Here is a 41,533-nt window from a genome sequence, read left to right on the forward strand (position 1 = left end):
TCGTGAACCGTCGCTGCTTCGTCATTGAGTTCGCCTTTCACTTCAAGGGAACTCTCCACCTTGCCGAGGCAAGTCCAGCGTCCCTCTTCCAAGAGCAGCTGCACCATGTCAATTACGATTTCCGGCGCGGCATCGTCGTCCAGCTCCCAAAGCGGCGCAACGATGGCGCCGAACCGGTTCGCAGCGAAGGCCGAGGGCCAGCCGTCGAGGAGGCCAAGGCGCATCGCTGATGCGCCGACGTCACAAGCGCTGAGGACGACCATGCTGCCGTCGCGCTTACCGAGCTTCACGCCCGAGTGCCTGACTTCGTCGAGGTGAAGCCAGCCGTCCTCCATCCAGAGGCCCCGGCTGTGGTCAGATTGGCCACCATGTCCCGCGTAGTGGATGATGGAAACGGTCTCGGCAGGTGGTTGCTCAAGCAGCGCTAAGAAAGCGGATTTCGTGCCAGGCATCGGCTTCGCCCCGAAATCCCCGACCAAGCGCTCGCTTTCAAGCTGGGCATCCGGCAGCGCGTCATCTCCGTCGTATTTCGGCGCGAAGGTGACAACCCTGCCAGCCGGAAGCACGTCCGGCATGTGCGCCTGACTGTCGGCCGGCCAACTCGCGACCGGATGCATCAGCAGCAGATGGTCGCGCTCGTCATCCATATCGTCGGCCTCAGGCCGCATCAATTCCCAAGGCACCCACGGATCGTCGGTGACGAATTGAATCGAGAAGCCGGACCCCTGCACCCTGACCATGTCGGCGTAGGTTGCGCGGAAGTCTGTGGGCGCCCTGAGCCAGATCTGCTCGCCCACCCCTCGCAAGCGGCGCCGGAAGTCCGTCCTCCCCATGTCGGAGCAACTTCGGAACAGCTCCCTTGCGTAGGACATCGGATCAGCTCCGAGATCCAGTCGCGCTGCCAGCCTCCCGCTCTTCAGCCCCTCTCGAGAACGCGGCAGCCAATCCCAGACAAGCGTTGATGTACCAAACGCCATGATCTTGACCAGGAGATCAGGCTGCCCGGCGGCGCGGTTGTACGCGACGACCGGCTCAGGCCTGACTGATCGAGCGCTGTCGACCATCGCTACGTCGCGATACGCGCTCCCGCAGAAGCGCGTCCCGTGAACGAAGGTTACGGCGAGCTTCAAGGAGTCGACGGCATCGGCACGGACCGTTCCGGAGAAGCGGGCAGGCACCGTGGTGCCATCCGCTCGAAGGAGTAGCTCGACGCCTTCGTCCTCGTCGACCTCGATGTCCGGAGAGGCCAAGTAGACGGTGAACGTGAGCTCCTCCCAGCCGGTCGGGGCCGTGACGCTCAAGAAACCGACGGTGGCAGGATCGGCAATCTCCCGTAGATCGACCGTGATCGACAGCGTCGCGCCCGGAACTGCTTCTCCAGCCACTTCGATCGCGGGATGACGAGCGATCGTCTCCTCACCTACGTCGCCATGGTGAGCAGCTTGGTTGACGCCTTCAAGGCTGCCAAAGCCTACGGCCGAGAAGCCCTCGTCCTGCGCCGGAACGAGAACCCCGCACACCTCGACGTTATCTAAAACGCTGAGGACGCCCGTGAACCCATGTAGGGTGCGCACAGCGAACGACCTGCATGCCTCGCTCGCCACTTCGCCCACCAGAGTGGCGCGACCTTCCCTCACCCGCACGGCTAAACTAGTGACCTGGCCCGGGAAGTGCTGTTCAACGCGGCCGGCAAGCCGACGCGCGAGATCCTCCTCGTCGCGCCACGCCCAGCCGTCAGACTCCTGCCAGCCGCTCAAGAACAAACTCGCGGCGCTTCGGTGGGGTGGCTCAGAAGTCGGGCGATGCACCTGTTCGACACCCGGACGTGGTTAGGCCTATTTGCAGGCGGGAGGCAAGCGGACAGACTCCAGACAGGTTTGGTCGAGGCAGAGGACAGAGAACCCACCGTCGGATCTGGCTGAGCGCGATACATCCTGTCGCGGCCACGGCAGCGAGGTTGATTGGAACGTTGCTGCCGAGACTAGTCCGTAGCGGCCGCCGGAGTTGCGGGTCTGCTAACCAGCCTTCACGAACGTTCAAAGCTTGCTGCCCACAGGCCGAACGATCGGCAGGTTACAACGATGTTTCGCCCGAAAGCGGACAGACCGCTATCCACCAGATCCGACGACATGCCTGCCTCACCAACCCCAACGACTGGATCAAAAGGTTAGATCGGGGTCAGCGCATAAAGGCCTTCGCCAACATATCGAACACTACACGGCATCGCCTGATGCGCCTCAGATCCTCATGCATCACGATCCATATAGGCAGCGGCAGATCCAGCGCATCGACCAAAATCCGCACAAGCGCCGGATCACGCTCTGCGACGACAGTCTGGCAAATACCGATCCCGAACCCCGCCTGGATGGCCGCGAACTGTGCCGCATCGCTGTCGACCCGCAAGGCGAACGCCGACCGGTCGATACCCGGCAGGTACCGCATGGCTGAGCGGATGAAATCCGTCTCGGTGTCGAAGCCGATCAGGTCGTGGCCGGACAGATCGGCCAATGTGTTCGGCACCCCGCGCCGGTCGAGATAATCGCGGCGTGCGTGGAAACCGAGACGAACATCCCCGACGTGGCGGGCGACCAACGCTTTCTGGGTCGGCTCGAACATCCGCACCGCGATGTCAGCATGGCGTTGGAGCAGATCATCGGGCTGATCGGACAGCGACAATTCGATCGTCAACTCGGGATACGCCCGGCGGAGATCCGTCAGGATCGGCGGCAGGTGCATGACGCCGACCGCTTGGCTGGCGCTGATCCGTACGACGCCGGAGACGGCATCCGGACCGCCGCGGCCCGACCGCCTTAGCGCAGCCGCAGCAGCCACCAGCGCATCGGCATGGGGACGAAGCGACAACGCATGATCGGTCGGCGATAGCCCGCGTTGCGAGCGGACGAACAGCTTGCCGTCGATCGCCTGTTCGAGCGCATCGATATGGCGGGCGATGCTCGGCTGCGTCATGCCGAGCGCCCGAGCCGCACCGGACAAGGATCCCTCGCGCAGCACGGCGGCGAAGCTGCGATAGACGTCCCAGCTTGGTTCGTTGCTCATAGATTTCCGTATAGCGGCTTGCCGGTTTTCAGCAATTTTCGTTTCACTGAATTGCCATCATCATCGTCGCTGTCACGATGGAGGCGATGATGACACAGCGAACAGCACTAATTCTGGGTGCCACCGGAGGGATTGGCGGGGCGCTGGCCCGGCGACTGCTCGCCGGCAACTGGACCATCCGGGCACTGACCCGAAGCGATACCGCGCGCCTGCCCGAGGGATGCATAGGCGTGAGGGGCGATGCGCTGGACCAGGCTGGCGTGATTGCCGCAGCGACAGGGGCGGACGTCATCGTCCATGCCGTCAACCCGCCGGGCTATCGCGACTGGGAGAAACTGGTCCTGCCGATGCTCGACAGCACGCTGGCGGCGGCGAAGGCGAGCGGCGCGCGGATCGTGCTGCCGGGCACGGTCTATAATTTCGGTGCCGACGCCTTCCCGCTGATCGCCGAGGATGCCCCCCAGCATCCGCGCACCCGCAAGGGCGCGATCCGGGTCGAGCTGGAACGGCGCTTGCAAGCCGCGGCCGACTCTGGCGATGCCAAGGTCCTGATCGTCCGCGCTGGGGACTATTTCGGCCCGGGCGCCGCGAACAACTGGTTCGGCCAGGGACTGATCGCGCCCGGCTCCCGCCCCCGCGCGATCCGTAATCCCGGCGCGCGCGGCGTCGGTCATCAATGGGCGTACCTCCCCGACGTCGCCGAGGCGATGGCGCGCCTGCTCGACCGGCCCGCCCTGCCCGCCTTCGCGCGCTTCCATATGGACGGCCACTGGGACCCGGACGGCCGCCGGATGGTCGAGGCGATCGCCCGCGTGCTCGGCGATCCGGCCGTGCCGATCCGCCCCCTGCCCTGGTGGCAGCTTCGCCTGGCCGCGCTGTTCGCCACGACGCCACGCGAGTTGATGGAAATGCGCTATCTCTGGCAGCAGCCGGTGCGCCTGGCGAACGATCGGCTGGTGGCGGAACTCGGGCAGGAACCCCGTACGCCGCTGGACGACGCAGTGCGGGTGGCGCTGGCGGGCCTCGGCTGTCTCTGACGGCGGGTGACGTGGGGGCCGCCATCGGCTATACCAGTGGCGAGACCGAAGGAGCCACGACCATGAACGACCGGAAGATCAGCGCTACCCGCCCTGCCCTTTCCGTCCGCCACGGTGTTCATGTCGAACTTCCTCACTCTCTCCAACCTTTCCGCCGCCACGCCTGACGGCCGACCGCTCTTTCATGATCTGACCCTGTCGGTCGGCGCCGAGCGCGTCGGCCTGGTCGGACGCAACGGATCGGGCAAGTCGACGCTGCTGCACATCGTCGCAGGCGAAGCGCTTCCCTTGTCCGGCTCGGTCCAACGCACGGGAACGGTCGACCGGCTCGCCCAGCTTTGGCATGACGGGGATAGCGTCGCACAGGCGCTTGGCGTCCACGGCCCGCTGTCGATCTTGGCAAGGATCGAAGCCGGGGACGGCACCGCGGCAGACTTCGACGCCGCCGACTGGACACTGCCGGCCGCGATCGATGCCACGCTCGCCGATGTCGGCCTAGACGGCATCGACCTGGAGCGCCCGATGGGAAGCCTGTCCGGCGGCGAGCGGACGCGGGTTGGCATGGCCCGGCTGGTGATCGCCAAGCCCGACCTGTTGCTGCTCGACGAACCGACCAACAATCTCGACGCCGAAGGTCGGGCCGCCATCGAACGCTGGATCGCGGGCTGGCGCGGCGGCTTGTTGATCGCCAGCCATGATCGCGCGCTGCTCGAAACCATGGACCGCATCGTCGAATTGAGCCCAATCGGCAATCGCATCGTCGGCGGCGGCTGGTCGGCCTTTGCGGCGGCACGCGATGCCGAACGGTCCCGTGCGGAGGCCGAACAGACCCGCACCGATGCCGCCCTTCGCACGACCCGCCTGACCGCTCAGTCCGCGCGCGAGGCCAAGGACCGGCGCGACAAGGCCGGGCGCACCTTCGCCGCCAAGGGATCGGAGCCGAAGATCCTGCTCGGTGCCCGCGCCGAGCGCGCGGAGAATAGCGGGGGACAGGCCCGCCGCCTCGCCGACCGACAGATCGAGGAGGCCGTGCAAGCCCGCGACGCTGCCCAGGCGCGGGTCGAGGTGCTGACGCCGCTGACGATCGATCTGCCAGCCACCGGTCTGCCGTCGCAGGCGGAGGTGCTCGCGATCGAGCAAGCGACCGTCGCATATGGCGACCGACATTTCGGACCCTGGTCGCTGACGATCTGCGGGCCCGAGCGTGTCGCACTGACCGGCCGCAACGGCGCCGGCAAATCGACCCTGCTCCGCCTCGCCAAGGGCGACCTAGCGCCGGCCAGCGGTACGGTTCGCCGACGCGCCGATCGGATCGCCATGCTCGACCAGCATGTCGGCCTGCTCGACGCCGCCGACACCATCGTCGGTAACCTGCGCCGACTCCACCCCACGCTGGACGAAGAGGCGGTCCATGCCGCCTGCGCGCGCTTTGCCTTTCGCAACCGTGATGCCCAGCGGCTCGTCGGCACGCTGTCGGGTGGAGAACGGCTGCGGGCGGGATTGGCCGCCGCGCTCTCCGGACCGCAGCCGCCTTGGCTGCTGATCCTCGACGAGCCGACCAACCATCTCGATATCGAGTCGATTGAGGTTCTGGAACGCACGCTGCAAGGGTTCGACGGGGCGCTGCTCGTGGTCAGCCACGACGCTCGCTTCCTGAACGCGATCGGCATCGAGCGGTCCGTGGCCGTCACCAGCATCAAAGAGGATGCCGCCACGCCCGACCTCGGTTAGGCTGGCGCGATGCAGCGTCTACACATTGCCATAGCCGGCTGTGGCCCGGCCGGTCTCGCCACGGCTTTGCTGCTGCATCGCGACGGCCACCATGTCACGCTGTTAGAGCGGTTCGATGCGCCCCGCCCGGTGGGATCAGGGCTGATGATCCAGCCGACCGGCTTTGCCGTCCTGCGCGAACTCGGGCTGGCCGACGCGCTGCTCGAACACGGCGCGCGCATCGATCGCCTCCACGGCGAGGCGGGAAGCAGCGGCCGGGTCGTTCTCGACGTCCGCTATGCCGCGCTCGGCAAAGGCGCAGGGTTTGGCATCGGCGTCCACCGCGCAACCTTGTTCGCCGTGCTGCATGAGGCCGTCGCTGCCGAGCGGATCGCGATCGAAACCGGCTGCGCGGTGACGGGGAGCGAGATGGCAGCAGACGACCGCCGCTTCCTGCTGCTGGAGGGCGGTCGCCGCGTCGGGCCATTCGACCTGATCGTCGATGCGCTCGGCACGCGGACGCCGCTGGCGCCACCCTGCGGTCGCAAACTTGCCTATGGTGCGCTCTGGGGCACGTTGGACTGGCCCGCCGATGCCGGTTTCGATCCCTTCGCACTCGAACAGCGCTATCGGCGGGCGAGCGTGATGGTCGGCGTCCTGCCCATCGGGCGGTTTCCCGGCGACCTGCGCCGACAGGCCGCGCTGTTCTGGTCGTTGCGCGCGGATCGGCTGGCAGAATGGAAGGCGGCCGGGCTCGACGTCTGGAAGGCCGAGGTATCCACACTATGGCCAGCAACGCGAGGATTGCTCGACCAAATCCGATCAGCCGATCAACTCACCTTCGCCCATTATGCGCACCGCACGTTATCGACGCCTGCGGAGGCGGGCATGATCCACATCGGCGATGCCTGGCATTCGGCCAGCCCGCAACTGGGCCAAGGCGCGAACATGGCGCTGCTCGATGCCTATGCCCTGGCGCTGGCGTTGCGGCGATCACCGAATGTCGCGGCGGCACTCGGTTCGGCGATCGCGATGCGGCGGCGGCATGTCCATTTGTACCAGGCGCTGACGGCGCTGTTCACCCCCGTCTACCAGTCCGACAGCCGGGCGATCCCGTTCATGCGCGACCGCATCGTCGGGCCGTTGTCGAAGCTTTGGCCAGCCACCCGCATCCAGGCGGCCATGGTCAGCGGCCTCGTCGGCAATCCGCTGAAGCCGCTGTTCGGTTAGCGGACGGGCGCGCATCGTAATAGCCGAGTGCAGCGTCTCGCCTTCGATCAACCGTCGGCGATCGCTCACAACGACCGTTGGTTCGAGGGGAAACGAGCCTTCCTCATACCCTATACGGCCGAGACGGCATATTCGGACACACACGGCGGAAATATACCCGCAGCTGTCCGAATTCGCTGGACCGTCCGTATAGGGTGATAGACCTCGACCCGATCCGTCAGGCGGCCTGCGCCCACAGCGTGCACTGGGCGTCGTCATACTGAACGTCTGGCCGCGTGACTTGCCGGGTTAGCCACGCGCTGGCACGGTCGATACCCTCGCTCAGATCGTCGGCGGGCTTGCCGTCGATGTGCACGATCTCGCGCGGCGCAAGGCGGAAATGCCCGCGCACATGGGCCTGCGGCAGGATTAGCCCGCGGTTGCCCGACTTCGACAGCCACAAGCGGCAGCCGCTCTGGATGTGGCAGCGGCCATCGCGCGGCAGGAACAGCGCGATGCCGATCAACGCCGGCGTCGGACGGTTGCGAAATTCGAGGTGCAGCAGATCGGAACTGGTTTCCACGGCATGGCGGCCCATCTCCATCTTGTCCTCGATCCCGAGCGGATCGCCACCGGTGATGACGACGCCGGGCTTGAGCTTGCGGTTGCCGAGCAGCAGCTTGACGATGGCGCGGGTGACGGCGGCTTCGTAGGTTGTGATGGTCATCATTCTATCTCCTGGTTTCATCCCCGCATCGGGGCCGTTCATCGTCTCGTTCATCTCAACCCTGGTTCTCGCTGCGGCAGGCGCGCACGATCTGGGCGGCGGCGCACTCCAGCCCGGCAGCGCGGTCCCACAGGCAGTTCCAAGGCAGCCGGGTGCCGATCTCGACCCCGTGGCGGCCGAGCTTCACCGACAGTCCGCCACGAGCGGGCACCAGATGCAGCCCCTGGTCGCGGTCGCGAAAGAAACTGAGGTCGGTGAGCAGCAGCCGGCCGGTGATCGAGCGCAGCGCGACGTCGACGCGGACGGGGTCGATGGTTTCCGGGTTAAAACCATGCCGGATCAGCAGCGTGTCGCGACGGCGCGTGGCGGCACAGCGCAGCAGCACCTGGTCGAACAGCGGCTCGGTGACCGGCGTCATCGCGATGATGACGTTGTGGTCGAGGCATTCGACCGCCCCGGGCAGGCCGGAGTTGCCGAAGAGCGGCGCGGGTTCGTCGCAGCCGAGTGCGGCGAGGGCATAGTTCATCAGCGCGACCGAGGCGGTCGGCAAAACATCGTGGATCATGGGGGACATGGAGCCTTTGCAGGACAAGCGTGATCCCCGGGCCGGCTGGTCCGGATCAGGCCCCTTCGATTTTCATTTCTCGTCAGGGCTTCGCTCGGCCCCGGCCGATCTTCCCCTCTTCCCGCCACAGCGGTCTCGGCCATCGCGAAAGACGGCGTTGCCGATCACGGCATAGGCCCAGCTATCGAGCGTGCGGGCGCTCTCCGCGATCGTCCCGGAATGATGGATCGCGGCGGCCGGGCAATAGACTTCGGCCATGGCGGGCACCCAGCCGGCGATGGTGCCGGCGGGCTGGCGCTGCCACCATTGCCCGGCGATCAGGGCGGTCAGCAGCAGGATGGCGCTCACGCGGAACACCAACGGAAGGCGGCGCTTCATTTTCTTTCCTCCAGCAGATTGTCGATGCTGGAGAGGGTAAACATCTCGAAATACGTCGGATTATTCAGGCAGAAGCGACCCAGCTTGCCGCATGTTGCAGCAACCCGAACGGCGTTCCTGCACGGCGGGACTTGGTTCGTTAACCGGTCCGGCCTACACCAGCCACGTTCGCCAGCAGGCGGACCGGGGCGTGAGAACCCCGCGATTAGTAGCCGAATGCCCGGCCCGAACCAGTTTCGGCCGGGAGGCGCACGCGTATGTCCAAGGCCTTCGGGTCCAAAGGCGTGCGCGCTCGTCTAATCGCGAGTTCTCAACTTCCGGCTTTCGGGCCGGCATCGCCTCGTTTCACGGGGCGGTGCCGCCGGCTGGGGAAGCCGATGCATCGCCCGACACGGGGGTGCGTATGGTTGCGGGACACAGCCGCCAGTGGCGGAAAACATTTCAAACACCATCGGTGATTTCAGCAGCCATGCTGCTCGCGGCCTGTGGCGGTGGAGGTGGCGGCGTCGCTTCGTCAGGGTCGATCCCGACGCCTGCACCCACGCCGACGCCGAGCCCGACACCGACGCCATCACCCACACCGACCCCGCCGCCCAGCGCTGCCGATAGCGCCGAGTACAAGGCGTCTGGCGCTGTGGTCGGCGCGAAGGCCGCCTATGCCTATGACAAGGGCATCACTGGCAAGGGCGTGACCATCGCTGTCATCGATACCGGGATCGCCACCACCAGCGCCGAGTTCGCCGGCCGTATCTCGCCCGACAGCAAAACGTTCGAAAGCAAGATCGCGCGCTGCGCCACCTGTGCGCCGGAGACGGTGACCTTCCCGCTGGACGATGTACAGGGCCATGGCACCGAGGTCGCCTCAGTCGCGCTCGCCGCGAAAAACGGCTCGGGCGTGCACGGCGTCGCCTATGACGCCACACTACTCGCCCTCAAGATCGCCGCCCCCGATCTCGAAGGCGTCACCGCGACCTCCGTAATCAAGGAGGCGGACAGCGCTAATCCGATGAACATCGCCGCGGCCATCGCCTATGCGGTGGAGAAAGGGGCGTTCGTCATCTCGATGAGCCTGAACGGCGGGGCAGCCGGTCAGGCGGCGACCGACCAACGCAACGCCATGGACGGCGTCGTTAAAGCCGACCGGCTGCTCGTCCAGTCCGTCTCGAACTTTGTCGACGACAAGAGTGCAGCATTAGGCACCATCACCCGCAATTTCGTTGGCAGCAATCTGGAAAACAAGAACAATTTCCTGTTCGGCATCCGCGTCGACAGTGCGCTGCGACCGCCCAGCGGCAATGGCCTGCCCGGTGATCTCGCCGACCGCACGCTGGCGGTGGTTGCGACGGACGTCAGCGTCGTCGGCAAGGACGGGCAACTGACCACCGTCACCGGCAACAGCTTCGCCGCCCCCGCCATCGCCGGGGCCGCCGCGCTGCTCAAGCAATACTGGCCGCAACTCGGCGGCAAGGCGATCTCGCGCATCCTGCTCGATACCGCCACCGACCTCGGCGACAAGGGTGCCGACCAAATCTTCGGTGCCGGTCTGCTCAACATCGAGGCGGCGATGAAGGCGCAGGCACCGGCCAGCGCCTTTACCGCCGCCGACATGGTGCTGGCGCGCTATTCCTCGCTCAGCCTGTCGGCCCCCTTCGGCAGCGGCGGGCAGCTATCCGATGCCGTGACCCGCATGACGGTGTTCGTCCGCTATGGCCGTGACTTCGCCATGACCAGCAGCGCCGCACCACGCAGCCGGGGATCGGGGTTGCTGGCAGGCGCGATGCTGGGGACGATCGATCCGCCGTGGCTGGCCACCACGGCCAACGACCCCAAGCTCGGTTTCACCTCCGCCGCCATCGGACCATGGGCCGCGGCGCGTTCCGGCCGCCCGGCCACCTTCACCTTCTCGCCTGCCGCAGGCCAGACCGTCAGCTTCAGCGCCAATGTCGGGATCGGGCAAGGTGCGGGCATCGCCGGTTCTGCCCTGCGCGGTGTCGTCGCCGCGCCGGTCGGTACGTCATCGTCGTGGAGTGGCAACGGTTGGTCGGCAGGCTTTGCTTCCGGCGCATCGCGCGACGGCCGCTCTGCTTTGCGCAGCGTCACTTTCGCATCGCCGATGGGCCTCGGTGTCGAACTGTCCGACCTGACTGAACGCGGTCAGGTGCTGGGCTTGCGCGGCCCCGCTGGCTTTGCCCTCTCCGGCAGCCGGACGACGCTGGCCACGCTGACCGCCAGCCGAACCGTTGCTGGCGTGCTGCTGTCGACACGGGCCACGGCCGCCACCACCCGGGTCTATGGCGGATCGGACATGCTGCGCTTTACCGGGCCGATGACCGGGACGGCGTTCGCGCTCGACGCCGCGCATCGCCTCGGCGGCGGCACCGTGACGGTTGGCTTGTCCTCGCCGCTCCGGCTCGAGCGCGCCCGCGCAGTGGTCGAGGCGCCAGTCGCCTATGACCTGATGACCGGCGTGCTCGCCACCCGCCTCACCACCGTCGACCTGACACCGACCGCGCGCGAGATGGACGTCGAGCTTGGCTGGTCGGCTGCGCTGTCGCCTACCTCCTCGCTGCGGCTCGGCGTCGCCCATGCCTTCGACGCCGGGCACGTCGCCGGCGCGCAGGACACCGCCGGCTTCCTCAGCCTGATCCTCCGCTGATCCCGCATCACCACAAGGACATAGCCATGTACGACAGAATGATGTTCGCAGCAGTTGCAGCCGGACTGCTCACCTTCGCCGCACCCGCCTATGCCGCCGATCCGGCAACCATGGACGTGGCCGGCATTCGGCTCGGCGACACGCCGCAGCAGGTGAAGGCCGCCCTGCAACAGGCCGGATACAGGGTGACCGAAACGCGCAAAACTGCGTCCTTCGCCCAGCGCGTCGCGGTGGAAGTGGCGAACCGCAAGGGTACAACGGCACCCAATCCCACCTATGCCGGGATCGCCGAAATCATCGCCATGGGCCCACATCAGGAGCGTACCGAGATCCAGTTCGCCCAAATCGCCGGGGGTGATAGCGTGTCGCGCGTTGAGGTCACCATCCCAGGCACCGCGATGGGCGAATCGGCGATGAAGGCACAGCTCACCGCCAAGTACGGCAAGCCCGATGCAGTGAAAGATCAGGGGCTTACCTGGTACTGGTGCGCGCCGCAGGCGGTAAAGATTTGCGGCATGACCTATACCGGCGGCGAGCTCGATACGGTGTGGCCGACGCTGCGGGGCAGCACCGGCATGGGCAGCAATTCCATCATCCTGGAAGCGGGCACCGATGCGGATCGCCGCCTCAAGCAGGCGTTCGAGGCCGCCGTGCTGGCGCGGGCGCCGAAAACCGACCGGGCCGCATTTTGACAATCGAACGGGGTGGCAGTGGCCACCCCGTCCAGCTGTTTAAAAGCCAAGTCGCACCGATTGGCCAGGTTTCACGGCGACCTCCGCTCGCAGCCGTTCCACCAATTCTAGCGCATCCGCCGCTGGCCAGTGGCGCAACTGCCGCGCGACCACCACGAAGTCGCCGGGAGTCAGCCCCTCTACCATGCCAAGGCATGCGGGGGCGGGCTCTCCGAAAAAACGCAGGAAGGCGGCGGCGGCACGCTCTGCCCCGAGCGGTTTCAGCCGCAGCTTGAAGACGAACCGCCGCAATGTCGCCGGATCCAGCCCCGCCTCATGGTTCGTCGCAGCGACCACCGGCAACGGATGCAAGTCGAGCCACGTCAGCAGTTCGTTGACCTGTCCCACTTCCCAAGTGGTCCGCGCCGTACTGCGGTCGAACAGCAGCGAGTCCGCCTCATCGAACAACAGCACGGCCTCCCGCCGCCGCGCCTCGGCAAAGGCGTCGGCGATCTGCGCCTCGGTCTCGCCGACCCATTTGGACAACAGGTCGGACGCCCGCTTCACCAGCAGCGGCCGGTCGAGCGCCCGTGCCAGATGATGCGCGAAGGCGGTCTTGCCGGTGCCCGGCGGACCCGTCAGTAGCAGCGACACGTCGCTTGCCCCGCCATCTGCCATGGCCGCGAATAGGCGATCGACCGGCCGATCGGTTTCAAACAGGTCGAGGTCGAACGCCGCCGGGCCGGGCGGTGGCAGCGTACCACCGCGTAGCGCCCGCACCAGCGCCTCGGCTGCGACGGTGCCGCCATCTTCTTCACCGGCCAGTTTACCTGCACGCGCCGCCATCCGCAGAACCGTCGCTGCCTCTGGTGCGGCGTCGAGCAACGTGGCGAAGGCAAGACCCGGCTTCACCCGCTCCTCCTGCGCCACCCGGTCGAGCATCGCCGCTGCCGCCGCACGCGACGGCAGGTCGAGCCGCAGCACGAAGCTCATCCGCCGCAGGATCGCCGCGTCGACATTGCCGATCGCGTTGGTCGTCCAGATCACCGGCACTGGGTTGGCCTCCAGCAGCCGGTTGACGAAGACCTTGCTTCCCTCACGCCGGCTGAACCAGTCGCCGCCCGCGGACGGGCTGGCATCGCCGATCAGGTCCTCCATCTCGTCGAACAGCAGCACCGCTGGCCCCCGCCCGCCGAGCAGACGCTGCGCCAGGGCCAGCGCCGCGACGCGCTCCCACCTTCGCGGTTCCTCGCCGTCCTCGTCCGCCTCGCCGACGCCGTGCAGCACCGCGCCTGCTGCCGCCGCCAGCGTGCGCGCGAGTTCGGTCTTGCCGGTGCCGGGCGGGCCGTAGATCAGGATGTTGACCCCCGCCGCCGCCTCGCCCAGCGCACCGCGAAGCAGGCGGACGAGGAAGTCGATCGGTTCGACATGTGCAAAGGCGTCGAGCCCCAGCGTCGCCGCCTGCCGCCTGCCTACCAAAGTATCGAGCATCGCCTCCTCGCTCGCCGGAGCCCGGTCGAGCAGACGTTGCAAGGTCCAGCGGATCTCGACATCCGCCTCACCCTCACGGGTTGCCGAGAAGCAGGCCAAGCCCAGCCGCGTGACCGCACCCCGCCGCGCCGCGCGGTCCGCGTACTCCACACCCGCCCCGGCCGTCTCGCCGAGGAGTTGCGGCAGGTCATGCCCGTGACGGCTGAGCAATCGCGCCAAGGCACCGACGCGCGGCAATCGGTCGCACGCGACCATCAGGCGCAGCAGCGCCGCATCGATCGGCGACAATCCCAGCAACCGCGCCAGCGTGCCCGTGAGTTCGAGCGCCTCCGCCCGCACCGGTTCCCCACGCGGAGCAGTGAGACCGGCGAGCAGGGTTTCCCAGTTCCATTCGCCTTCCATGTCGGGCAGCAGCCAGGGCCGATGCGGCTCCGCCCATTCCAGCACCGCCTTGGCGAGCGGTGCCGTGGCGGGCAACGCGCCCGCCGTCCGGAGCATCAGGCCCCGAACGATATCCAGTTCGTCCATGTCGTATCCACGCGTCTCTCAGGCCGACGGCGCAAGCGCACGCGTCGACGTCATTCCTGTCGAAAGGGTGAGGTGCGGCGGGGGCGGATGCCGGCCCACCGCCAACGTCGTGGGACGTTTACGCGAAAGGCCGGAGACCGCCGACCCGTGCACCGCAATGGGCGGCAAGGTCGAACACAGCATGTCTCCGTATGGCCCGCCGGTTGGTGCGGGCTCGCAGGGCAGATAGCAGAAAGTCGTTACGCTCGCAATCCGTCAGCCGATCGTCACGGCATGCGCCCCTCCGTCCTGCTGCTCGAACCGGGTGCGCCGCCCGGTGAAGCGCTCGATCACCGTCGCCGCCGTGCGGGCATGCTCGCTCGGTTTGACCGTGGTGAACATGCCGCCGCCCGCCAAGGCCATCGGCAACAGCAACTGGTCGGCCAGATACGGTCCGGCAAAGGCGTCACACGCCAGATAGCCGCGCATCCGCCCCACCGCCGTCTTCGCAACTCGCTCCGCCGTGACGCCCAGTTGCGCGAAACCGCTGACGATCTCGGTGACATGCTCAAACTTCGCTTCCAGTAGCAGGATGTTGCCCGGGCCCTGATCGACCGGCAGTTCGCGCATGAAGCATTCGCGCTCCGACCAGTCGAACGCCTTGCGGACCACGGCGATCTCGCGTTCGGCGATCGACATGGGCAGCCCGGCGAACAAGGCGCAAGCCGAGACGCCGACCGCCTCGCCGCGGGTCAGGCACTCGATCGGCCGGAGTGGGCAGGGGGCGATGTCCACCTCGATCCGCCCGCCGCCGCGCGGGTAGAAGCCATGCCGGACCAGCCTCGCGTCCACTTGCCCGCCCATCCGCCGCACGATCGGCAGGAAGCAGCGCTCGATAAACTCGAAGGGGGGAGCCAGCATGTTGTGGGTCCCGCCCTCCAGCACCAGCCGCGACGGACCGTCGGCGAGCAGCAGCGGCATCAGGACCGTCTGCAACACCAGCCCCGTCGATCCCGCCGTTCCGACCGAAAAGCGATAATCGCCAGCCTTTACCCGGCCGGGACGGAAGGTCAGTTCGGACGCCCCAACGACCAGCCCCTCGCACGTCGCGCTACCTATCGCGCACGCCGCCTCGATCGCGGTGACATGCTGACGCATCAACCCCGGCTTCGACCGCTTGGCGCGGACATTCGTGATGCGGACCGGCTCCCCGGTGACGAGCGACAACGCGCACGCATTGCGTACGACCTGTCCGCCGCCTTCGCCCTCGCTGCCATCAATCTCGATCATGATATTCACTCTGACCAATGGTGTGCGTCACCCTTTGACGCACACCACCTGTTTCAACGTATGGACGATCTCCACCAAATCGGCCTGGGCGGCCATCACGGCTTCGATCGGCTTATAGGCCTTGGGCGTCTCGTCGATCACGCCCTCGTCCTTGCGGCATTCGACGCCCGCCGTATCGGCGATATGCTCGTCCAGCGTCACCAGCTTCTTGGCGGCCGTCCGGCTCATCACCCGGCCTGCGCCGTGGCTGCAGCTATCGAACGAGTCCGGGTTGCCAAGGCCACGGATGATGAACGACTTGGCGCCCATCGATCCGGGGATGATCCCCATCACGCCCTTCGCCGCCCGCACCGCGCCCTTGCGGGTCACCAGCACATTCTCGCCGAAGTGGTTTTCGCGCGTGACGTAATTGTGGTGGCAATTGACCGCCTCCAACTCCGCCTCGAACGGCTTGGCGATGACTTTGCGCATCGCGGCGATGACGTTGGTCATCATCATCCGCCGGTTGAGCGCCGCATAATCCTGCGCCCAACCGACCGCCTCGACATAATCGTCGAAATGGTCGGTCCCTTCCGGGAAGTACGCCAGATCCTCATCGGGCAGGTTCAGGTGCCATTTGCGCATGTCCTGCTTGGCCAACTCGATGAAGAAACTGCCGATCGCATTGCCGACGCCGCGCGACCCCGAGTGCAGCATCACCCACACCCGCGCCTCTTCGTCGAGGCACAGTTCGATGAAGTGGTTGCCGGTGCCCAGCGTCCCGAGGTGCACGAGGTTGTTCGTGTTCTTGAGCCGCGGGTGCTTCTCGCAGATCCGGTCGAAGCGCTGGACCAGCGTCGCCCACGCCGACACGATCGCAGGCGGCGGGCTGCCCCAGCTACCATTGTCGCGCTTGCCCCGGCCGACGCTGCGACCGTGCGGCACCGCCTCCTCGATCGCCGAGCGGACGCCCTCCAGATGGTCGGGCAGATCGCTCGCCATCAGCGAGGTCCGCGCCGCCATCATGCCGCAGCCGATGTCGACACCGACCGCTGCCGGAATGACCGCGCCCTTGGTGGGGATCACCGAACCCACGGTCGCGCCGATTCCAACATGGACGTCAGGCATCGCCGCAACATGCTTGAAGATGAACGGCATCTGCGCTGCCCGCGCCAATTGCGCCCGCGCGCCGTCCTCGACCGGCACGCCGCGCGTCCACGCCTTGATCGGCACGCCGCCGGGAACGTCGGTGTATTCGTAAGCGGTGGCGGTCATCGTCTAACTCCTCGGACTTACCTGTGAGGCGGCCGGCCTATTCCGGCCGCCTCTGCCGCGTGTCGAACCGTTCGATACCATGCGATCCGACGAAAATGGCGTTGCGAGGAGCGTGCCAAATGCCGCGCGACAGTAGAATATCTTGCCTATCCACCTAGTAATTAGAGATTTTCCCGGCACTTCGATCATGAGCGGGTTGATCCACTCCTAAAGTGGTTACGATCGACATGGATCGTAGTTTATCCTATAGTATCGCCATGAAGCCCATTGTCGCTATCGGTTTCCTTGGCTCGACGCTCGATGCCGCTAAGTTCGATGCCGGGCGGTGGAGCCGTTGGCGACCGACGGTCGGCCTCACCATGCACGAAGACCTGCGGGTCGACCGGCTCGTCCTGATCCACGGGACCCAGCATGCGCGCCTTGCCGCATTCGTGGCGCTCGACATCGCCTCCGTGTCGCCGGAAACGCGGGTCGAGATGCAGGTGATGGACTTCGCCGACCCATGGGACTTCGAGGAGGTCTATGGAAAGCTGCTCGACTTCGCGCGGGCCTATCCGTTCGATCCCGATGCGGAAGACTATCTCGTCCACATCACGACCGGCACGCACGTTGCGCAGATCTGCCTGTTCCTGCTGACCGAGGCACATTATCTGCCCGGTCGCCTGCTTCAGACACAACCTGCCCGTGGGTCTGGCCGCGCGGCGGGGACATGGAACATCATCGACCTCGACCTGTCGCGCTACGACAGCATCGCCACGCGCTTCGCCGCAGACAGCGCCGAGAGCACCAGCTTCCTGAAATCGGGCATCGACACCCGCAACGCTGCCTTCAACGCGATGATCGACGAGATCGAGCAGGTCGCCGTCCGCAGCCGCGCGCCCTTGCTGCTGATGGGACCCACCGGCGCGGGCAAGAGCCAGCTCGCCCGGCGCATCTACGAACTGAAGCGGGTCAAGCGGCAGGTGAAGGGGCCGCTGGTCGAGGTGAACTGCGCGACGCTGAAGGGTGACAGCGCGATGTCGGCCCTGTTTGGCCACCGCAAGGGCGCGTTCACCGGGGCGGCCGCGGACCGCGCCGGGCTGCTGCGCACGGCGGACACCGGCGTATTGTTCCTCGACGAGATCGGCGAACTCGGCCTCGACGAACAGGCGATGATCCTGCGCGCGATCGAGGACAAGCGGTTCCTGCCGGTGGGTGCCGATCGCGAAGTCGATAGCGACTTCCAGCTGATCGCTGGTACCAACCGCGACCTTGCCGCCTGCGTGGCGGCGGGGACGTTCCGCGACGACCTGTATGCGCGGCTCAATCTCTGGACCTTTGCGCTGCCCGGCCTTGCCGAGCGCCGCGAGGATATCGCGCCCAACCTCGACTATGAGCTCGATCGCCACGCCGAGCGTGAGGGCGACCGCATCACCTTCAACAAGGAAGCGCGCGACCGTTATCTCGGCTTCGCGACCAGTGCCGAGGCGCGCTGGCCGGGCAACTTCCGCGACCTCGCCGCCAGCGTCACCCGCATGGCGACCTTCAGTCCGTCGGGACGGATCAACGTCGACTGCGTCACCGCCGAGATCGCGCGGCTCAAGCGCCTTTGGACGGGCGGGGCGGACGCGCCCGATGCACTCGCCGGGCTACTGTCGGCCGATCAATTGGAGGCGCTGGACCCGTTTGATCGGGTCCAACTGGCGCATGTCGTCGCGACATGCTGGGTCAGCCGCTCCTTGTCCGAAGCCGGCCGCACCCTGTTCGCTGCATCCCGCCGTCAGCGCACCTCGACCAACGACGCCGATCGCCTGCGCAAATATCTGGCGCGGTTCGATCTGAGCTGGACCGACGTGATGGGCGATCGTTGACCCTGTAGGATATGGGGCGGCCGATGCCGCCCCGTGCCACTCAGGCCGCCGCCGTGATCCTGCTCCATCCCGTGCGGAAGGCGCTGATCTCGTCCGCCCAGAGTTGATGGGCCGTGTCCACGAGATCGGGATGCTCACCGGCCCATCCGCTCGGCAGGTGCTGTCGCGCCAACACGCAGAGGTGGACATGCTGCCGGGCGGTGCTCAGTCCGTCACCGGGCACGTGCAGCACTGCCATCGTCGACAGGCGACGACCGCCCGCCAGATGAACAGCCGCATAGGCCGACGCCATGTCGAGCAGGTCATGCGAAGGCATGTCATACTCGCCTTTGATGGTCAGGATCGCGGCGAGCAGCCGCTGATGCGGCCGGACGTTCAAATCATAATCTCCAACAGCCGCCACAGCGGGGTATCGGGCGCCCCCTGCGCCAGGATCAGTCGATGGTCGCGAGCCGTGACGGGCAAGCCGCACGGTGTCCGCGGCGCATCGGCTTCCGGTTTGAACGGCGCCAGCTTGCTGCCGAACACCGCCATGACGTGGTTGACGCTCTGCCGGGATCGCGGGCGCAGCAGCGCATAGCCGACGGCCTCACAGCCGGGTTCGCGCACGTCATAGATCATGTCCATGACCTCGGCCGGGCTGTGCCACGGTACCACAGCCGCATTCTTGGTCTTCATTGTCTTTGTCACTCCGGCTGCGTGGGCTGCACACGCGTCGCCTTCTTTTTCACCCTGACGGTACAGCCGCCAAGGCGCACTCCTGCTTCGCTTCTTCTGCATCGGGCGCTCTACTAGCGCCCGGCCTCCCGTCCGCGAGGCGGGAAACCGGGTGGAAAGTCTATATCGTTCGGACCTTTGCTCAGGCGGGGTGGGTTCGCATCACGCGCCTTTCGGCGCTTTCTTTGGTCCACCACGGGCAGCGCCAAGTCCGGCTCGGTCGATGCCAGTGAAAGCACCTTTGCGTGCGGCACGGGCTCAGGCATCGCCGTTGCTTTCGCGACGGGCATCGGTCGTTTGATCACGTTCACCGATGGTGAGGCGGCAGGAACGGTCTGGCCCAGGCTTGCAGGCATATTGTTCTTCGCACCTTCGACCTGGCCAGCCGTCGGGGCGAGCGATGGCGATGGACCGACCGCCGCGACGGGCGGTGGGGTCGCTCGCCCAACGAGAGCATGATGAGGCACCTTTGCGTGCGGCCCGGGTTCGGGCACCGTGGGCGACTTCGCTGGGGGTATCGGTCGCTTGATCACGTTCGCCGATGGTGATGCCGTCGCAACAGCCTCGACCGAGCTTTCAGGCACATCGTCCTTCGCACCTTGGACCGGTAGCGCCGGCGGGAGGGGCGAAAGCGATGGACCAACGACAGCAGCGGGCGGCGGAGCAAGTTGTTCAGCGAGAACATCATCCGGTTGCGGGAGCGACGGCTGAAGCGCACGCCACCGCTGCGCCAGATCGGGGTCCGCCAGTGCATCGGCGAGGCCATGTCTTACGGCCATGGCGTAGGTCCGCTCACGGAATTCGGGATCGCCCGTCACAATCACGCGGCCGTCCGATTTTTGAACGGCAAGACGAAACGCGGCGAGCATGGCCGCCTCGTCCCGTGCGATCACGTCGATTGCCTCACCCCTGTCGAGGAAGGCTGTGGGACCATCGGCTTTCCGGGCGTAGCGGACGCCGTCCGAGCAGGGATAGGCGCGAAATCCGTCGATCGACAGCAGGTCGGCCGGGCGCTTGCCGCTCCCCACTCCGAAACTGGGGAACGCCCTTGCGCTATGGCGATGACGCCACGCTTCGGCAAAGGGCCCTTCCCCGCGCTCATAATACCAGCTTTCCAGATTTGGCGCGGGCCTTTTGGGCGCCTTTTGCTTGGCGAGGGCAGCCGCGCGTGCACGATCGGTGGTATGCTCTGACGATGCGGCGTCGCGCTTGGCTTTCTGCCACCTCTTCCACCGCTCGAGCTCGCCGCGATATTCGTCAGCCCTAAAGGCCTTCGCTAACCGCTCCCCCTTCACGTCACGGGCCGCGATTTTCACAGCGGCCGCTCGCGGGACGAAATCCCCAAGGCGCTTTTCCAAGGGCACGCGGGTGATCGACCGATCGACGTCCGACGCTCGTACCTTCTCGTTTCCAACCGACAGGATGACGCCGTTCGTCCCGATGGTATCATAGCTGATACCGGCCTCAGCGAGCGAGCGATGCAACTCGTCCCACGATCGCGCCGCCCCGATCAGGGGCACGGCTTCCTCTTGGGCGATGCGTTGCGCGGAACGATAGCCGGTCCGGTTCTCGAACGCCGCCGCCTTGATACCCAGCGGCTTGCGTCCCTCCTCCTGCCTTGCCGCGGCCCCCGGCGCCATGACCAACCTGCCGTCCACGACGGTGTAGCGCGCATCGGCTTCGGCCTGCCAGCCGAACCGATCGACGATCAAGGCAACCGCCTGATGCGCTGCCTCGAGCGTGAAGCCGTCGTTGATCTCGATCATCCGCCGGGCAAGCGGATCATAGCGGTTGAGCGCGATGTGGACATGGCGGTTGTCGGTGTCGCCATGGCAAGCATAGATGCACGGCTGGTCGCTGACGCCGAGATGCCCGAGGAACATGCCGACCGCTTCGTCGATCTCGCCAGGCGTCGGCAACTCGCCCTCACGCCAACTGAGCAGCCAGTGGTCGATCGGATTGGGGCTGCGGGTTGCCGCTTGCGCGACGGCGATCATCTCGGCGCGTTGCCCCTCGATGGCGGTGCTGACGAAGTTGCGACCACCGATATGGAACAGGCGCTCGCCTTTCGTGCCGCCGAGCTTCTCGCGCAGCATATAGGCGACCTGATAATCCTTCTCCTCGCTCTGCTTCTCGGGCTGCCGGAGATAGTCGACGAGGTTGCGCGCATGCCTCGCCCGCTCCGTGGTCGCGTTGCGCCCGGCCGGGCGCGCCGGGATGCGTTTCACGATCACGGGGCGTCGGCCTTTTCATCGCCATCCACCACATCGTCCAATTCGTCGACCAACCCCAGGATCGCGGTGCACACGTCGCCGAGCGTCGTGGCGATCACGAACTCGTCGACATCGTGCGTCTCGGCCAGCTGCTGGATGCGGCGACCCGCGACGTGCAGCGCGGCGATCTTGCGCAGGGCATCACGATTGCGCACGCCGCCACCGAACAGACGGGCGCGAACGTAGGTCGATATCCCCACTTCGCCAGCCTCGCTGACCAGACGCTGCCGCTCCTCGGCGGTCACCCGGAAGACGATGCGGTCGCCAGAATCCTTCCTCGGCGGACGCTTGCCGCGTGCCTTTCGAGGAGATCGGCCGGCTTCATTCTGGCTCACGCCGCTTCCCCTGCGACAAGCCTCCGGCGCGGAGCAGGCCCCGCTGCGCGGCCGGTGGTGTCATACACCACCCAACCTGCTAACCTATTTCCTCCCTCTTCAGCGCGCAGGCGAGAGCCGGAGCGCGTGCTCCTTCTCACCTGGGTGCGCACCCTCTTTCTTCTGTTCTGCCCAGCCCGCCGGGCTGGCTCGGGGCGCGTCATGCGCGGTTCCCCTTCGCGCGCGTCGGGCGCGCCTGCCGCAGTTTCTGCGGCAGGAGGCGGATGGTCCGCTGGTCGGGCAGATGGCCGGTCACGATCGGGATTTTCGCCACCGTGGCCTTGAGCTTCTCGAGCGAGGCACGGCCCGGATAGCGGGTCATGCCCTCGCCGCCCGTCCCCTTGTGGCCGAGCAGATCGTTGCGGAACTCAATGAAGACCTCCTGGTCCTTCAGCTCGTCCGATACGGTATGGCGGGCGGAGTGCATCGCCTGACCGCGCTTCCGGTCGGGCACGCTAGGCGCGATATAGATCCACCACAGCTTGTAGAAGACGTCGCCCAGCTTTCGCTTGGTATCGCCGCCGGGCACGAATTCGGGGAACAGCAGCGTCTCCCCGGCCGAGCGCATCGCCTCGACATAGCGCAGGAAGCCGAGCCGGATCAGCTCATCGGCAATGACGATCACGCGCCGGGCGGACTTGTTCTTGAGCCGCCCGGTGATGGTGGGGCGGATCAGCAGATAGTCGATGCCATGCCGCTCCTCGACATCGTCGAGCATGAGCTTGGCCAATTCCTCGCGCCGCGCGCCGGTGTACCAGACCAGCAGCAGCAGGTAGTACAGGCCATCGTGGATGACCTTGGGACCGGGCTTCAGTCGCTCCTCGACGCTGACGCAGCCGGTCCATGGCGGCAGGCGGAAGATCGCCTCGCCCTGCTTACGTGTATAGCGCAGCCGCGCCTCGCGTTCGTCCTTGTCGATCGGGGCCGTGAACTCACCGAAGTCGATCGGCTCGGCGATGGGCACCGCCTTGCGCGTGAAGCTGTGGATCTGGCCCAGCTTGTTGAAATGCTTGTTGGCGGTGCCGGTGGACAAGCCGATCTGATCCATGGGCACATCGCCCGTCTCGACTCGATGGGCGAAGACGGCCGCCGCCTGCGCCAGGCTCTGCCCAAGGTCGTGGTCGCCAGCCGCCTTGCCATAGTTGACGGAGAGCTGATCGAACCATTTATCGAGCTTGACGATGTCCGCCTTGGTGACCCGCCACATCGGCGTGCCGGGCGGCAATGACTTCTGCAGCAGCACGGCGGCCCAGCGGATCTGGCGCAGCGTCTGTTCGCCGACGCTATCCTTCTCGCGCTTGCCGCCCTTGCGATGCTCCAGCAGGCGGGGCGTCGTGGCGATCATCCGCTCCGCTGCCTGGACGGGAGTGCAATGCAGCCAGTCCTCCGGCACCGCCGGAGCCGTACCGACCGGCGCCGGATGAACGCCAGCGACCGGAATGGGGAACGGCGCCGCCGGTGCAGGCGTGGGCGAACTGCCAGACGCCACAGTCCCGGGCGCGGCCGCACCTCTCAGCTGCGCCTCTGCGGCAGCATAGACGTCGCGGTACGCCGGGTAGAGGGCGAGTTCCAGCATCCAGCGCAGCCGGTCATCCATCGCGAAACCCGCGGCGGCAAGATGGCGATCGATCTCGTCCTGCCGGATCGGGTCGATCCCTTGCTCCTCCCGCATGGCGATGATCGTGCGCAGGTCGGCGATCCGCTGCGCGCTCCAGCCCTCCGCCTCCAACTTGCGCTCTTCGGCGGGCAGGAAGGACATGCGACCGCCCTGGTTTTTCAGGCGCTCGAAATAGTCGACGAACGCCAGATTGGCGGCCGAGTGGTCCTCGACATCGTATGGCGTCGATCGCTGCAGGGTGCATACCTCCGCCAGTCGCTCCTCGTACATCGCCTTGGCGATCGCCTGGAGCTCCTGCTCGGTAATATCGGTCTTCTGCCTGGCTCGCCTGTCGAGCATCTCCAGCACCCTCGGCGTCACCGCCGTGAGCGCCGCCCCTATGTTGCGCGCTGCCTTCCGGTCGGTGGTCCGCAGCGACAGCCGAACATCTAGGGTGCCATTATCCAATAAACGGTGAATTCGGCGCCACCAGAAAATGTGCCCGCGCCGATATACATGTTGAAGACAGTCCAAAACCGCGGCCTTCCCGGCCAGCGCATTGGCACAATCCGATGCACAATTGTGCAGGTGCCAGTCGCTGACCCTTATAGTCAGCCAGCTTCTTCAAACACTTAGCAGCCAATTGGCTGCGATTTCAGGCAGATGGCTGGGGCGGCAGGATTCGAACCTGCTACAACCCCATTCCCTCCTGAAACGTTCTTCCGTTGACACAATAACACGAACGCTACACTTTACTGCTACAATGGCTGCTACAACGACCGTCCTCGCCCGCTACATGTGGAAACGCCCTGGCATCGACATCTGGCAGCTGCGCAAGCCTGTGCCTGCTGATGTGCAGCGCGCTTTCGGTCGGAAGGTAGTCACCCGGTCTCTGGGATCCAGCGACGATCGCATCGCCACTATTGCAGCCTTGGCGATCCTCGGTGACCTGGAGGAACAATGGAACGCCCTGCGCAGCGGTACCACAATACGGCCAATATTACCTGCCGCGCTCGCCACAGCAGGTGATCCCCCGGAAAGGGTTAAGCTCACCGTTGTTCGAGCTGCATACGAGCAGGTTCTCGGCGAGCTCGAAGCTCGCGATAAGGCGCAGTTTTTGAGCGATCGGACGGCCTTTGACGAAAGCTCCGAACACCGTCGCAAGATGGCTCGCGAACTGAACCGCGAGGTACGAGCGGGTGACCTCACGAGGTTCATCGCGGTGACAGACCGGCTACTTGCTAACCGTGGCGTCGTCGTCGACCAGGGATCGTCTTGGTTCAATGATCTCGTACAACGCGTCGCGACCGCAGTGCTTGATGCGTTGGGCGTCGCGATCCGAGGTGATGAGGGAATGCTGGACCCTAAGCCAACGACATTGGTGGTCAAGGAAGCATTGAACCTTATCGAACCAGCGGCCGCCGCAAAAGACATTAAGTTCTCAGATCTCGCCGAGGCATTCATGCGTCAGTGGCTTGCAGGTCGCAGCGGCGCGAAAGAGACGAACACCGAGCCGCAGAAGCGCGCCACCTTTCGCCTGTTTAGCGGCTTTTTCAGTGACCGCCCGATCCGCGGAGTGAGGCCAGAGGACGCCGCGACGTTCTTCGACACGTTACGCCTTCTTGACCCTAGTTGGGCTCGTTCGCCGGCGGCGAGGCTCTTGTCTTGGCAACAGCTCATTGAGCGATACGGTGGTCGCGACCGCGGGCTATCCGATGCAACGTTGAATCGGCATCTTCAAGTGCTGCAAGAGCTTTGGACATGGTCCAAGAAGCGTGGCCATTGCGAAGGTGAAAACCCGTTCCACGGCTTTCATAACAGGCTGCGCCCCGGTTATAATGTCGCCCCATACGTGGCCTGGGAAGATACTGAGCTACGCCAGCTTCTCGAACCAACCCCGAAGCGCTCAGACCTGCTAGAAATCATTCTGGTGGGCATGTTCACGGGCATGCGGTTAGATGAGATTGCCTCTCTCACATGGGGTCAGTTGCAAGTAGCGGAAGAATGCGGCGTCAGTATCCCTTACTTCCAAGTCGTCGACGCGAAAACTCCGGCTGGGAATCGCAAGGTGCCGGTGCACAGCGATCTATCTTGGCTTCTCTCTCGAGCACGAGGTGCAGATCAGGATCGCGTATGGCCGACCTTTAACGAGGAGGGACGAGCGAAGAAGCCTGGCGCTGATGCCGGTCGAGAGTTCTCACGCTTCAAAGCAGCCAGGGGCTTCAGCGATCGAACCAAGGCCTTCCACTCTTTTCGCAAAAACGTCACAAGAATGATGGAGCGGGCCGGCGTACCTGAGAACGACTGGGCACAGATTTTTGGCCACGAGCGTGGTTTTACCTACAGGGTCTATAACCCCGATGGCCTACACATGCGCAGGCGCGCCGAAATCATCGCATTGATCGAATATCCCGGGATAGTGGTGCCTCACCCAGCGTCGTGAGATCCATCACAGCGGAGCGCATCAATCCATCACCGCCGGCCCAGCTGGGACGGTGCCGCCGTCACAGCGGCACCACGTGTTCACTTCACCGGTTTGGCGCCAGGCGCACCGCATTTGGCGAACTTGCCCTTGGCATCCTTGCACTTGACCGCCTTAGCAGGGGCGGCGGGGCACTTGATGAACCGCCCCTTGGCGTCTTTACACGGCGCAGCAGACGCGGGCACGGTGGCGATCGAAGCAAGCGAGAAGGCGAGAAGCACGGATTTCAGCATGGTATCCCTCCACTGCCCTTCAGGGCATCCGAAGGTATCAATTGTCGGGCGGCAGGAGCAACGATACAGTTTAAGCCCGGACTTATTGAAGCTACGAAGCGTCGGAGATCGCGGGATAATAAACAGGATGAGGCCAGAGGAGGAACGGTGGGCAGAGGCGCTACTCGCAATCCGCTTGCACGGCGACCGCGCACCCGACTGGATCGCCGAACGGATCGCAGCGCTGGCCTACGCTGGCGACGAAGCGGGCGTCGCTCACTTCATGGATATGGCCGCTCGGCTGGACGCCCTGAGCGACGGGACACGCCAGTAAAGCGATGGCGGGATTGGCTGCTGTATGCCGAGGCGGCTGTTCTCACCGTGCTAATGGCTGCGGCGCTGCTGTCGGGCATTTGGGGTATGGTTCGCTAAGCCCGCACAGTTGGCACCTGCGTGAGGTCTGTCGTCCAGGCGGGCGACTTCATCTCAGATCGCAGACGCCATTGCCGCTTGAATCCTTGCGATGCGGGCACCGCCGTGAACCGCCCGAACTTGCTGTTCACTTCGTCCAGTGCTGCCATCAGCCGTTCGCGGGCTGCACGGTCGCCTTCGAACAACGTGCGTGGCCGATCACCAGCCGGCAGCAGGTCGTCCAGCAAGACGCCCGCCTTCGTGTATGCGTAGCCGTCCCGCCATGCCCGCTCTGCGCAGCGACGGGCAGCGGAGATGAGTTCGAAACTGTCGCTGGTCATCGGGTGCAGCGTCGTCGATCGTGAACCAGCATATTGCGGCCGGTCCGGCTTGTGCTTGTTCGTATGGAAGAAGGCGGTAAACCGGCCAGCGACCAGCCCGTGCTGCCGCAGCTTCTCGCCCGCGCGCATAGCGTACTGTGACAGTGCCCCCATCATACCGTGAAAGTCGTGAACCGGCGTCCCGAACGATCGCGTTACGGCCATGCCCTTGCGGGTCGGCTCTACCGTCTCGACTGCGCCTGCGGGAACACCTTGCAACTCCGTCACCAGCCGCTCCAGCACGACGGTCCCGATCTGTCGTGCCTGTTTTAGCGGCATGTCTCGCAATGATGCTGCGGTGGTGATGCCCAGGTCGGCCAGCTTGCGCGCGGTCGCGCCGCCCACGCCCCAGATGTCTTCGGCCGGGAAGGTCCGCAGCACAACGTCGCGAACGCCCTCGTCACGCAGGTCGGCAACCCCGCCGAACTCGGCACGCTTCTTGGCCGTCGCGTTCGCCAGCTTCGCGAGCGTCTTGGTCGGCGCAATGCCGACACAGGTCGGAATCGTCGTCCATAGCTGTACTTGGCTGCGCATTGCGTGAGCATGGGCGACCAAATCGCGGCCTTCGAACCCAGCAAGATCAAGAAATATCTCGTCGATCGAATAGATCTCGAAGTCGCGCACGAATGGCTCGACTGCGGCCAACACGCGTCGCTGCATATCGCCGTAAAGGGTATAGTTCGACGACCGGACCTTAATGCCGTGCGCGCGGATCAGATCGCGTAGATGGTGCGCCGGGTCGCCCATTTTTATGCCGAGCGCCTTCGCTTCCGCTGATCGGGCTATCGCGCAGCCGTCGTTGTTCGACAGCACGATCACCGGCACGCCGACCAAGCTATGGTCGAATGCCCTCTCGCACGAGACATAGTAATTATTGCAGTCAATCAGCGCGATCGGCGTGGTCACAACACCCGCCGCGCGACGCCGACTACGACGCCCCAAATCTCGACGTACTCGTCGACCAGAATGTGCGGGAAGCCTTCTGCCTCCGGGACAAGCCAGTGGCGTCCGTCCATGTGCTTCAGGCGCTTCAATGTCCGGTCGCCATGGACGAGCGCCACAACGATCGATCCAGTGCGCGGCCGCTTCGCCCGGTTGACGACGATCAGATCACCATCGTTGATGCCTGCGCCAGCCATCGACCCGCCTTCAACGCGCATGATGTACGATGCGGCCGGATGTTCGACCAGGTACGCCCCAAGGTCGATCGGCTCCTCCATGTCGTCCTGTGCAGGCGAGGGAAACCCAGCCGGCGTTCGGATGAGGAAACACGGCAGCGAATGGGGTATCAGCTCATATGCAACGTCGTGAAGCTGTACCGTACCCATAGCGCTTGTCCCGAATCATCAATGCGATCCATGTAGCGCGGGTCGGAACGTAAAGTGAACAACGCAAAGTGGACGGTCGAGCGTCCGTTGTCCCGCCCGCTACCGTACCAACGTAGGATAGAGTTTCATACCAACGGCTTATTGCGATCCAATTGTATTGGATCGATTGCATTCGCCTGCGTCGCTCCCCCGCGAGCAGCGTTCCGAGGCGGTCGTGCCAACCTGGCCTCCCTTGCCATGCACGCCCTACACGATCGTCTCGGAACGTCACCAACGTGGTTGGTTCGGCTCGCCGGAAACCAAGGCTACCAACCCGCCAGCCCTTCAGAGCGAACGTCGGTGAGCAGACGACCCCGACGCCGAACGCGACGGGGTCTCCCAAGGCTTAGGCTACGTCCGCACCGGGAACGAACGTGGAGCCGCTAGTACCGTAGTAATAGTAGGTCACGCCGTTGAGCTCCTGCGAGCCAAGGTACTCGACCGACCGGATGTTAGAATCAACGAACTTAAGTTGACCGCCAAAACCGTTGCTCGGGTCGGAAGCGTCTGGGCCGCCGGTACCGGACATATCCAATACTCGGTTACGGCCGAAGCCGATCGTACCGTCGCCGTTGCCGTCGTAGAGTTGGCGGGTGGTAACCAGCAGATCATCGGCGCCAAAGCCGGAGATCGTGTCACCGCCCATATTCAGTCCCAGCGCGTTGTCGTGAAGAATGACACGGGCACCGCCGGCAGCACTGATCGTATCGTTGCCAATCGTTCCTTCGAGCACGTTCTCTTGGCCAAACTGTGCCCACAGATTCTTTCGCGTGGCACCGTCGGCGTAAGCAAACTGACCACCCTTGCTTCCTAGAACGCGGAGCTCGAAGGGGTTCGCGGTTGGAAGCTCGGACGCGATCACGACGTTATCCTCACCGGCGTTCTCGGCGCTGGTACGATCAATATCGATAATGCCGTTCACACCGGCGGAGATGAACCCATCGTCATTGCCGTCGAATAGCGCACGTGTCGTCAGAATCACGTCGTCACTGCCAAAGCCGATAAGGGCATCGTCTCCGGTAGACCCTTCGGCGAACACGAAAGCGGTAGGGCCGGTAGCGATATAGGTGTCAGCGGCGCCATTGGCGTCGATCGTCGTGAGGGATGACGTCGTTACGACAGCATCGTTGTTCCTGAATGCCATGGTGAACCCTTTTCGCAACTGAGAAGTCCAACCGGTGACAATCAGTCACAAACAGTTGCGGTTCCCGAACAATTTTCCCAACTGTATGGCTGTAACGCTTTGTAGCGCGTCCTAAAACGGGACAAACGTCTTCCGCCAGCGCTATCCGGCAGACGGCCACAAATCGTAGAGCGAGACGCCTTCCGCCATGTCATAAATCCTCGACGCGGCAATCTATGAACCATTCCGTCTGACCCGTTTGGCTGTCAGGCAGCGACCAGATCGAGGTCTTGGTTGTGCCGGTGACTGAGCCTGTGTCGGCGATGCGCAAACCGTCTTGTCCCAGCGGTGATCCTGCCGATCGAAACGTCCCACGGAGGTGCCGTTCAATGGCCTCGACGGTCAGATCCGCCGCCGGGGACAGGATCAGCGCCGCCGACGAACTATCTTTCCCCTCTTCAAAATCGAAACGCAGGCTCACCACGGCTGCGGTCCCGCCTCGATAATTGCCTTCCCACCTGCGAATGATTCGGTCGTTCTTGGGCACCGGACCATCCACCGCGTAATCGACGCCCTTCGCCACGTCGTTTCGTACAAGCGTCATCCCGATCGAAGTCAGATCGGACGTGTCCAGCCGGCTCGCTCCTGCGCGGCAGAAGGTGCGGTCGAACGTTGCTATGACCGCACCCGCATCGGCCGGAGTCGTGCTTGCCGCCAGAAGTGCCGCACCGATCGCATGGAACATTGCCTGCCTCCCGTTACTCAGGGCCGCGAAGGGCGTGGCGTCCCGAACGTAAGGGGTTCGGCCTCGCCATCCATTCGCGCCGCCAGTCCAACTTGCCCCCATCGGCCGCCTACTCGCAAGACGGATCGCACTACTTCCAAACCAGCCTACGGAGACACTGGCGGCCGAGATGTGCGCAACTATGTTCCCACCCATGTGCAATCGAGCCCGCTTCGCCGGCGAACCCGCTGACCTGTTCGGATCAGCCGCGAAGCTGTTTCCCGAGCGTCCTCGTGACAACCGGTTCAATCCGCAGGAGTTGCGGCCAAAGGGGCGGGCTTACGTCATCCGGGAACAGGACGGTGAACGCGGCTGGGACATCATGTCGTGGGACGTGCTGGGCGGTCAGGCGGCATGGCCAATGACGAACGTCCGAAACCTGAAGCTCCCGCAGTGGCGTAAGCTGGCGGCCGATCCGGCGAACCGTTGCTTGGTGCCACTCACCGAGTTCTGCGAATGGACGCCGGACAAGCACGACCTTGGCGACGGCAAGCCGCCGCTGAAGGGAGAGATGTGGTTTCAGGTCACTGACCAGCCGACGTTCGCGGTAGCCGGGTTCTGGCAACAGACGGTCGAGGGCGCGGGCTTCACTATGGTGACATGCGATCCAAACGAACTGGTCGCGCCGATCCATCCGAAGGCGATGATAACGATACTGCGACCGGAGGACGTCGAGACGTGGTTGCGCGGCACCTATGACGAGGTGGTCGCATTGCAACGGCCTTATGACGCGGCGGCAATGACGGTTCGCGGACCGGAGTTCCCGACGCGCAAGACGGTCGGCTGATCGGCGTGGTCTTGCGAGGTCTATGTGACCTGCTGGCCGCTCCACTGCCACGCGGGATTAATCGGCCTTTACCCCAGCGCAATTGTCAGGCTCTATGTCAGCCGACGGTTGGCATGTCCGGGGCGAAATGAAAGCTGATGACCACTAAGGTCGAACTGAGTATCGCGGGACGTGGCGCGGATGACGCCCCGCTGCTCGGGGATCTTTTGGCCCAGATTCAGGATTTTTTCGAGATGGTGAACGTGGTGGCTGCGTCCATCACTGGAGATGACGTAGAACGCTTTGACTGGCGCGTCGTGGGTCTGAGCAAGAATAGTCCCGCGCGGGTGACGGTTGAAGCATTTTCTCGGCACGGGCATAGCGACGGAGAGGAAATAGCTGCTACAGCGCGTAATGAAGTTGTTGCCGGCCTCTTACAGTTGCAGACGAGCAATGTCCGTCCACTTTATTTTAACGACAACGTGGCAGAGGTAGCAGATCGCTTTATTCGCCGCATAGCTACTAGTCTTACCGAAACCGGTATTGGAGATGGAGAAAAGCAGATTGCGCTGATTAAACCCGCCGGCGCAGTCGTGGCTATCAAAAATCTAGATGCCGTCCGCGACGAAGATCCAATTCATCCATACCGTGAGCTTGGCAGTATCGAGGGACACATCCAAAATGTCGGTGAAGATGGTTACGGACGGCCGTACATCATCATTAAAAATCGCATTACCGGTAAAGATGTTCGTTGCATCCTTTCCGGTTCCGCGTTGCAGGCTCTCGAAGAGGAGCCAGTCGCGAATGTGGTTTGGCGCAAGCGCCGTGTTACGGCCATTGGGGTTCTAAGGTATCGTTCGATCGGAAAACTCAGCCAAGCGGACGTGGAGCGGCTAGACTTTGCGGATCCGCTAGAAGCGTTGCCGCAAGTTCGAGATATTATCAACAAACAGTTCACTCGCGGACTGACTTCCGGGGATTACTTAGAGAAGGTCCGTAATGGTGAAGCCTAGGCGGGTGGCATGGGATGCGTGCATGTGGATCGCGACGATAATCCAAGAGTCGGTTCCGACCAAAGGGGGCGGCATCGAGGACCGTGGGCGGCTCTGTAATCACGTAATCGAATTGGCGACGAAGAAGACAATTGAGATCGCAACGTCCGGACTATCCCTCGCCGAGGTATGTAAAGACGATTCCATTAAAAACGAAGACCCTGACATTCTTTCAGATTTTTTCCGAAACGATTACATACTCATCGTGCCTGTCGATCGATACGTTGGCACACTTGCCCGTCAGCTTATGCAAAGCGGTCTTGCTGGCCTAAAGCCTCCTGACGCTGTGCATTTAGCTGCTGCGATGTCCTGCGACGCTTCGGAATTCCACACGTTCGACAAGGTGCTTCTACGATTGGATCAGCAGATACTAACGCCGTCCGGCGGACTGCTTAGGATATGCAAACCGCCAGAGCCCGCGCTTAAGCTGCTTTAGCCAGCGAACTTATGAACGTCACGTTGTATACGATTACCGCCTCACTGGCCACCGATCGCACATCGGCCGCTGGCTCGGGTATCCGTTACTGCGCATAGACCGCTGGTGGGCCGCTTCCATGACGCGCTGGTACTGCTTAATTGCTTCAGTGACAAACCGGCGGCTGGCGTCCTGCCCGCTCACGGTACGACCAGTTCGGGCGGCACGGACTCGCGCAAATCGGCGGCGCTGATCGACCAAGCGCGAGCCAAGGCATCCAGCTCGGCCAGCGAGACTCGGTCCCGCGCCGAGATTGTCGCCAGCCGCTTTTGCGGAATGCCCGTCAGCCGGGATAGCGCTTCGTAAGGCGTCGTCTTTTGTGCAACCCAAGCGTCGAACCACCACGATCCAGTAGCGATCGCACGGGCAACTGGATGGGTGTCGGACCATGTGTCGAGATACACCGGTAACGGACGTTCGCCCTTCCGCCTCATGGCAGGACCGACAGCGTCAGCTGCTCACCACGTGCCGCAAGGACACATCGCGCCTGCTGTGCCGCGTCGACCGCCTGTCGGTACTCGACGGTGCCATAGCGCTCGGCCTCGTCGAACCCGAACCGTGCCCAGTCATCGGATGGATAGCAGGCGTCATAGATCGCGCGCGCAGCTGCACGCAGACGCAGGTCGTGCTGCATTGGAAGCTCCCTTGTCGTGTCGAGTCGCCCGGCTGGCGGGCAGTGGAACGTAGAACGAATAGGGAACGTTTCGCAAGACGGGTTGAGTTTGGTCGGGGCCGGGGTTCAGCTGCATCCCCCACCACAACCGCCGCCGCAGCCCCCGTCGCTTCCGCCGTCGCCGCAATCACCGCCACCCGCTCCATCAAAGGCGAACAAATCCCATTCGAAACCGTCCCCGTCGACACGACGAAACTTGCCGAATAACCGGCAAAGCGCAGCAACAGCAATCATTGCGAGGACGACCGCCACCGCAAGATGTTGGCCGGCGATCACCATCACCGCCATCGTACCGGCACCGATTGCCGTCCATTTCGCAATGGCTGGATCAGGAGCCTCGACTATATCGACGCGCACGAAGCGACGTTCGAAACGGTGTTCCGGGTCAGGCCAGATGTCTGAAGGTGGCGGGTTGCCGAACGTCTCGCGATAGCGTTCGAGGGTATAGGCATAACGGTCGCGGTAATGTTCGCGCTGTTCGCAGCCGCCACTGGTTGGTTCGTGGTGAATGTCCCGCCCAATGGTGTCACGACACAGGCCATGCCAGTAGTCGCGGGTAAAGGTCAGGTGCAGGTGCCATGCCTGATCGACCGCGTCAGAAGGGGTGAGTTGATCGTCGCATATCGCGATTAGGGCGAGGAAGCGGCGATACTCCACCGTGACCCTTGCAGCGAAGTCCTCGCTCCAACCGTTCTCTGCGGCCAGCCTCCCTTCGAAGCTGAGCGCTGCATCGGTCCGGCCGATGGCCAGGGTTTCGATCCTCCCGATGAGGACCCTTCGCGCCAGATGCGCGGAGTCGTTCGTTTCCATGTCCGGGTAGCATGGTAGGATATTATTGCGAGTTGATGACGGAGGAGGCAGCCTTTTCCGTAGCGCTGCATAAGCTGTTTGCTGGGCGGGCCTCGTGTGCCAATCTGATTGTGAATGACGCGGTAGCCGCCCGAGCAGACCAGACCTAAGGTGCGGCAAAGGCGATTAATATTCGACCGACCGGGGGGGGACGGGCATCATGGACAGTATGGACGATGTAGGGGCGCTGGTTACGGGCGGACTCGCGGCACGGACCTTGGATCATCCGGGTCATGCACCTGCCCATAACGATGCCCATCATTTGCAAGGGCACGACTGCGCCAATTGCGGAACGCCACTAACTGGCGACTATTGCCACGCGTGCGGACAGGCGGCGCATCTGCATCGCGACATCACCGGCTTTGCCCATGACGTCCTGCACGGCGTGTTCCATTTCGAAGGCAAGTTCTGGTCGACCTTGCCGATGCTCGCGTTCCAGCCCGGGCGGTTGACCCGCCGGTACATCGACGGAGAGCGGGCGAAGTACGTGACGCCGATGGCGATGTTCCTGTTCTCGGTCTTCCTGATGTTCGTTGTCGTCAGCAACGTGCCCGGCTGGTTCTCACCAAGCGACATCGAGGCCAAGACGCCAAATGTCGAAGCGGCACGGCAGGATCTCGCCACGTCGATCGACAAAGGTCAGGAGCAAGTGGAGCGGCTGACCGCCGAGCGTGCCACCGTAGCGAAGGCGGGCGGGGACACTTCTTCGATCGATGAGAAGCTCAATGAGGCTCGTAACGAACTGCGAGGGTTGCGGATCGCCGAACGGTTCGTTCCAGGTAAGGCAGCCGACGCGGGCAAGCTGCAGGTTTCGTCTCCCGTACAAGGCACGGACGCAAAGGACGGCGCCGGCGCGTGGCTTCAACAGAAGATCGATCAGGCACGCGAGAACCCCAAGCTGCTGTTCTACAAAATGAAGAGCAGCGGGTATAAGTACAGTTGGGCGCTGATCCCCATGTCCCTGCCCTTCCTGTGGGTCATGTTTGCGTGGCGGCCTCGCTTCGGTCTGTACGACCATGCGGTCTTCGCCACCTACTCGATCGCGTTCATGTCGCTGATGGTTGTGGTGCTGACATTAGTCGGCTGGACGCTTGGCGGGTTTGGCCGGACGATCGCCTGGAGCGCGCTCTTTATCGTGCCGCCGGTCCACATGTATAAGCAGTTGCGACATGGCTATGAGCTTCGCCGTTTCAGTGCCCTTTGGCGCACTGTCGCGTTGCTCCATGTCGTGTCGTTCACGTCGCTCGCGTTCTTCCTGATGCTGCTCTCGCTTGGGCTGGCGGAGTGAACGGCAGCCGTCAGCATGAAAGGTAGTAGATTCTCCAAGCCGAAGTGTTGGGCGAAGGTCAGCAGGCCTATTGACGTCACATCGAACTGGTAGTCGATTACGGCAGTTCGGCCGGGGGGCCGAATCGAATTTGGGGGCTATATGAAAAAGGCACTTTTGCTTGCCGCTAGCGTCATGCTGGCATCCTCTGCGCATGCTCAGACCGCTGCCGTAGCGCCGGCAGCGCCAGCAACAGCAGTGGTCGTCGGAGGCGACGCGTCGGTTCTCCGCGCAGGAACGTCCGTCGTCCTTCGCACGCTCGATGGCCTCACCACTGAAGGCAAGAAGTTAAAGGTCGGCCAGCGCTTTAACCTCGAAGTCGCCGAGGCGGTGCAGGTCAACGGTGTGACCGTCATCCCGGTCGGAGCGCATGCTGTTGGCGAAGTCACCGACATTCGTAACAAGGGCATGTGGGGCAAGTCGGGCCGTATCGGCGCCCGTTTGGTCTATGTCGAAACGAACGGTCGTCGCCTCCGCCTGTCCGGTCAGATGGACGATAAGGGTGTGACCGGAACGGCGGGTGTCGTCGGTGCGATTGCATTGGTGCCGGTAGCAGGCTTCTTCATGACGGGGACGAGCGCGCGCATCCCCGCCGGCTCGAACATCACTGGCTATCTCGATGAAGACGTGCCGGTTGCCTTCACAGGCACGGCAGCGCCGGCGCCGATGGTCGTTCAGACTTCGAGCAAGTGAGCCAACGCGGCTGGCGCAGCTATGCGTCAGCCGCACCGGTTCGGAAGGTGCAAATCGATCGCTTCCGCTGCATTCGTTTCCGCGATCCAACTCCTCGCTCTTCTAGTGACGCCCGGCGGTTTGAACGCTGCTGGCTGCCATAATGATCGAAAGGGCGGGACCGGCTACCACTGCCATCGATCGAGCATCCGACAGCCGCTCCGGGACACGCGTCGGAATCTATCCGAAAGCACGAACTTCCCAAACTGTGCCGCAGCACGGGCGGTCGGCGCGGCGCCTGTTCGTGCTGGCGACCCCGGCTACAGCAGGCGGCTCGATCGTGACGGTGACGGCGTCGGGTGCGAATAACGTTACGTCCGACTTGCTGCTGCGGATCGACCTTCCAGTTGAGACGTAAGTCGCGTGTGCTGCGACGGATGCAGGTACGGGAGATGTCATGATGGGAACCGCTGGCCGCTTCAAACCGGTGCTGTCCAGATCATGACCGGCATCTGGGCCGCGGGCTTCTGGGGACTGGTTGGCGGCTCCGCTCTGCTCATCGGGGCATTGATCGCATATTTCGTCCGCCTGCCACAGCGGTTGATTGCCTCGGTCATGGCGATTGGCGCCGGCGTGCTGATCTCGGCAGTTGCGTTCGACCTTATGGACGAAGCGTTCCAGCAAGGCGGCTTCGACTCGACAGCGTTCGGTTTCTTGGGCGGCGCTGCCGTCTACACGCTTGCTAACATCGTCGTATCGCGACGTGGGGCCAAGCACCGCAAACGCTCAGGTTCGAACCCGGACGAGAGCCAGCCGGACGCCAGCTCGGGCTCGGGGACGGCCATCGCGATCGGCGCGCTGCTGGATGGCATCCCAGAGTCCGTCGTTATCGGCGTAAGCCTGCTCAGCGGCGGCGGAGTGAGCATGGTTACGGTAGCAGCGGTGTTCCTCTCGAACGTCCCAGAAGGCCTATCGAGTGCGGCGGGCATGAAGGCTGCTGGCCATGGCGCGCGCTACATCTTTGGCGTCTGGGGTGGCATCGCGGTCGCATCGGCCATTGCGGCCATGATCGGCAACATCACGCTTGCTGGCAGCAGTCCGGACTTAATCGCCGGCGTAACGGCAGTCGCCGCTGGCGCTATTCTCGCGATGCTAGTCGATACGATGATCCCCAAAGCGACAGAGGCGACCCACGACTATTCAGGACTTATTGCCGTCTGCGGCTTCCTTGTTGCATTCGTGCTATCGAAGAGTGGTGCGTGAGGGCAAACGCTCGGCGATGCCGTCTTCTCCTGGCCCTTCCCGTCTTCAACGGATCGCCGAGCGGTAACAGTTGCCGTAGGCAGTCACTCAACGCCCAGCCATGCCGCCCGCCGCTGCTCGCGACAGGTCTGTTTGGGGCGTGAACAGACGCCACCCTTTCCTGTGGATGGCTCTTTCTGTCCCCTTCAGCCTGTTAGGCACCATCCGGATGCCGCGCCTTGGCTCGGTCTAGGACTTCACTTGAAAGACAGCGCGTTACTAGGGTTGTCAGATCGTAGCGCTCGATAAACGCTTGCCCGCCCAATACCTAACCGCTTGGCAATCTCGCTTCCGCCAACGCCTTGTTGCCGCAAAGCGCGTACAGCGTTGCCGTCAACAGTCGGCCTACGGCCCTTGTAAACCCCCGCTTCCTTCGCACGGTCGATGCCTTCCCGCTGGCGCTCCCGGCGAATGTCAGCCTCAAACTCAGCTATTGACGCTAGGACACCAAGCAAAAGTTTACCTGTCGAACTGGTTGTGTCCATACCGCCTTGTTGCAGGCACTGGAACGATACCCCCTTGTCAGCCAAACGCTTAACAATCGAATGAAGATCACTCGCGGATCGAGCAAGGCGATCTAATCGAGTTACTACAAAGGCATCCCCGTCGCGAACGAAAGATAAAGCTTCAGCGAGCGCGTCCCGCCCCGCCGTCGTTGTGCCGCTCCGCTTCTCGGCGAAAACTTTCTCGCAACCCGCAGCGCTCAATCCGTCGAGTTGCACGTCTAATGACTGTCCCACCGAACTGACACGTGCATACCCTACGCGCATAACCACCTCTGTCTCAATAGCGTCTAGAGGTTGCATTCTGGTTGTCTCAAAATACAAAATCAACCTTTATAAGACAGTTGACCCATCTGAATGTGTCTCATCCACTTGCCTCGGTAAGGTATACGCAAACGGAACAGCCATAAGGTAAGGTTCTCTCACTACGGATGGATAGCGACCCTGAAAGGGAACCTGTCCAAGATTAGCCTAGCGAAGAGACATCATGGCCTTCGCCAACGACTGTACGTAGTCCAACAACAAGTTTGCCTTCGCTGGGGACTGGCGGCCGAGCACTCCCATGGCTAAACGTTCTCTTAGGCTCAGAAAGGGCCCTATGATCATGGAGCGGTCTAGGACAGGATGTCTGTAATCCATCAGGTTGCCGGTACCGACTGCGAAGTTCGGCTTAACATCCTGTTCTTTCATGGTCTGAATGGACACCACCAAGAGACCTGGACATGCCCAGGCAAAGAAAAGGTTTTTTGGCCAAGCTGGTTGGCTGAGGACGCTCCAGGCGTGAGGGTTTCGTCCGTCGAGTATGACGCGTCGCCCACTCGGTGGAGATCGGACGGCATGACGCTTACCGATCGTGCCGCTAATGTTGCGTCGCAAATTGCGGTCGACGCTACTTACTGTGATGCACCACTAGCTCTTATAGGGCATAGTTTAGGTGGCAATGTCATCAAGGCAATCATCAGGCACCTTAAAGATCACCGATCGACCAATCCTCGATATGATCTTTTACTGAAACGTATTCGGCTTGTTGTTTTTTTGGGGACGCCGCACACCGGCGCCACTATCCACCGAAAAATACCAATATTTATTCAAAAGCTCTTACGTTTCACCAAGACCGTTGATGAGCTGGATTTGGACTCACCTATCCTTCGCGACTTAACGAGTTGGTATCGATCGAACATCCTGCCGGATTCGAAACATATGGTCTTCGTTGAAGCCAAACCGACGGTAGGGGGAGCGCTAATCGTATCACCGTCGAGCGCCGATCCGGGCATACCAAACGTGACGCCCATTCCTGTCGATTCCAATCATTCCTCGATTTGCAAACCAAACGACCGTAGTGGCGAGGTCTACAAGCTGATACTCGATGCAATACAGACTGTTATGGCAGATCAGCTACCGGAAATACTTCAAGACCCTCCTTCCATTTTAAGTAGTCCTGCAGAAAAGACGCAGCGCCGACGTCGCGGTGTAGATATGCGCATTGAAGCACATCGCAAATCGCTTATGGATGCTGGGGACGAGCGGCCATTCACCATACTACTTTGTGGTCCAACTATTAAAGAGAGTGACTTATCTCCCGCCGCCCAACTTTGTTCAAAGATCAAGAATCTTCTGGAATCCGATGGATTCCAAGTTGTTATAGGTCAGTCTCAAGGTATGACAGACTCAAGATTGGGTGACGAAAGTAACACGCTGGGTCGAGAATTAAATTTCATTGGGAACAGCTGTAACGCGGTTGTCGTTATTGCCAGCGGGGCAGCCGGATGGAGCGAATTAGGTCTATTCGGATGGCATATGGCCAGTAACAAATCAATCCGAGCCAAAGGCGTAGACATCGTTGTTATCGCCGATAGCGCCGACGCTGTTGGCCATAATTTCTTAGCATCGGGTCCAGTTGCCTACGGCGAAGCAGTTGGTCGTGCCGATATTACTTCTTTGCAAACCTACAATCCTGAAACCGTATTACATCGCATGCGCGCACGTCGTAGTATGTATGTAATGGATCGGCGGGGGCGACCGAAGCGAGGCGCTGCATGAGTTCTTCCCTAAATCGCGCTGGCATTTTATGGGCACTGGGCATTTTGCAACCAGCGTCAGCGAGCGAGTTGAGCAACTACCTTTCTATGGTACTGCCGGAAGCAGGTAGCGCGCCTGATGAAAGCGATCTTCAAAGGTTTTTAATCGATGCATCGGATATGCGGCAAGTGGTACGTGTTCATAGGGATCCTGATCTCTTCTCACTCACGTCACATGGAAACTACTACCTTTCCAAGAAGCAGCGCTTAAGTAGAGACCGAGAACGATTGTTCTTGCTGCGAGACCTCTGGGCGGATAGGGTAGTACGGTCATCTGAGGAGACGTTCGCGGGATTGGACGGCGTAGCGCAGTCCGCAAACGATAGAATAGACATACAAGGGTCCGGGGCCAATAAGCCCGGCCCCTGCGTTCCTCGGGTCCGATCTTATTGGCCCCGGATCTCAAGGCAGTTAATAGAAGAAACTGGCCCGTTAGTTTCCTCAGATGACATTTTTCCGAATTATTTATCGTTCTCGACCATCCGCCAATTAGAGTTGGCGCGCATTGGGTCGAGCGATAAGTGGGATTACTCGGGAATCGCTTTATCGATGGGAGTTTCCCCACTTCTTCTTCTTCGAATGGCAATAAAGCCTGAACCTAATTACAGAACATTTGAAATACGAAAATCATCCGGCGCTTTTCGTAAGATTGAAGCGCCTCGAGTCTTCCTTAAGACCGTGCAGCGCTTTATCGCAGACTACGTTCTACGGGATTTGCCTGTCCACGACGCAGTACATTCCTTTAGAAGAAGTAGGTCGTCGGTGACGAATGCTCATGTACATCGCGGATCGCACTGGGTAGGAACAATCGATATTGAAGATTTTTTTCCATCGATAAATGAGGAAGCCGTTCAGCGGTTACTTATGACAAACGGCTTTTCGGTCCGCGAAGCGACGACGATTAAGCGGCTTTGCACCTATCTTGGCTCTCTCCCACAAGGCGGACCCGCGAGCCCCGTCATCTCGAACGCCGTTCTGTACGAATCAGATGTTATCTGCGCGTCTATCGCGGAGGGTAACGGGCTAAAGTATTCTCGTTACGCCGACGATCTAACATTCAGTGGCGATAACAAACATCAGGTAACGTCAGCGATCGATGCAGCAAAAACAATCCTCAATTCGAAGTATGGAATGAGGATCAACGAGAAAAAATCTCGTATAAACGGCCCCTCTTCGCGGCGCGCAATCACGGGGGCCACTATTAGCGACAGCGTTCTCCCACCGCGAGAGATACGGCGTAATATTCGCGCCGCTTGCTATAATTTATTAAAATCGGATAAGGTTGATATAGTTAAGCTTAGAGAAGTTCAGGGTTACTTAAGCTATTTCGAGTCATTTCCGGACTTTCGAATGCGATCTGAGTATTCCAAAATGCGGGAAAAACTTATTGTTGCCAAAGCAAAATCGCGCCAAATTGGCTGAAACAGGATAACATTGAAGCGATACAAATCTGTACACTATCCTGACGACTATAGAGGAGCACAATTCTGCTTGACGTGACCCCCGTTTCTTCATCCACCTGGACCTAGAGACCGGCCCTCGAAGGGACGGACGGAATGAAGCGGAAGCAATTTTCGGAAGAGCAGATCATCGGCATCTTGAAGGAGGCTGAGGCGGGTGCAGTGGTGACGGAGCTGTGCCGCAAGCACGGCATGTCGAGCGCGACCTACTATGCATGGAAGGCGAAGTTCGGCGGCCTGGAGGTGTCCGACGC

The 41,533-nt window shown here is 62.9% G+C and carries 40 protein-coding genes; 18 read left to right on the top strand and 22 right to left on the bottom strand.

Annotated features, from left to right (window positions below; translation table 11 throughout):
* Both ACTHQV_RS17840 and ACTHQV_RS17845 read right to left on the bottom strand, forming a co-directional pair.
* The coding region (locus tag ACTHQV_RS17840; RefSeq protein WP_440492089.1) for a CHAT domain-containing protein at nt 1-1,757 on the bottom strand (1,757 nt) is incomplete at its 3' end.
* Nucleotides 1,758-2,178: 421 nt separating this feature from the next.
* Nucleotides 2,179-3,057: a LysR family transcriptional regulator gene (locus ACTHQV_RS17845; protein ID WP_440492090.1), complete on the bottom strand. Its 879-nt coding sequence runs from the start codon at nt 3,055-3,057 to the stop codon at nt 2,179-2,181.
* 89 nt (nt 3,058-3,146) lie between these two features.
* On the opposite strand from ACTHQV_RS17845, the gene ACTHQV_RS17850 reads away from it, so the two are divergent.
* The 3 genes from ACTHQV_RS17850 (at nt 3,147) to ACTHQV_RS17860 (ending at nt 7,034) form a co-directional block, all read left to right on the top strand.
* Nucleotides 3,147-4,094: an NAD-dependent epimerase/dehydratase family protein gene (locus ACTHQV_RS17850; RefSeq protein WP_440492091.1), complete on the top strand. Its 948-nt coding sequence runs from the start codon at nt 3,147-3,149 to the stop codon at nt 4,092-4,094.
* A 120-nt stretch (nt 4,095-4,214) separates the two neighbouring features.
* Complete coding sequence (locus ACTHQV_RS17855) at nt 4,215-5,825, top strand: ABC-F family ATP-binding cassette domain-containing protein (protein WP_440492092.1); 1,611 nt, start codon at nt 4,215-4,217, stop codon at nt 5,823-5,825.
* Between the two features lie 9 nt (nt 5,826-5,834).
* The gene (locus ACTHQV_RS17860; protein WP_440492093.1) at nt 5,835-7,034 is read left to right on the top strand and encodes an FAD-dependent oxidoreductase; all 1,200 of its coding nucleotides are present in this window, start codon (nt 5,835-5,837) and stop codon (nt 7,032-7,034) included.
* A 217-nt stretch (nt 7,035-7,251) separates the two neighbouring features.
* On the opposite strand, the gene ACTHQV_RS17865 is transcribed toward ACTHQV_RS17860, so the two are convergent.
* From ACTHQV_RS17865 to ACTHQV_RS17875, 3 genes are all read right to left on the bottom strand, one after another.
* On the bottom strand, nt 7,252-7,743 hold the full coding sequence (locus tag ACTHQV_RS17865; RefSeq protein ID WP_440492094.1) for a hypothetical protein: 492 nt from the start codon (nt 7,741-7,743) through the stop codon (nt 7,252-7,254).
* A gap of 52 nt (nt 7,744-7,795) precedes the next feature.
* Nucleotides 7,796-8,305, bottom strand: coding sequence for a hypothetical protein (locus ACTHQV_RS17870; RefSeq protein WP_440492095.1), 510 nt, complete (start codon nt 8,303-8,305; stop codon nt 7,796-7,798).
* Between the two features lie 72 nt (nt 8,306-8,377).
* Nucleotides 8,378-8,683 carry a hypothetical protein gene (locus ACTHQV_RS17875; protein WP_440492096.1) on the bottom strand — a complete coding sequence of 102 codons (306 nt, stop codon included), beginning with the start codon at nt 8,681-8,683 and terminating at the stop codon, nt 8,378-8,380.
* A gap of 469 nt (nt 8,684-9,152) precedes the next feature.
* On the opposite strand from ACTHQV_RS17875, the gene ACTHQV_RS17880 reads away from it, so the two are divergent.
* A complete protein-coding gene (locus tag ACTHQV_RS17880; protein WP_440492097.1) occupies nt 9,153-11,339 on the top strand; it encodes a S8 family serine peptidase in 2,187 nt (728 codons plus the stop codon).
* 26 nt (nt 11,340-11,365) lie between these two features.
* Nucleotides 11,366-12,031 carry a hypothetical protein gene (locus tag ACTHQV_RS17885; protein ID WP_440492098.1) on the top strand — a complete coding sequence of 222 codons (666 nt, stop codon included), beginning with the start codon at nt 11,366-11,368 and terminating at the stop codon, nt 12,029-12,031.
* Nucleotides 12,032-12,070: 39 nt separating this feature from the next.
* Here the strand turns inward: ACTHQV_RS17885 and ACTHQV_RS17890 are convergent, their stop codons facing one another.
* The 3 genes from ACTHQV_RS17890 to ACTHQV_RS17900 form a co-directional block, all read right to left on the bottom strand.
* On the bottom strand, nt 12,071-14,029 hold the full coding sequence (locus ACTHQV_RS17890; protein WP_440492099.1) for an AAA family ATPase: 1,959 nt from the start codon (nt 14,027-14,029) through the stop codon (nt 12,071-12,073).
* A 255-nt stretch (nt 14,030-14,284) separates the two neighbouring features.
* Nucleotides 14,285-15,298, bottom strand: coding sequence for an RNA 3'-terminal phosphate cyclase (gene rtcA / locus ACTHQV_RS17895; RefSeq protein ID WP_440492100.1), 1,014 nt, complete (start codon nt 15,296-15,298; stop codon nt 14,285-14,287).
* Between the two features lie 27 nt (nt 15,299-15,325).
* Complete coding sequence (locus ACTHQV_RS17900; RefSeq protein ID WP_440492101.1) at nt 15,326-16,552, bottom strand: RtcB family protein; 1,227 nt, start codon at nt 16,550-16,552, stop codon at nt 15,326-15,328.
* Between the two features lie 257 nt (nt 16,553-16,809).
* On the opposite strand from ACTHQV_RS17900, the gene rtcR reads away from it, so the two are divergent.
* Nucleotides 16,810-18,402 carry an RNA repair transcriptional activator RtcR gene (rtcR, locus tag ACTHQV_RS17905; RefSeq protein WP_440492102.1) on the top strand — a complete coding sequence of 531 codons (1,593 nt, stop codon included), beginning with the start codon at nt 16,810-16,812 and terminating at the stop codon, nt 18,400-18,402.
* Nucleotides 18,403-18,442: 40 nt separating this feature from the next.
* Here rtcR and ACTHQV_RS17910 read toward each other — a convergent pair whose 3' ends face one another.
* The 5 genes from ACTHQV_RS17910 to ACTHQV_RS17930 all read right to left on the bottom strand — a co-directional run bounded on the left by ACTHQV_RS17910 (nt 18,443) and on the right by ACTHQV_RS17930 (nt 23,831).
* The gene (locus tag ACTHQV_RS17910; RefSeq protein WP_440492103.1) at nt 18,443-18,781 is read right to left on the bottom strand and encodes a hypothetical protein; all 339 of its coding nucleotides are present in this window, start codon (nt 18,779-18,781) and stop codon (nt 18,443-18,445) included.
* Nucleotides 18,778-19,080 carry a hypothetical protein gene (locus ACTHQV_RS17915; RefSeq protein ID WP_440492104.1) on the bottom strand — a complete coding sequence of 101 codons (303 nt, stop codon included), beginning with the start codon at nt 19,078-19,080 and terminating at the stop codon, nt 18,778-18,780. Before ACTHQV_RS17915 ends, ACTHQV_RS17910 begins: the two co-directional genes overlap by 4 nt.
* Before the next feature lie 113 nt (nt 19,081-19,193).
* Nucleotides 19,194-21,353: a relaxase/mobilization nuclease domain-containing protein gene (locus ACTHQV_RS17920; protein WP_440492105.1), complete on the bottom strand. Its 2,160-nt coding sequence runs from the start codon at nt 21,351-21,353 to the stop codon at nt 19,194-19,196.
* On the bottom strand, nt 21,350-21,637 hold the full coding sequence (locus ACTHQV_RS17925) for a hypothetical protein (RefSeq protein WP_440492106.1): 288 nt from the start codon (nt 21,635-21,637) through the stop codon (nt 21,350-21,352). Before ACTHQV_RS17925 ends, ACTHQV_RS17920 begins: the two co-directional genes overlap by 4 nt.
* A gap of 289 nt (nt 21,638-21,926) precedes the next feature.
* Nucleotides 21,927-23,831: a hypothetical protein gene (locus ACTHQV_RS17930; RefSeq protein ID WP_440492107.1), complete on the bottom strand. Its 1,905-nt coding sequence runs from the start codon at nt 23,829-23,831 to the stop codon at nt 21,927-21,929.
* A 295-nt stretch (nt 23,832-24,126) separates the two neighbouring features.
* Here ACTHQV_RS17930 and ACTHQV_RS17935 point away from each other — a divergent pair, with 295 nt between their 5' ends.
* Complete coding sequence (locus ACTHQV_RS17935) at nt 24,127-25,806, top strand: DUF6538 domain-containing protein (protein WP_440492108.1); 1,680 nt, start codon at nt 24,127-24,129, stop codon at nt 25,804-25,806.
* 80 nt (nt 25,807-25,886) lie between these two features.
* Here the strand turns inward: ACTHQV_RS17935 and ACTHQV_RS17940 are convergent, their stop codons facing one another.
* Entirely contained in the window at nt 25,887-26,078 is a 192-nt protein-coding gene (locus ACTHQV_RS17940) for a hypothetical protein (RefSeq protein ID WP_440492109.1), read from the bottom strand.
* A gap of 127 nt (nt 26,079-26,205) precedes the next feature.
* Between ACTHQV_RS17940 and ACTHQV_RS17945 the strand changes: the two genes are divergently transcribed.
* The gene (locus ACTHQV_RS17945) at nt 26,206-26,391 is read left to right on the top strand and encodes a DUF6961 family protein (RefSeq protein ID WP_440492110.1); all 186 of its coding nucleotides are present in this window, start codon (nt 26,206-26,208) and stop codon (nt 26,389-26,391) included.
* A gap of 94 nt (nt 26,392-26,485) precedes the next feature.
* Here ACTHQV_RS17945 and ACTHQV_RS17950 read toward each other — a convergent pair whose 3' ends face one another.
* From ACTHQV_RS17950 to ACTHQV_RS17965, 4 genes are all read right to left on the bottom strand, one after another.
* Nucleotides 26,486-27,754, bottom strand: a complete 1,269-nt coding sequence (locus tag ACTHQV_RS17950; protein ID WP_440492111.1) for a Y-family DNA polymerase — start codon at nt 27,752-27,754, stop codon at nt 26,486-26,488.
* On the bottom strand, nt 27,751-28,176 hold the full coding sequence (locus ACTHQV_RS17955; RefSeq protein WP_440492112.1) for a LexA family protein: 426 nt from the start codon (nt 28,174-28,176) through the stop codon (nt 27,751-27,753). Before ACTHQV_RS17955 ends, ACTHQV_RS17950 begins: the two co-directional genes overlap by 4 nt.
* 385 nt (nt 28,177-28,561) lie before the next feature.
* Nucleotides 28,562-29,359: a hypothetical protein gene (locus tag ACTHQV_RS17960; RefSeq protein WP_440492113.1), complete on the bottom strand. Its 798-nt coding sequence runs from the start codon at nt 29,357-29,359 to the stop codon at nt 28,562-28,564.
* Nucleotides 29,360-29,549: 190 nt separating this feature from the next.
* Nucleotides 29,550-30,083: a hypothetical protein gene (locus ACTHQV_RS17965; protein ID WP_440492114.1), complete on the bottom strand. Its 534-nt coding sequence runs from the start codon at nt 30,081-30,083 to the stop codon at nt 29,550-29,552.
* 193 nt (nt 30,084-30,276) lie between these two features.
* Between ACTHQV_RS17965 and ACTHQV_RS17970 the strand changes: the two genes are divergently transcribed.
* The 3 genes from ACTHQV_RS17970 to ACTHQV_RS17980 all read left to right on the top strand — a co-directional run bounded on the left by ACTHQV_RS17970 (nt 30,277) and on the right by ACTHQV_RS17980 (nt 32,376).
* Nucleotides 30,277-30,909 carry an SOS response-associated peptidase family protein gene (locus tag ACTHQV_RS17970; RefSeq protein ID WP_440492115.1) on the top strand — a complete coding sequence of 211 codons (633 nt, stop codon included), beginning with the start codon at nt 30,277-30,279 and terminating at the stop codon, nt 30,907-30,909.
* A 137-nt stretch (nt 30,910-31,046) separates the two neighbouring features.
* Nucleotides 31,047-31,901 carry a hypothetical protein gene (locus ACTHQV_RS17975; RefSeq protein WP_440492116.1) on the top strand — a complete coding sequence of 285 codons (855 nt, stop codon included), beginning with the start codon at nt 31,047-31,049 and terminating at the stop codon, nt 31,899-31,901.
* Nucleotides 31,902-31,923: 22 nt separating this feature from the next.
* Nucleotides 31,924-32,376: a PIN domain-containing protein gene (locus ACTHQV_RS17980; protein WP_440492117.1), complete on the top strand. Its 453-nt coding sequence runs from the start codon at nt 31,924-31,926 to the stop codon at nt 32,374-32,376.
* A 179-nt stretch (nt 32,377-32,555) separates the two neighbouring features.
* Here the strand turns inward: ACTHQV_RS17980 and ACTHQV_RS17985 are convergent, their stop codons facing one another.
* The 3 genes from ACTHQV_RS17985 to ACTHQV_RS17995 form a co-directional block, all read right to left on the bottom strand.
* Nucleotides 32,556-32,849: a helix-turn-helix domain-containing protein gene (locus ACTHQV_RS17985; protein WP_440492118.1), complete on the bottom strand. Its 294-nt coding sequence runs from the start codon at nt 32,847-32,849 to the stop codon at nt 32,556-32,558.
* Entirely contained in the window at nt 32,846-33,049 is a 204-nt protein-coding gene (locus tag ACTHQV_RS17990; protein ID WP_440492119.1) for a hypothetical protein, read from the bottom strand. Before ACTHQV_RS17990 ends, ACTHQV_RS17985 begins: the two co-directional genes overlap by 4 nt.
* A 105-nt stretch (nt 33,050-33,154) precedes the next feature.
* Complete coding sequence (locus tag ACTHQV_RS17995; RefSeq protein ID WP_440492120.1) at nt 33,155-33,898, bottom strand: glycine-rich domain-containing protein; 744 nt, start codon at nt 33,896-33,898, stop codon at nt 33,155-33,157.
* Nucleotides 33,899-34,097: 199 nt separating this feature from the next.
* Here ACTHQV_RS17995 and ACTHQV_RS18000 point away from each other — a divergent pair, with 199 nt between their 5' ends.
* The 4 genes from ACTHQV_RS18000 to ACTHQV_RS18015 all read left to right on the top strand — a co-directional run bounded on the left by ACTHQV_RS18000 (nt 34,098) and on the right by ACTHQV_RS18015 (nt 37,199).
* The gene (locus ACTHQV_RS18000; RefSeq protein WP_440492121.1) at nt 34,098-35,225 is read left to right on the top strand and encodes a DUF3667 domain-containing protein; all 1,128 of its coding nucleotides are present in this window, start codon (nt 34,098-34,100) and stop codon (nt 35,223-35,225) included.
* Nucleotides 35,226-35,366: 141 nt separating this feature from the next.
* Nucleotides 35,367-35,957, top strand: coding sequence for a hypothetical protein (locus ACTHQV_RS18005; RefSeq protein ID WP_440492122.1), 591 nt, complete (start codon nt 35,367-35,369; stop codon nt 35,955-35,957).
* A 21-nt stretch (nt 35,958-35,978) separates the two neighbouring features.
* A complete protein-coding gene (locus ACTHQV_RS18010; RefSeq protein ID WP_440492123.1) occupies nt 35,979-36,305 on the top strand; it encodes an excalibur calcium-binding domain-containing protein in 327 nt (108 codons plus the stop codon).
* 132 nt (nt 36,306-36,437) lie between these two features.
* Nucleotides 36,438-37,199: a ZIP family metal transporter gene (locus tag ACTHQV_RS18015; RefSeq protein WP_440492124.1), complete on the top strand. Its 762-nt coding sequence runs from the start codon at nt 36,438-36,440 to the stop codon at nt 37,197-37,199.
* Nucleotides 37,200-37,435: 236 nt separating this feature from the next.
* Here the strand turns inward: ACTHQV_RS18015 and ACTHQV_RS18020 are convergent, their stop codons facing one another.
* Nucleotides 37,436-38,044, bottom strand: a complete 609-nt coding sequence (locus ACTHQV_RS18020) for a recombinase family protein (RefSeq protein ID WP_440492126.1) — start codon at nt 38,042-38,044, stop codon at nt 37,436-37,438.
* A gap of 321 nt (nt 38,045-38,365) precedes the next feature.
* Here ACTHQV_RS18020 and ACTHQV_RS18025 point away from each other — a divergent pair, with 321 nt between their 5' ends.
* The 3 genes from ACTHQV_RS18025 to ACTHQV_RS18035 form a co-directional block, all read left to right on the top strand.
* Nucleotides 38,366-39,781, top strand: coding sequence for an esterase/lipase family protein (locus ACTHQV_RS18025; RefSeq protein ID WP_440492125.1), 1,416 nt, complete (start codon nt 38,366-38,368; stop codon nt 39,779-39,781).
* A gap of 617 nt (nt 39,782-40,398) precedes the next feature.
* Nucleotides 40,399-41,241, top strand: a complete 843-nt coding sequence (locus ACTHQV_RS18030; RefSeq protein ID WP_440492127.1) for a reverse transcriptase family protein — start codon at nt 40,399-40,401, stop codon at nt 41,239-41,241.
* Between the two features lie 134 nt (nt 41,242-41,375).
* A partial coding sequence (locus ACTHQV_RS18035; RefSeq protein WP_440492128.1) for a transposase occupies nt 41,376-41,533 on the top strand: 158 nt, incomplete at its 3' end.

This window comes from Sphingomonas sp. SAFR-052 (assembly GCF_051965015.1).
In the GTDB taxonomy this organism is placed as follows: Bacteria; Pseudomonadota; Alphaproteobacteria; order Sphingomonadales; family Sphingomonadaceae; genus Sphingomonas.

Coding starts and splice junctions, on each gene's coding strand:
- rtcR (WP_440492102.1), top strand. CDS start 16,810: ATGAAGCCCATTGTCGCTATCGGTTTCCTTGGCTCGACGCTCGATGCC.
- ACTHQV_RS17965 (WP_440492114.1), bottom strand. CDS start 30,083: ATGTTCCATGCGATCGGTGCGGCACTTCTGGCGGCAAGCACGACTCCG.
- ACTHQV_RS17985 (WP_440492118.1), bottom strand. CDS start 32,849: ATGAGGCGGAAGGGCGAACGTCCGTTACCGGTGTATCTCGACACATGG.
- ACTHQV_RS18030 (WP_440492127.1), top strand. CDS start 40,399: ATGGCAATAAAGCCTGAACCTAATTACAGAACATTTGAAATACGAAAA.
- ACTHQV_RS18020 (WP_440492126.1), bottom strand. CDS start 38,044: ATGCAACCTCTAGACGCTATTGAGACAGAGGTGGTTATGCGCGTAGGG.
- ACTHQV_RS17935 (WP_440492108.1), top strand. CDS start 24,127: ATGGCTGCTACAACGACCGTCCTCGCCCGCTACATGTGGAAACGCCCT.
- ACTHQV_RS17995 (WP_440492120.1), bottom strand. CDS start 33,898: ATGGAAACGAACGACTCCGCGCATCTGGCGCGAAGGGTCCTCATCGGG.
- ACTHQV_RS17845 (WP_440492090.1), bottom strand. CDS start 3,057: ATGAGCAACGAACCAAGCTGGGACGTCTATCGCAGCTTCGCCGCCGTG.
- ACTHQV_RS18025 (WP_440492125.1), top strand. CDS start 38,366: ATGTCTGTAATCCATCAGGTTGCCGGTACCGACTGCGAAGTTCGGCTT.
- ACTHQV_RS18010 (WP_440492123.1), top strand. CDS start 35,979: ATGCGTCAGCCGCACCGGTTCGGAAGGTGCAAATCGATCGCTTCCGCT.
- ACTHQV_RS17860 (WP_440492093.1), top strand. CDS start 5,835: ATGCAGCGTCTACACATTGCCATAGCCGGCTGTGGCCCGGCCGGTCTC.
- ACTHQV_RS17875 (WP_440492096.1), bottom strand. CDS start 8,683: ATGAAGCGCCGCCTTCCGTTGGTGTTCCGCGTGAGCGCCATCCTGCTG.
- ACTHQV_RS18005 (WP_440492122.1), top strand. CDS start 35,367: ATGAAAAAGGCACTTTTGCTTGCCGCTAGCGTCATGCTGGCATCCTCT.
- ACTHQV_RS17855 (WP_440492092.1), top strand. CDS start 4,215: ATGTCGAACTTCCTCACTCTCTCCAACCTTTCCGCCGCCACGCCTGAC.
- ACTHQV_RS17990 (WP_440492119.1), bottom strand. CDS start 33,049: ATGCAGCACGACCTGCGTCTGCGTGCAGCTGCGCGCGCGATCTATGAC.
- ACTHQV_RS17880 (WP_440492097.1), top strand. CDS start 9,153: ATGCTGCTCGCGGCCTGTGGCGGTGGAGGTGGCGGCGTCGCTTCGTCA.
- ACTHQV_RS17940 (WP_440492109.1), bottom strand. CDS start 26,078: ATGCTGAAATCCGTGCTTCTCGCCTTCTCGCTTGCTTCGATCGCCACC.
- ACTHQV_RS17970 (WP_440492115.1), top strand. CDS start 30,277: ATGTGCAATCGAGCCCGCTTCGCCGGCGAACCCGCTGACCTGTTCGGA.
- ACTHQV_RS17955 (WP_440492112.1), bottom strand. CDS start 28,176: ATGGGTACGGTACAGCTTCACGACGTTGCATATGAGCTGATACCCCAT.
- ACTHQV_RS17885 (WP_440492098.1), top strand. CDS start 11,366: ATGTACGACAGAATGATGTTCGCAGCAGTTGCAGCCGGACTGCTCACC.
- ACTHQV_RS17865 (WP_440492094.1), bottom strand. CDS start 7,743: ATGATGACCATCACAACCTACGAAGCCGCCGTCACCCGCGCCATCGTC.
- ACTHQV_RS17975 (WP_440492116.1), top strand. CDS start 31,047: ATGACCACTAAGGTCGAACTGAGTATCGCGGGACGTGGCGCGGATGAC.
- rtcA (WP_440492100.1), bottom strand. CDS start 15,298: ATGATCGAGATTGATGGCAGCGAGGGCGAAGGCGGCGGACAGGTCGTA.
- ACTHQV_RS17980 (WP_440492117.1), top strand. CDS start 31,924: ATGTGGATCGCGACGATAATCCAAGAGTCGGTTCCGACCAAAGGGGGC.
- ACTHQV_RS17870 (WP_440492095.1), bottom strand. CDS start 8,305: ATGATCCACGATGTTTTGCCGACCGCCTCGGTCGCGCTGATGAACTAT.
- ACTHQV_RS17890 (WP_440492099.1), bottom strand. CDS start 14,029: ATGGACGAACTGGATATCGTTCGGGGCCTGATGCTCCGGACGGCGGGC.
- ACTHQV_RS18015 (WP_440492124.1), top strand. CDS start 36,438: ATGACCGGCATCTGGGCCGCGGGCTTCTGGGGACTGGTTGGCGGCTCC.
- ACTHQV_RS18000 (WP_440492121.1), top strand. CDS start 34,098: ATGGACAGTATGGACGATGTAGGGGCGCTGGTTACGGGCGGACTCGCG.
- ACTHQV_RS17960 (WP_440492113.1), bottom strand. CDS start 29,359: ATGGCATTCAGGAACAACGATGCTGTCGTAACGACGTCATCCCTCACG.
- ACTHQV_RS17850 (WP_440492091.1), top strand. CDS start 3,147: ATGACACAGCGAACAGCACTAATTCTGGGTGCCACCGGAGGGATTGGC.
- ACTHQV_RS17915 (WP_440492104.1), bottom strand. CDS start 19,080: ATGAAGACCAAGAATGCGGCTGTGGTACCGTGGCACAGCCCGGCCGAG.
- ACTHQV_RS17900 (WP_440492101.1), bottom strand. CDS start 16,552: ATGACCGCCACCGCTTACGAATACACCGACGTTCCCGGCGGCGTGCCG.
- ACTHQV_RS17945 (WP_440492110.1), top strand. CDS start 26,206: ATGAGGCCAGAGGAGGAACGGTGGGCAGAGGCGCTACTCGCAATCCGC.